The sequence below is a fragment of the Mycolicibacterium boenickei genome, assembly GCF_010731295.1.
Taxonomy (GTDB): Bacteria; Actinomycetota; Actinomycetes; order Mycobacteriales; family Mycobacteriaceae; genus Mycobacterium; species Mycobacterium boenickei.
Genome location: NZ_AP022579.1, coordinates 5,169,670 through 5,225,852, shown reverse-complemented (window position 1 = coordinate 5,225,852; position 56,183 = coordinate 5,169,670). Strand labels below are relative to the sequence as shown.

Here is a 56,183-nt window from a genome sequence, read left to right as displayed (position 1 = left end):
CGGACGGAAAGTTGAGGTAGGCCGGGGAGTCCTGCAGCCGCAGCGGCACCGTCTCGGCCAGCCGGCCCGACGGATTGACGACGCCGAAGAGCACATCGGCCAGAGCGCCGCCCCCGGCCTGCCCGAGCAGGGCGCCGTCGACCACGGCGGGGGCCAGCCCGGCGACGGCGTCGAGACGCACCACGCCGCCGTGGGACAACACCACCACGGTGCGGGGCTGGGCCTGCACCACCGCACGCAGCAGATCGAGTTGGGCTGCGGGCAGGTCGATGTGCTCGCGGTCGTAGCCCTCGGACTCCTCTTCGGCGGTGAGACCGAGGAATACGATTGCGGCTTCGGCGGATTCGGCGGCGGCCACCGCAGCCGCGACATCGGTTCCCGGCGAGTAGCGGACCGGGTGATCACCGGCGAGTTCGCGGATCTTGTCCAGCGGAATGTCGACACGCGTCGGGTTCACATGGGAACTGCCGCCACCCTGGTATCGGGGCTCCTGGGCGAACCCACCGATGACGGCCAGCGCCGACGGTGTCAGCGGCAGCATATCGCCGTCATTCTTCAACAGGACGATCGCGCGGCGTGCCGCTTCCCGGGCCAGATCGTGATGGGTATCGATATCGAATGAGGCAGCGGTGGAACCGGTTTGGGTAACGCGCTGGGTCAGTTGGGCCACCCGTCCGGCGGCCCGTGCGACGGCGGCTGCGCCCAGTGTGCCCTCGCCCACCGCGCGGACTACTTCGGTGTCGGAGATTCCGCCGGTCGCCGGCATTTCCAGGTCCAGGCCCGCGGCCACCGCGGCGACGCGGTCTGCCACCGCACCCCAGTCGCTGACCACCACACCGTCGAAACCCCATTCGTCGCGCAGCACCGTGGTCAGCAGCCAAGCGTTCTCCGAGGCATAGACCCCGTTGATCCGGTTGTAGGAACACATCACCGTCCAGGGCCGGCTCTGGCGCACCACGATCTCGAACGTCCGCAGATAGATCTCACGCAGGGTGCGGGCGTCGACGTCGGAACTGGCCCGCATCCGGTCGTGCTCGGCGTTGTTCACCGCGAAATGCTTGAGCGATGCGCCGACACCGCGGCTCTGCACCCCACGCACCCACGCCGCGCCCAGCGTCCCGGACAGCAGCGGATCTTCCGAGTAGTACTCGAAGTTGCGCCCGCACCGCGGATCACGCTTGATGTTGACCCCCGGGCCCAGCAGCACATGCACGCCGAGGGCACGGCTTTCATCACCGAGGGCCTGGCCGACGCGCTCCACCAACTCGGGATCCCAGGTCTGGCTGAGTCCGACCGCCGGGGGAAAACAGGTCGCCGGTTCGCTGCCCGAGAGGCCCAGATGATCTGTGGCGCTACCGGATTGCCTGCGCACCCCGTGCGGGCCGTCGGTCAGCACGATCGCCGGCACGGACCCGATCGCCTTGGTGGTCCAGAAGCTCGCGCCGCTGCCCAGCGCGGCCTGTTCTGCCAGGTCAAGCCCGGCGAGGAGATCAGCTGAGTCGGTCACCGAGCCCAGGGTAGCGCCGGGCGCGTCAACCCCAGGTCAGTGGTGTTTCACCCGAGCGGCATGGCGCAGCTGCGCGAGGAAGTCGTCGGCGTCGTCGCTGCGCACCAGGTAGTGGCAGACGGCCACCCGCACCGCGGTGGCCGCGGCGATGTCGGCATCCGGCCCGGTGGTCAGGCGTTGCAGGCGGTCCCGCATTTGCGGGATCACCTGAGCGAGCCGCTTGATGACGTGCTCGGGTTCGATGTCGACCATGCGCAGTCCCGGGTAGGACTGCTGGTACTCGACCACCGTCCGCAGCGCGGCATCCAGGTGTTCGTCGTCGGGCAGGTCGGCGGAGGCCTGGGCCACGGCCTGTTCGTAGTACTTGCGCTCCCACACCACGAATGCATCGAGCAGTTCCTGCTTGGAAGCGAACCAGCGGTAGAGCGTGGGGCGGGAAACACCGGCCTGCGAAGCCACCTCGGACAGGCTGAGCTTGGTCATGCCGTTGGCGCCGAGCACCTCCGCGGTGGCGGCCAGGATCCGTCCTCGGGTACTGCCGTCGTCATCTGTGGACGCGATTTCCGCCATGCCCACAGCTTTACAAACTATCGACGAACTGTCACGCTAATTCGTGGCGCGACACCGTTGTCGGACGCCCGTGCAGGAGGGAACACCGTGACAGTTGCCAGCTCACCGCAGGCACGCGAATACAGCCCATTCGACATCACGTCGCACGATTTCTGGAGCCGGCCGTTCGCCGAGCGTGACGAGACGTTCGCGCAGCTGCGCGCGGGTGAAGGCTTGAGTTGGCATGAGCCGCTGTCGACACTGTTCGACGTGGAGGAGCCCGGCTTCTGGGCGATTACCCGCCGCGCCGACATCCAGTTCGTCAGCCAGAATCCCGAGCTGTTCACCTCGACCAAGGGTGTTGCGCTCGATCCGATGCCTGCCGACGTGCAGAAGTTCGCCACCTTCTTCCTGATGATGGATCCGCCCGAGCACACCACCTATCGGCGCCTGATCAGCTCGGCGTTCACCCCGCGCAATGTGCGCAAGATCGAAGAGCAGATTCACCGCAACGCCGTCGCTGTCGTCGACGACCTGATCGGTGCCGGAGACGTCGACTTCGTCGAAGCCTGCTCGGCGCAGCTGCCCATGCGCACCATCTCCGACATGCTCGGTGTGCCCACTGCCGATCAACCGGCCCTGGCCAAGGCCGCCGAGAAGTTGTTCAGCATGAGCGATGACGAGTACTCGTCGCTCGAGGAACGCGCCATGGCCACCATCAACGAGATCATGCTGATCTCGAACACCGGGGTGGAGCTGGCCAAGTTCCGGCGGGCCAATCCCGGCGACGACCTGATGACCAGCATCGTCAACGCCGAGGTGGACGGCCATCGGCTGACCGATGAGGAGATCGGGGCATTCCTGATCCTGCTGGCCTCCGCGGGCAACGACACCACCAAGCAGACCACCACCCACGCGATGATGGCGCTGGCCGCCAACCCGGACCAAAAGGATTGGCTGCTGGAGGATTTCGACAACCGGATCGGCCTGGCCACCGAGGAATTCGTGCGGTGGGCCACGCCGGTGATCCAGTTCGCCCGGCACGCCACCGAGGATGTCGAGTTGGCCGGTCAGCAGATCAGGGCCGGGGACAAGGTCGGGCTGTTCTACTGCTCGGGCAACCGGGACGAGTCGGTGTTCGCCGACCCGCAGCGTTTCGACCTGAGCCGTTCGCCCAACCCGCAAATTGGGTTCGGTGGTGGCGGTCCGCACTTCTGCCTGGGCAACCAGCTGGCCAAGACCGAGCTGCGACATTTGTTCCGCGAGTTGCTGACCCGGCTGAAGACCGTCGAATTCGGCGAGCCCGAACTGCTGTACAGCAGTTTCGTCCACGGCATCAAGCGCGTGCCCGCGCACCTCGCGTAGGTCTCGTGAAGATGCGTGTCGAAGTCGATCTGGGCAAGTGCACCGGGCACGGTATCTGCGAGTCGATCGCCGAGGACGTGTTCGAGGTTTCCGACGAGGGCTGGGTGCGCATCCACGGCGACGATCACCCGGAGAGCGACCGGGAACGGTTGCGGCAGGCCGTGACTCAATGCCCGGCTTCCGCATTGCGGATGTTGGGCTGATTCCCGTCGAGCGGCCAGTTATGCCACGCAATTTCGCAGAACGTGTGTCACAACTGGCCATTGAGCGGCCGAGGCGTCAGGCCGCCGCCACCAGCACCCGGCCCGGACCGCGCACCGTGTAGTTGGTGCCGTAGTCCAGCGGGGCCGCCAGTTGCCAGTCACCCACGGTGTCGATCAGCTCCTCGAGGAAGATCTGCGCCTCCAGACGGGCCAGGTTCATCCCGAGGCAGCTGTGCAGGCCGAACGCGAACCCCAGATGCGACAGCTTGCGGCGGGTGACATCGAAGTCGTCGGGGCGGTCCCAGCGTCGCGGGTCTCGGTTCGCCGCTCCCAGCAACAGGGTGATCCGCTCACCGTCGGCCACGGCGACGTCACCGACCGTCACACCGTCGCCGACGACATCGCGGAAGATCGAGTGTGACACGGTTTCCAAGCGGTGCACCTCTTCCACCGCGTCGAGGGCCAAGTTGCGATCTGACTGCAGGATTCGGCGTTGCTCCGGATGGTTGGCCAGTGTCGCGACGATCTGGGCGAGCAGCTTGGCGGTGGTCTCGTTGCCGGCGAACACCAACTGGGTGTTGCTCGCGACGATCTCCTGTTCGGTCATGTGCTCACACGCATATTGGTGGCCGACCATCGTCCCGATCAGGTCCCAACTGCCCTCGGCCGGGCAGCCCCGGACCGGCAACTGCTCACGAATGTAGGAATTCAATTGGGCCGTAGCGTGTCTCCCGGCCGCGATCAACTCGGCACCGTGCGCGCCCGGCATGCTGTAACCCTCCGCAGACGCGCCCATCGCGTCGCTCCACGAGGTGAACTGGTCGACCATCTCCGGCTCCACCCCGAGCATGTGCGCGATCACCTCCGTTGGGATGCCCCGGGTGAGCTCCGAGACGATCTCGACGGTTTCCCCGTCCCGCAGCCTCGCGTCGACCGGCTCCAACCGGGCCCGCACGATGTCGGTGATCACCGGACGTAGCCGCGCCAATGTCCTCGGACGGAAATCGCCCGACCAGATCGATCGGATCTGGTCGTGGTGCGGGCCGTCGTAGAACTCCATCGTCGGGCCGCCGAACACCGCCGCGTGCTCGACCTGGCCGCGTTCCGACCCGAACCGTGAAGGTGCGCTGAGGATCTGCTTGACCAGATCGAAGTCGCCGACCATCCAGCGGTTGATCCGCTCGTTGAACACCACTCCGCCCAAGGCGCGGATCTCGCGGTAGCGCGCCCATGGATCGGCGACGAAAGCAGGGTCGGTGGTGTCGAACGACAACAACGGAAAATGGGCGGCGGACATAGCTGTCATGTTGACAATAATGTGCAATTCTGTAAAGCGTGGATTTCAAGGATCTCGGCCGTGAACTGTCGAACTGGGGCAAATGGGGACCCGATGACCAGATCGGCACCCTCAACCTCGTGCAGCCGTATCATGTTGCGGCGGCGGCCCGCGAGGTTCGTTCCGGCAAGGTATTTCAGTTGAGCATCCCGGTGGGCAAGGACGGGCCGCAGAGCGGTGTCGGCGGGAGGAACAACCCAGTGCACCTGATGTCGATGCAACACAGCGACTTTGATCCGCACGGTCTGCAGGTCGCCGACGACTGGATCATCATGCCGCTGCAATCCGGCACCCAGTGGGATGCGCTGTCGCACGTCGGCTACGACGGCAAGCTCTACAACGGGCACTCCGCCGAGCAGGTCGGTACTCGCGCCGGAGCCCGGCAACTGGCGGTGGATGCCTTCACCGACAAGATCGCCGGGCGCGGGGTACTGCTCGACATCGCCCGGTTGCACGGCGTGGACTGGCTCGAAGGCGGCACCGCGATCACCCCGGCCGATCTCGAGGCTGCCGAAGCGGCGCAGGGCGTGACCGTCGGCGAGGCCGACTTCCTGCTCGTGCGTACCGGCTGGCGGGGCCGGCTGCTGGCGCAGGGCCGTGACGGCTGGATGTCCACCGAGCCGGGCCTGAGCATCCACTGTGCCCGCTGGTTGTATTCGCGTTCGGTGGCGGCGGTGGGCAGCGACAACTGGGCCATCGAGGTGATCCCCAGTGAGACGGGCGAGACGCTGCCGCTGCACTGCATCCTGATCCGTGACATGGGGATGCCGCTGGCCGAGATCCTCGACCTGGACGCGCTGGCCGCCGACTGCGCGGACGACGGTGTGTGGAGCTTCCTGTTCGTGGCGCCGCCGCTGCACATCAGCAATGCCGTCGGTTCGCCGGTCACGCCCATCGCCATCAAATGAGCCCGGCCTTCTCGTACCGGCTGCGTACCCCGGTGCCACTGGTCAGCATCGAGGACTACCGGCGGGCCGCCCGCCGGGCCCTGCCCGAGATGGTGTGGGCCTATCTGGACGGCGGCGCCGATGACGAGCGCACGCTGCACGCGAACCGCACGGCGTTTGCGAATTGGTCTCTACGCCAACGGGTTCTGTCCGGACACTCCGGCGCTGACCTGGGTGTGACGATCGACGGGCAGCGATTCGACCTGCCGGTGCTGCTGGCCCCCACCGGGCTCACCGGTCTGGCGCACTGGTCGGGTGAGCTGGCTGCGGCGCAGGCCGCCGAGCGGGCCGGGACCCGGCTGACACTGTCGACGGCGTCGTCGTACTCGATCGAGGAGGTGGCCGCGGGAACCTCGGCCGATCATTGGTTCCAGCTGTATCCCTGGGGCGACGGCCCGTTCTCGGATTCCATGCTCAGCCGGGCCCGCGGCGCCGGATATCGCACCCTGGTGGTGACCGTCGACGTTCCGGTGCAGGGCAACCGGACGGGGGAGCGGCGCACCGGCATGGGGCACCCGCCCATCCTCACGCCGCGCCGCATCGCCGACGCCGCGATCCGGCCGGCCTGGTGGTACGGGTTGCTGCGATACCAGCGCATGACGATGCGCAGCCTCACCCACACCGCGGGCGCCAAGGGTGCGGTGGAATCCGTCGGCATCCAGAACCGGCGGATCCGGCCCGACCTGAGCTGGCGTGACGTGGTCGCGCTGCGTGAGCGCTGGGACGGCCCGTTCGTGGTCAAGGGTGTGTTGGAGCCCGACGACGCGGTGCGTGCGGTCGATGAGGTGGGCGCCACCGGGGTGGTGGTGTCCAATCACGGTGGGCGCCAACTCAACGGAGCGGTCGCCTCGATCGATGCGTTGCCCGACATCGCCGACGCCGTTGGTGACCGCGCCACCGTGCTGCTCGACAGCGGCGTGCGGTGTGGCACCGACGTGGTCACCGCGCTGGCCCTCGGCGCCGACGCGGTGATGATCGGCCGGCCGTACATCTACGGGCTGGCCGCGGCCGGTGGCGCCGGGGTCGCCGCGGTGCTCGACATCCTCGCCGCCGAGATGCGCTCGACGCTGACCTTGATGGGCGTGTCGAGGGTGGCCGACCTGACCGCTTCACACGTCCGAAACACCCTGAAGTGACTTAAATCTCGGATTTCTGCTTGATACTGACTGCAATCCGAGGTGTTGATGACTACGCCGGCACCGGAGATCACCGTCGACGCTGTCGGCAGGATCGACAATGCCGCGAAGGTGATCGCGGGGTTGCATCAGGGGAGAAGCGGCTGGTGTTCGTCGTCGAGCTGTACGTCGAACGTGAGCTGGTTGTCGATTTTCCGTGGATTCTCGACAACAAGCTCACGTTTCGTGGACCTAAGAACGCTTGGGTGGGCGCGGGCGCACCAGCACCGACTGCTGGATCGCCCCCACCGCGCCGGTCTGGTCGAACAGTGTGCCCACCGTGGCGCCGATGCCGTCGGGTCCGTAGTTGGTGTCGGCGCGGATGCCGATCCACTCACCGTCGGGCACCCGGTGGATGTGCACCACCAGATCGGTGTTGAGGAACGTCCACTTGCGGATGTCGATTTTGGAGCCGATGCCGTTGGCGTCGTCGGCCACCGCGAACAACCGCTGCAACGGCGTCATCGGTTCACCCTTGACCACGTCGACCGTCGGCTTGAGCCACGACTCGCCCGGGCCGGGCGCCTGCGGCACCGTAAGCCAGCGCCAATCCACGCTGTGCACGTAGTTGGGCGCCCAGTTCTTGGCCATGTCACGGCTGCGAGCCTGCTCGAGTGGAGGTAGCGGCTCGACGCCGGTATGCGCTACCGCGGTGGTGTCCAGTTGCAACATTCGCCAGCCGCTGGCACGCGCCACCACCCGGGGCTCACCATCGGGCCCGAGAGCCAGCATTTCGGCGCTGACCAGCTCGATCTGTTTGCCGGGCCGTTCCAATTGCGCGCGCACCCACAGGTCGCCTTCGGAGGGAACTCCGCCCATCAGATCGATGGCCACCCGGCTCAGCCGGGTGTCGGCGCGGTGCTCGCAGCGTTCCAATGCCCGCACTAGCAATGCCGACACCGGCGCGCCATGCTGGATCGCCGCCGACCAGGTACCCCGGGCCATATCGGTCGCACGGAACTTCTCCCCGATCGCGTCGTTCTCGTCGATCAGTTCGTAGTAAGAGTCAGACATGTCTACCCGTCAGTGGTGGTGATGGTGGCCGGCGTCATGATCGCCCGGTGCGGGAGTTTCGACCATCAGCGCGTCGACCCGCGACAGCTTGGTGCCGACGAGCCGTTCTGGATAGGCGTCGGTGGTGGTGACCATGAACAGGGTGCGTCCCTCGACACCGCCAAGGGCGCACGCGATCGCGGTGCGCCCGTCGGCGTCGATGCGATCGGTGACCGAGCCGTCCGGGCCGAAACGCTGAAACTCCTGCGCCAACGTCAATGCCGCCCACACCCCGCCCTCGGCGTCGATCGCGAGGCCGTCCGGCGGGCCGTCGAGCCCCTCGGCGAACACCCGCCGGTCGCCGAGGCCGCCGTCGGCACCGATCGTGAAAGCGCTGAGCCGTCGCGCGGTGGACTCCGCGACGATCAGGGTGGTGCCGTCCGGGGCGATCACCATGCCGTTGGGGAAGTCGAGCTGATCGGCGACGATCGTCGTGGTGCTGTCCGGGTCGACGCGCACGATCACCCCGCCGGCACGGGCCTGGGAGCCGACGTAGGCCCGGCCGTGCTCGTCGACCACCATGTCACCGAGCGCCGCGGGGACCAGGTCGCTGAGATCGACCAGCAGTTCGACGGTGTCGCCGTCGTAGCGCAGTACCTGCCGGCGCTGGGTGGACACGATCAGCAGGGTGCCGTCAGGCCGAAATCCCAATCCGGACGGGGAATGACCGGGGACGGGCAGAGTGGTCATGGCGCCCGACAGCGTGACCGTGTGGACGGCTTCGCCCAGCATGTCGGAAAACCACAGCAGACCTTCGAACCACCGCGGTCCCTCGCCGAAACAGAACCCATGCGCCAGTTCGGTTGTCCCGGTCTGGTCGGTTCCTGCAGTCATCTCCACGCACCTTTACAAAACACGCTCCAAGTGTCACGCTCCCATGGTGCCACTGTCAACTATCGGAGCGTCGTGATGAAGAAGTTCTACGGCCACACGCTGCTGTATTTGCACGAGACGATTGACCTGGGGTCAGGTCGGACCGACCAGTTCACCGGCCCCTTCGGGGAGATCTACCAGCCGATGATGGAGGACCTCGGCGCCCGGCTGTTCGCGATCTGGGAGACCACGCCCTACAACGGGCACTGGCCGCAGGTGACGATCATCTGGGAGATCGACGCATTCGCCGACTACGCCCGAATCGGCAAGGCGCGGGCGGTCGGCGGCAGTCACGAGAAGCCGGCACTGCAGTGGGCGGCATACCTGTCCGAGCTGGGGGCTCGCGGCGAGGGTCGAATCATGTACGCCGGCAAGTACAACCGGACACTGGCGCAGCTCCGAGAAGCGAACTTCGGTGCCGGCCTGGTGATTCAGGAGATCATGGAGACCAAGCCGGGGCGCCAGGACGACTACATCCGGGAACTCGAGCGGTTGTATGTGCCGTGGTCGGAAAGCACCGGCAAACGCTGGCTGGGGTCGTTCATCACCACCTTCCGGTTCAACGAGGTGATCCACTACTGGGCGCTCGACGACGACTGGGACTGCTTCGAGAACCATTACCCGTCGTGGAAGGGCAACCCGCCCGCGGAGATCGTCACCTGGATGAGCGTGGCCCCCGCGCTGCGCGACGGCTGGGAGGATTCGGTCCTCGCGGCCCTGCCGCCCTCGCCGCTGAAGTAGGTCTGTCATGAATCACCCTGTACTGCAGGATTTCACCTACGATCCGTTCGATCCGGCTGTGATGGCGAACCCGTTGCCTTACTATCGGATCTTGCGCGACGAGTACCCGGTCTACTACATCGACAAGTGGGACACGTATGCCCTGTCCCGGTTCGACGACATCTGGAACATGCTCGGAGTCAACGACGGAACCTTCGTCGCCTCCGAGGGGACGCTGCCTGCCGCCAACGTACTGGCGCACCGCAACAACGGTCCGGTGCCCGATCCGCCGATGCATCCCATGCCCTTCCACGCCAATTTCGATTCCCCGCTGTACGAGAACGTCCGGCGGTGCACGTCGGCGCAGTTCCGGCCGCGCTCGGCGGCCAAACTGGCCGACCGGATCCGGACCTTGGTCAACGAGCGGCTCGACGAGTTGCTGCCGCGCGGGGCGTTCGACCTGACGCAGGATTACGGCGGCATCGTGGCCGCCGCCATGGTCTGCGAATTCGTCGGATTACCGGCCGATCTGGCGCCAGAGGTACTGGCCACCGTCAACGCGGGCAGCCTCGCGCAACCGGGCGAAGGGGTCGAGGTCGGCAACGCCCGCCCCGGCTACCTGTCGTACCTCACCCCGATCATCGAGCGGCGGCGTGCAGAAGGCCACGACGGTAGCGTCCCGATCGCCGACGCCCTTATCGATTTCCGCCTACCCGACGGGTCGGCCTTCGGGGACATGGAAGCCGCCGTGCAGATGCTGGGCGTGTTCATCGGCGGCACCGAAACGGTGCCGAAGATCACCGCGACCGGGCTGTGGCAGCTGCTGCGGCACCCGGACCAATTGGCCGCGGTCCGCGCCGATCTCGACAGCAACGTGCCGATCGCGCGCGAGGAGATCATCCGGCACAGCGCCCCGGCGCAGTGGTTCGCCCGAACCGTACGGCGGCCGTACACCGTTCACGGCACGACCATCAATCCCGGGCAACGCATCATCACGCTGCTGGCCTCCGCGGCCCGGGACGAGAGGGAGTACGAGAACCCGGACGACTTTGTGTGGGACCGGCGTATCGAACGGCTGTTGTCGTTCGGGCATGGACAGCATTTCTGTCTGGGAGTGCACGTGGCCCGCTTGGAGATCACCATCATGATCCAGGAATTCCTCAAGCGCGTGCCCGAGTACCACATCGACGAGGCCGCGGCGTCCCGCCCGCCGTCCAGCTTCCAGTGGGGCTGGAACAACATTCCCGTGGAGGTGTGACGTGTGGTCATATCGGCTCGTCGCTCCGTACACTTTTGAGCGGCAAGAGGTTTCAGAACCTTCGCCGGAATCGTTGGCCGACGGCCAGGTGTTGCTCGACTTCCTGGCCGCCGGTATCTGCGGTAGCGACCTGCCCGGATTCCGGGGTACCCAGGGCAAATTGCCGGGGGACACCGGATGCTGTGCGGCGGAGATGAACGGCTTCCCGATCCACGAGGTTGTGGGCGAGGTACTGGCCAGCCGCCATCCGGATCACCGGCCGGGGGAGCGGGTGGTGGGTTGGGCGTCGGGTTTCGACGGTCTCATGGGCCGGGTGATCGCCGATGGATCCGGGCTGGTGCCCTATGACCCCGCGCTGACCCCTGAACTGGCGGTCGGCCTGCAACCACTGGCATGTGTCCTGTACGCCGTCGAGCAACTGCCGGACCTGAACGGTCGCCACGTGGCTGTCATCGGTCAGGGCTCGATCGGGTTGCTGTTCTCCTATGTGGCAAAGGCTTTCGGCGCCAAATGGGTGACCGGAATAGACCCGGTGGACCGGTCTTCGGTGAGCGCCCGTTTCGGAGTCGACCACGCGGTCCGGGCCACGAGCGACCGCTGGGTCAGGCACCTGGGGTCGGACGGTAAGCCTGATGTCGTCATCGAGGCCGTCGGGCATCAGGTCGCCACACTCAACCACGCGTTGGAGGCCGCGGCCTTCGGCGGCACGGTGTTCTACTTCGGTGTACCTGATGACGACAGCTACCCGATCAGCATGCGCACCATGCTGCGGAACAACCTCACCCTGAAATCCGGTGTCACGCTGGAGCGTCAGCGTGTGCTGCGCCGGGCCGACGAGTTCGCCCGAGAACATCCCGAGCTGTTGCCCGGCTATGTGACCCATACCTTCGCGCCGGATGACGTGCAGGCGGCGTTCGAGCTGGCCTGCCGCCCGGTGCCCGAGCGCGTGAAGATTGCGATCACCCGATGACCACGAGCAGACTGCAGGACGCACTGGCCGCCAATACGCAGGTCTGGGGCGGCTGGGTGGTCGGCCCGACGATCCTCGGTCCCGAGGAGTTCGCGGCGGCCGGATACCACTACGTCGGATTCGACGTTCAGCATGGATATCTCGACGATGCCGACGTGGCGCTGCTGTTGCGTCGGCTCGAGCACGTGCCGATCGCCACTGCGGTGCGGCTGCCCTCGGCGGACCCCGCACCGATCGGTAGGGTGCTCGATGCAGGCGCGGACGCGGTGATCATCGCCATGGTGGAATCTGCCGCGCAGGCTGCCGCCGCAGTCGCGGCCACGCGGTACGCACCGGCAGGCATCCGCAGTTTCGGGCCGCTGCGGGCCGGCCTGGGACACGACACCGCCGAGCTGGAGGCTCGGGTGAGCGTGTTCGCGATGATCGAGACGGCGCGTGGCCTGGCCGCTGCCGACGAGATCTGCGTGGTGCCCGGCCTCGCCGGGATCTACGTCGGCCCAGCCGATCTCGCCATCTCGATGGGATACCAGCCCTCCGACGCCTGGACTCACCCCGAGGTGCGGGCGGCCATGGTCAAGGTTCAGGCCGCTGCCCGCGCTGCGGGATTGGTGGCGGGAATCCATGCTGGCGCAGGGAAAATCGGAAAAGTAGTGTCCGACTTGGGTTTCCAGATGATCACGCTGGCGTCGGAATCTCAGGCGTTGCGCCGAGGTGCCACCGAGCACCTCAGTGAAGCAACCGGAAACGCGAGCGGCACCGAACGAGGAGGGTACAACTGAACGCAGGAGCAGAGCCGGGCAGCCGCGTCGCACTGGTGACCGGTGCCGCGCGCGGTCAGGGTGCGGCCATCGTGCGCCGGCTGGTGGCAGACGGCTACCGGGTGACTGCAGCCGATCTGTTGATCGACGAACTGGCCTCCAGTGCAGCCGAGTTCGGTGACCAGGTGCTTGCCGCACGGCTGGACGTCACCTCGGCCGAGCAATGGCAGGCCGCGGTGCGGGCAACGGTGAACCGATTCGGTGGACTCAACGCACTGGTCAACAACGCCGGTGTGCTGCACCGGGCGTCGATCGACGAGGAAACGCCGGCCGGGTTCGAAGGTTCCTGGCGGGTCAACTGTCTGGGGCCGTTCCTCGGCCTGCAGGCCGCCCTTGAACCGCTGCGTCAGGCTGAGGGCGCCGCGGTGGTGAACACCTGCAGCACCGGCGCGGTGCGCCCGTTCCCGCACCATGCGGCGTACGGATCGTCGAAATGGGCACTGCGCGGGCTCACCCAACTGGCAGCCGCCGAGCTGGGCCGTGACGGTATCCGGGTCAATGCGGTGTTCCCCGGGCCTGTCGAAACACCGATGCTCGACGAGTCGACACAGGCCCGCCTGGTCGACCGCGCCACCTTGGGCCGGTTGGGCAAGCCGACCGAGATCGCGGACGCCGTGGCGTTTCTGCTGTCGAACCAGGCCACGTTCATCACCGGCTCCGAACTCCTCGTGGACGGCGGCCAATGTCTGCAGATCGGATGACTCAGGTGTCCAGTTCGAAACTGTCAGTAGGGATCATCGGAGCCGGTCCGGGCGGCCTGGCACTCGGAATCTTCTTGAAGAAGGCAGGTTTCGACGAGTTCACCATCTTCGACCGCGAGGACGGGGTCGGTGGAACCTGGCGGATCAACACCTACCCGGGCCTGGCCTGCGACGTGAAGTCGCACCTGTACTCCTACTCCTTCGACCTCAACCCCAACTGGAGCCGGCTGTGGGCGGGGCAGCCCGAGATCCTCGAGTACTTCGAGCGGTGCGCCGAACGCTATCGGCTGGGTCCACATTTGCAGCTGAACACCGAGATCACGGCGGCGCGATGGGACGCCGCGGCCAACGACTGGGTGCTGACCACCGGGTCCGGTACGCAACATCGCTTCGACGTCGTGGTCTCTGCGATCGGCTTGTTCACCCAGCCGCTGCAACCGGATCTGGTGGCCGAGGAACCTTTCACCGGCACCCTCATGCACACCGCCAACTGGGATCACCGCGTCGATCTCGAGGGCGCGCGCGTTGCGGTCCTCGGAACGGGATCGACTGCTTCCCAAGTGGTTCCGGAAATGGCGAAGGTCGCAGGGAAGGTGTACTCGGTGCAGCGCTCGGCAACCTGGGTGCTACCGAAACCTGACCGCCCGTACACCGAGAGGGAACGCTGGCTGTTCGCCCACGTGCCGTTCGCGAAGAAGATCTACCGGACCCGGCTGTGGCTGCGCAGTGAATCCAACATCGCCGTCATCGAGAACGGCAGCGACAAGACCCAGGAGTTCAAGGCGCTCGCGCTCGACCTCCTCGAATCCACTGTGGCCGACGAGGAACTGCGGGCCCGGCTCACCCCGGACCATCCGCTGGGGTGCAAGAGGCTGGTGTTCTCGCCGGATTTCATCTCAACCCTGACCCGCCCCAACGTCGAGGTGGTGTCCAGTCCGGCGCGTGCGTTGCGGGCCCGGTCACTGGTCACCGAGGACGGCCGGGAACTCGACGTCGACGTGGTGGTGTGCGCCACCGGCTATGCCGCAGCCGATTACCTGGGGCAGATCGAGGTGACCGGTGAAGACGGGGTGTCGTTGCACGACACCTGGAGCGACGGGGCATTCGCCTACCTGGGGATGGCGGTGCCGGGCTTCCCGAACTTCTTCATGCTCTACGGACCCAACACCAATGTCGGCTCCAACAGCGTCATCTTCATCCTGGAGGCCCAGGCTCGCTACGTGGTGCGGGCTCTGAAATACCTTCGGCGCAAAGGCAAGTCCTATGTGGCGGTGCGCCCGAGCGTCATGGCCGCGTTTCTCGCCGACATCGACCGGTGGATGCAGGGCACGGTGTGGCTGACCCGGTGCAGCAGTTACTTCCGGGCACCCACCGGTCGGGTGGTCACCCAATGGCCGCGCAGTGCCCGCGCTTTCTGGTCGATGACCCGACGGTTCCGCTCCGCGGACTACACTTTCGAACCGCCCACCAAACACCCGGCCCGGGTCACCGCGGCCGCAGATCGGACGGACGGCTGAGCCATGGCCTGGCTGGAGCGCCTCGACCCCGGATTGCACGGGTTTGCCGAGGCCCGCACCGATCTGTCCACCGATCAGCTGGGTGTGGTGCGTACCTCGCTGGATCAGCGTCGCCGCGACGCCGCGCAGGTCCTGGATACGCCGGGGGTGGAGATCGTCGGGGCCCGCGTGGCGCTCGGGCGACGCACCATCCCGGTGCGGATCTATCGCGGTGGGCCGTCGCCGTCGCCCGCGGTGGTCTACTGCCACTCGGGTGCCTTCGTGCTGGGCAACCTGGACACCGACCAGATCCAATGTGTGGAGCTGGCCCGGCGGGCCCGGTGCACGGTGATCTCGATGGACTACCGGCTGGCGCCCGAGTATCCCTATCCCGCCGCGTTCGACGACGCGATGGTGGTGCTCAACTGGGTGGCCACGCTGGCCGGTGAGCTCGACATCGACGCCGGCCGCATCGCGGTGGCAGGCAACAGCGCAGGCGGCGCTCTGGCCGCGCTGCTGGCGCAGCACGCCGCAGCCGGTTCCGCACCGCCGGTGGTGTTCCAGTCGCTGCATCAGCCGGTGCTGGACGACCGGCCCACCCCGTCGAAGGAGGAGTTCGCCGACACCCCGGGGTTCGACGGTCCGGCGACCGTCGCGATGTGGCGGCACTATGCCGGCGGCCGGGACGTACCGGAGGCGGCGGTGCCTGCCAGGGCTGCCGCGCTGACCGGTGTGGCGCCGGCACTGATCACCTGTTCGGAACTCGATCCACTGCGCGACGAGGCGCTCGACTACGCGCGCCGGCTGTTGGCCGAGGGCATTGCCACGGAGCTGCATCTGTTTCCCGGGACGTGCCACGGCTTTGATTCGCTGGTTCCGGACTGGGAGGTCAGCCAGCAACTTTTTGCGCTACAGGGCGCGGCGCTGCGTCGTGCGCTGCACGCTTGAGCTGGTAGCTGGGCCGCCCCGGCGGGCGCCGGGCGGTGGTTGTGATCGACGTTGTGGGCAATAATGCAGGTCTGTTGCAAGTGAAACTCGCGCGGACAATCGGTTCGGCCGGTGCGACCATGGCCTTCGGTGGTGTGTGGTGCACCCGAAGGTCAATCTGGATGCGCCGGGAGCGAGTCAGCGATTGAGAGGTAAATATGTCGGCCGACGACGACCGGCTTATGTACTCCGGAGACGCCCGACATGCCAGGGACCCGCTGGCGTACGGCGGGCTTGACGCCCTGCTGGGCGGACCGGTTGCGGCATTGCCGAACGGGCGGTCCCGGCATGGCGACGCCAGGGTGTCGACGCCTCCGGTCGTGCTGACCTCGAATTTCGCCGCTCCCCACGAATCGGAGATCACCACCAAGCTCCCACCGGTTTCCGGCCGCCCGATCAGCGGATCTTCCTCGGCCGGCAGCTGGATCCTGGAACAGCCGATCCCGGCGGCCGCTCCCGGCGAGGCGCGGGCCATCGACAACCTCTCACGCGTCGGCGTGCGGTCCTCGGTCAAGATGCAGCCACGACGCGGATGGCGACGGGCGGTGTTCGTCACCACCCGCCTCAATCTCGGGTTGTCCCGTGACGAACTCTACGAACTGGATCTGTACGCCAGGGTGCGGCGCACGGCTCGCGAGTCCCATCAGATCGGCGTGTTCGGCCTGAAGGGCGGCGTGGGCAAGACGGCGGTCACCGTCGCGCTCGGATCGGTGCTGGCCGCGGTCCGCGGCGACCGGATCCTGGCCATCGACGCCGACCCGGCCGGCGGCAACCTGGCCGACCGGGTGGGGCGACAGTCCGCGGCGACGGTGAGCGATCTGATCGCCGCCAAGGACCTTTCGCGGTACAACGATGTTCGGGCCTTCACCAGCATGAACGAGTCCAAGCTCGAGGTGCTGGGCAGCGATGAGTACAGCGGCGCGAGCCGCGCGTTCAACGACGCCGACTGGAACGCCGCGACGTCGACCATCTCCAAGCACTACAACCTGGTTCTGGCCGATTGCGCGGCGGACATGTTCTCCCCGGCGGGCCGTGGTGTCCTGTCGACGGTCTCGGGTGCGGTCATCGTCGCCAGTGCCTCTATCGACGGCGCCCGGCAAGCCGCGGTGACCATGGACTGGCTGCGTCACAACGGCTACCAGGACCTGCTGAACCGCTCCTGCGTCGTGATCAACCACGTCGGGCCGGGCAAACCGAACGTGAACACCGGTGATCTGGTGCACCAGTTCCAGAAGCACGTGGCACCGGGCCGGGTGTTCGTGCTGCCGTGGGACAAGCACATCGCCGCGGGCACCGAGATCCATTTCGATCTGCTGCGCCCGAGGTTCCGGCGCCGTGCCCTGGAGTTGGCGGCGGCGCTGTCCGACGACTTCGAGGGCGGCGCGGCGTTGGCTTGATTCGCGGCTCAGCCGCGGCCGCTTGATTCGCCGTCGACCAACGCCAACTCTCTGGCCACCGCAGCGTGGTACTTGTCGATGTTGGCCGGATTGACCACGCGGAACAACGCGTCCGGCAACGGGGAATCCTTGTAGGCCTCGATGGTCATCGTGCGGCTGAACAGTGTGATGTCGTTGCCGGGGCGGGTGAACTGGTACTGCACGGTGATACGGCCTTCCATGCCGCCGTTTCCGTCGCGATCGTGTCCGAGCCGGCCCACCGAGTTGAACACCCACATGCGCGGTCGCATGGCGATCGCCAGGTGCCACGTGTAGATCTGTGCGCCGTCCGGGCCGGCCTCGGTCCAGGTGTCGCCGACCTGCAGCGGTAGTCGCTCGGGCAATCCGCCGATGTGCGCGCTGCCCGGGTAGGTCTTCACCCAATTCGCCGGGTTGGTGACGAAGTCGTAGACCTCCTCGGCGGACTGGGTGAATGCGGTCTCGGAGCTGGTGGTCACGATGCCCAATGGTGTTGGCTTTCCTCGGTTTTGCAGGTCAGAGTTCGCAACCGCACGTGGCCGACGTCCCGGACGAGGGGAGTTCGGCAAGCACGTCCACGCGGGTTGCGTCGAAGCTGAGCAGCCCCTGGATGGGGAGGGACTCGGGCGGGGTGTCGGGGTAGCTCCACGCCATATCGGCGAAGACGGTGTCGCCGATGACCGCCGACCAGTAGGTCGCCGTGCCCTTGTAGTTGCAGTACGACGTGGTTTGGCTGGGCTTCAGGAGATCGGTGCGGACGCGGACGGGATCGACATAGAGCCGCGGCTCCAAGGCGGTTTCGAACACGATCACGGTCTCGTCGGTGTCGACGAGGACGGTGTCGGCGGCACTCACCCGCAAGCCGCGCCGCGTCGGGCGGCAGTCGACCCGGTGGTAGGGGTTGGGCGGATAGTGCACCAGCTTGCGGCCCTCTTCGAACCACGAATCGACGGCATCCCACGGCACCGCGGCGTACCCCGGTGCCTCGGCCACCGGTTGATGCGGAAGATCACCGAGCTCATCGGCAGGGAATGCGTAACTGAGGGGATGGCCCGCACGGTGCACCATCAGGGCGTGTTCGGTGTCGAGCAGTGCGGTACCACCGCGGAACGCCTGGATGCGCCGGGGGTGCGGCTCGATATAGACCGTGCCCGCAGCCAGCGGGGGAGTGAACCAACCGGCCGGTTGTGTACTCAACGGACCCCGTCCTGCGACGAGACTCATTGCAGCACCTCCAATTTGGCTGATGGCCAGACGCGGGCGCGTCTGCGGGACGAAGCGGTGGCGGTTGTTCGGCCGAAGGTTGCGTCCAGATACAAGCTTTACAGATTCTTTTGAGAATGTCACGCTGTTGGGTGAGGCGGGCCACACCGCAACACCCTGTCGAGAGCGCCGGCCGATGAGGCCTTGGACCCGGATTGGATGCCCTATGTCCCCACAGTCAGGAATGTCCGCGCAGTTGTCCGACGTACGCGGCGGCAACACGCTCGCAGCTCCGTTCGGCCGGCAGCGGGTGCGTCCCTCGAAGGTCCTGCAGTACGAGCTGAACGTGGTGGCAGCCGATGCCGCCGACACCGTGACGAGCATCGGCGGCTGGTTGTTCGACCGGGCCATGGCGGGCTGGCGGGTCAATGTCGCCGTCGGTGAGGGCGGAGACGCGCAGGCGCTTCGCATTCTCGGTCTGAAAGTCGTTGGCCTGAACGCGCTGTGGCGGTCGGTGGAGGCGGATTCGGTGGCGATCACGGCGATCGGCACCTCGCGGGTCGAATCCGGCGACCACGGGCTCACCTTGCGGGATCCCGTCGGCGACGTGGTCTTCTTCGGGTCCCGCGCTCCCGGCGGGTTCGAGGGACAGGTGCAGCGGGTTCAGTACCACCCGAGCGCGGCCGCGCTGGCATTCAAAGCCCACGCGTTGGCCATTGCCGGGGCAGGCCCCGGTTCGACAGATGGAGTGGAGACGCTGTTCCGGTGCGGGCGGTCGGCAGGTCTGCTCGACGCGGACCTGGTCCCGGTGTGTTGATGCAGGCAGAGGCGTCGGTCGCGGGCCTGCTGGAAGCACTGGACGTGACGCCCGCCGGTCCGGACCGATTCATCGGCGTGACCGGCCCGGCCGGGACTGACGGCAGGCGGGTGGCCAAAGGGATGCAGGCGCTGGGCCAGGCCATCGTTGCGACGGCAAAGCGATTCCCGGACAAGGTGATTCGTTCGGCTCATGCGGTCTTCACGCGGCCGGTCGAGATCGAATCGACAGTCGAATTGTCCGTCCGTGTGGTGCACGAGGGGCGCTCGACGGCGACAGCCGTGGTGGCCGTGGAGCAGGATTCCCGGCTGTGCGCGACCGTGACCGTGTTGGCCGACGTGCCCACTGGCGACGTGGTCAGCCACCATGCGCTGCGGCCCGACGTCGAGACGCCGGATGATGCCCACCCGGCCGGGCAGGCAATGGCCGGCCATGAACTGCGCCTCGTCGACGTGGTCGATGTCAACAGCCCCGACGAGGTGGGGCCGCCCGAACTCTATGCCTGGCTGCGCTACGACCCGATCCCGGAACGTGACGACCTCGCCAAAGCGCTGCTCGCCTACTTCACCGGCCAACTCGGCATCTCGACCACCATGCGACCGCATCGAGGCGTCGGCACCGCGCAGGCGCACACGACGGTGTCGACAGCATTGATGTCGACGTCGGTCAGTTTCCACGAGCCTGTCGAGTGGGACGGCTGGCTGCTCTACGGGCATGAGAGCACCGCGGCCGGACAGGGAATGTCATATGTCCGTGGTCAGGTGCACACCGAAGACGGTGAGCTGCTGGCGTCATTCGCCCAGGAGGGGATGATCCGCCCGATGCGACCGGTCGATACGTCGATCGCTGCGCCGGCCCGGTTGTAAGGCCGGCATGGGCGAGGTGCGGCTAGCGGATCCAGCCGCGGCGACGCATCCAGATGTTGCGGGCCACGGCCACGAGGATGAGGGCCGCGAACGTGATGAGGAACCAGTTCTCGACGTGGCCGATGTGATTGCCGTGCATCATCACCAGCAGGAAGAGCGCGGACAGGATGCCGCCGAGGTGGATCACCTTGATGTTGAGGTCCGACCAGCCCCACGCTGCGGACGGCACTTCCTCGACGTCGACGCCGTTGTTGCGCTCCACTTCGGTGCTGGCCACGGTTGCTCCTCCGGATCGAACTGGCTTCAGTCTTGGCTTGCGCACATTCTGACATACGACACTGCGTCGTACGCGAGCCCTGGGGGTTCAACCCAGGAGCCGGTATCTCCGCAATGCCTCCAGGCGCTCCTCGGCGTGGTCGGCGATCGGTCCGGGATAGGTCGCCGGTCGGTCGATGCCGAGTTTGTGCACGTTGGCAACGCCGGCCAACTCCGGGACCCACTGCCGGATGTAGTCGCCGTCGGGATCGAACTTCGCGCCCTGCAGCTCCGGATTGAAAACTCGGAAGTAGGGTGCGGCGTCGGTGCCGCAGCCGGCCGCCCACTGCCAGCCGTGCTGGTTGTTGGCCAGATCGCCGTCGATCAACTGGTCGAGAAACCAGCGCGCTCCCCACTGCCACGGCAGGTGCAGGTCTTTGACGAGGAACGAGGCCACGATCATGCGCACGCGGTTGTGCATGAACCCCGTCGCGGCCAGCTGGCGCATCCCGGCATCGACGATCGGGAATCCGGTCCGGCCGCGCTTCCAGGCTTCGAACGCGCGCTGCGCCGCCTCGTCGTCGTCCACTTCGATCCGGTCGAAGTCTCGATTCCAGTTGTGCCAAGCGCTGTCCGGCCAGTGATGCAGTACCGCGGCATAGAAATCGCGGAAGGCGAGCTCCCGCAGGTAGGCGTCATCGCCGGAGTCGAGGTCGACCGCCATGGTCCGCGGATGGATGGTGCCGAACTTGAGGTGCGCCGACATCCGGCTGGTGGCGTCAAGGTCGGGTCGGTCGCGGCGGGCCCGGTACTCGGCCAGGCCCTGCTGCACGAATTGATCCCACTGCGCCCTGGCTGCACGCTCACCTGCGGGAAAAGTCAGCGCTTCTGCGGTGGAAGGAATTTCGATGCGATCGCCACCGGTCTCCGGGACGTCCGCGGGGTCGATCCAGCGCGCCGAATCGGGCCCGGAATCCGCGGGAGCGCGCCAACCGTGCTCGCGCCAGGCGCGGAAGTACGGCGTGAAGACCCGGTACGGCGCACCATCCGGTTTCGTTATCCGGCCGGGCGACACCAGGTAGCCGGATCCCGTTGCGCGCAGGGCGATCTCGCCCAGGACGGCCTGTACCGCGTCATCGCGGCGCCGCCCGAACGGCGAGTGGTCCTGCGAGATGTGCACCGAGTCGACGCCGACGGCCCGGGCCAGCGCCGGAATGCGCTCCTCGGGTCGGCCACGGGTCACCACCAGTTTTCCGTGGAGGCTGTCGGACAGCTCGCGCAAAGCCCGATACAGATACTGCAGGCGACGCGCACCCGAAGATGCCTCCAGTCGCGGATCGAGGACATAGCAGGCCAGTACCTCGCCGTCCTGCTGTGCGGCCTCCAACAGGGCGGGATGGTCGTGGCAGCGCAGGTCTCGGCGAAACCAGAGCAGCGTGGGCATGTGTCCATGCTGCCCATGAACACACCGGAAAACACGCGGAAGGTCTTCAATGCAGTTCTGGAGCGGCACGGCTTTCATGGACACCACCGACGCGCTCACGGTGGCACCGTTACTCGACGACGCCGGCTACCACGGCATGGTGTGCTCGGATCACATGATCTATCCGCGCGAACTGTCGTCGCCCTATCCAGATTCCGCGACCGGTAAGCCGCCATGGACGCCGGAGACCGCCTGGCCGGACTCCTGGGTGCTGATCGGTGCGATGGCCGCGCTGACTCGCCGGCTGCGATTCTCCAACGCCGTCTACGTGGCGCCCGCGCGTCCGCTGCTCGAGGTCGCCAAGCAGGTGGCGACGGCCGCGGTGATCTCGGGTGGGCGGGTGTCCCTCGGGGTCGGCGTCGGTTGGATGCGGGAGGAATTCGAGCTGATGGGCCAGGATTTCGACACCCGGGGTAAGCGACTCGACGAGATGATCCCGGCGCTGCGCGAGCTGTGGAAGGGTGGCTGGGTTTCTTACCAGGGGCGGTACTACTCGGTGCCGGAGTTGATGGTCGAACCGCACCCGCCGGCTCCGGTGCCGATCCTGTGCGGCGGTGAATCCGAGGCGGCGCTGCGCCGCGCGGCCCGATGCTGCGACGGCTGGATCGGCTATGCCTACACCCTTGATCAGGCCACCGGCTACACCACCCGGCTGGCCGAGTTGCGTCGTGAGTACGGGCGGGACCGCGAGCAGTTCGAGATCATCCTGGCGTTGCTCGATCCTCCGTCGGCGGATCTGTACAAGCGGGCCGAGGATCTCGGCATCACGGCGGTGATGTGCGCGCCGTGGCTCACCGCGCCCAACGGCGCCACCGGTGTCGACCGGTTCCGCGGCCCCATCGAGCAGTTCGCGGAGACCGTCATCGCGAAGGTCGGCTAGCCTGCGCGTCAGATTGACGCTTGCCGTGACATCAAAATGATGTCACCATGACATCATGGACTTGCAGCCCTACGTCGAGACCGTCCGGCACGAACTCGGCGTCGCAGCCGCGGCGGGTGGTGCCGAGGCCGAGGCGTTGGCCCAGCGGCTGACCGCGCCGCTGGAATCCGCGTTGCGGCTCGCGCTGCTGGAGGCGCTGTCCGAGGCGGCCGAGCAGATCACCCGCGAACTCGCGCCCGGTTCTGTCCATGTCCGGCTCAACGGCCGTGACCCCGAGTTCACCGTCGAGGCCGCAGATATAGAGGTTCCCGAGACGGCGCCGGTGGTGGATGTTCATGACGACGACGGTGGCGGTACCTGGCGGGTTTCGCTGCGCCTTCCGGACACCCTGCGCGCCGGGGTGGAAGGCGCTGCCCGTCGTGACGGCGTGTCGGTGAACGCCTGGCTCGTCCGATCCGTTGCGGCAGCGGTCGGTGGGGTCGGGCGTCAGGGCCGCCCCGGAGAGAAAACCTTCAGCGGTTGGGTCCGCTGAACCAGACCGACAGGAGAATTCGATGCCCAAGTTCCATACCTCCGAACCCATCACGGCGGTCGTCGAAGTCGTCGCCGGTGCAGTGCATCTGGCGGCCACCGACCGGGACGACACCGTCGTCGACATCAAGCCGCGGGATCCTGACCGCGCCTCTGATGTGCGCGCCGCCGAGCAGGCCCGCGTCGATTTTCACAACGGCAATCTGGCAGTGACCGCAGGCAGGAAGATCCTGTCGCTGGGGCGCGGGGGAGCGGTCCGCGTGGACATCGCGCTGCCCACCGGGTCCCGGCTCAACCTTTCCTCGGCATCGGCCGACATCGATGCGGACGGCGTCTACTCGGACTGCCGCTGTGCCACCGCAAGCGGTGCCGTGCGCGTGGCAACGATAACCGGAAACATCAAGGCGGACAGCGCATCCGGAGATATCACCATCGGCGACGTCGCGGGCAACGCCCGCCTCGCCACAGCCTCCGGTGACGCATCGATCGATCGCATCGACGGAGACGTCAAGTTCCAGGCGGCCAGCGGCAGCCTGACCATCGGAACGCTGCGCGGGCACGTCAAGCACCAGGCCGCGTCGGGTTCCGTGACCGTCGGTGCCGCGGTCAGCGGCGCGCTCAGCGCGCAGACCGGTAGCGGCGAGGTCGAAGTCGGGATCCCCGAGGGCACCGCGGCGCGCCTTGAGCTCAAGACCCACTCCGGCACCGTCGACAACGGCCTGCAGACCTCCGACGGGCCTGCCGACGGCGACGAGACGTTCCAGATCCACGCGCGCACCGGGTCGGGAGACATCTCGATCCGCCGAGCTGTCGCGTCGGCCGCCGGCGCCTAGGCGGGATCGAACCGGAACACCGTCAAACGTCCGGCCAGCGCCTCGAATTCGTCTGGCGTGCCGTCGATGACGAGGCCGCTGCGCTTGGCGAAGCCGACACCCACCGGCACCTTGACCGCGAACGCGCGCAGCACCGGGCGTGACTGGTCCGGCGTGAGCTCGACGATCTTCACCGGCCGGGACCGTCGGCCCCTGGTAAGGGTGCCGGCGCCGGCGGCACGGGCATTGGCTGCCCAGTCCGAGCCCGGATATCCGGCGACCGTGTAGAGGCCACCGTCGAGGTCGAACGGTGTCATCGGAGTGCTGCGAGGCACCCCGCTCTTACGGCCTGGAACTGTCAGCACCATGGCCGGTCCGGTCGGGATGCCGAGGCGCTGCACCGCCATCATCAGCTTGTTCATCGGCTTGAGCCAGCGAGGCGGCTGCAGACCGGTCTTGCGTTCTGACATGTCTTGTCCTCCTCAAGTGTTCGCGAAGATCGATCGATGCTCGGCCACCCAGTCGGCGAACGTCGTCGCCGCCCGCCCGAGGATCTTGTCCACCTCGTGGGTCACCAGTGCCGGTCGCTCGACGGTGTCGGCCAGCAGACCCATGTACGCGTCGGCGAACGCCGCCGGAAAACCCAGTTCGACAAACCGCTGCCGCACCACGTCGGTCGGCGCCTCGCGGTAGCGCAGCGGCCGCCGCAGCACCTGGCCGATCGTGTCCACCAGTTCGGTGTTGGTCAGCGCCTGCGGTCCGGTCAGCGGGATGCGCTGTCCCACAAGGTCGTCGGTGAGCAGAGCCACTGCGGCCACGGCCGAGATGTCGGAGTCGGCGATCACCGCGGTGGATGCGCGCGCGTACGGACCGCTCACCACCTCGCCGGCCCGGATCTGCGCCGCCCACATGCCCGCGAAGTTGGAGGCGAACACCGTGGGGCGCAAGCTGATCCATTCCAGGCCGGAGGCGACGGCGAGTTGCTCGACTTCGCGATTGCGGTCCCCGCGCACGCGCGACGGCTGCCGGGAGTCATCGTCATCGGCGTTGATCGCCGACAACGCGACCAGACGCCGCACGCCCGCGGCACGGGCCAGGTCGACTGTCGCGGCCAGTTCCCGACCCAACGCGCGGGAGTTGAGGAACACCGCCGACGCGCCGGCTACGCCGTCGGCCGCGGATCGGACCAGTTCGACATCGGGCGGCAATCCGGCGGTCTCAGGGTTGCGGGTGACGGCGCGCACCCGGGCGCCGGCGTGGACGAGTTCGGTGACCAGCGGGCGGCCGACATTGCCGGTGGCACCCGTGACGAGAATTGTGTTCATGCGATCAAGGACGGGACGCGACCCGGGAAAGTTACACCCGCGGCGCGGTAACTTTCCCGCGCTCTGAATCGTCGTAATGGCATGAGCGATTCCGCGTCGATCGAAGAGGCCTGGCGGGCGCACCACCCGTATCTGGTCAACCTCGCCTATCAGATGGTGGGCGACATCGGCGACGCCGAGGACATCGCCCAGGAAGCGTTCCTGCGACTCTCCCGCACCGACGCCGAACACCTCGATGACGTACGTGCCTGGTTGACCGTGGTGGCCGGGCGACTGTGCCTCGATCACGTTCGGTCGGCCCGCTCCCGGCTGGAACGCCCCGATCCGGGCACGCTGCTGGAGTCGACGGCGTCGACCGACACAGATCCGGCGGACCGGGTCACGCTCGATGACGAGGTCCGCGCCGCGTTGTTCGAGGTGCTCAACCGCCTCAGCCCCGGGGAGCGCGTGGCATTCGTGCTGCACGACGTCTTCGCGGTGCCGTTCGACGACATCGCCGAGACGGTCGGCAGGCCCGTGGGTACCTGTCGGCAGTTGGCGCGACGGGCCAGAGCGAAATTCACCGGCGCCACCCACCGGCCGCTCGACGTCGCCGCGATCGAACACCGGCAGGTGATGGAGACCTTCATCGCCGCGTGCGCCACCGGCGACGTGCAGGCGCTGACCTCGGTGCTCGACCCGACGGTCTGGGGCGTCGGCACCGTCCTGGCCGATCCGGCCCCGCCGCCACAGATCAACCACGGTGCCGATGCCGTCGCGACGAACCTGCTGCGCTACCTGGGCCCGGGCGCGACCCTGGTGTGCGGCGCGGCAGGCGAGCCGGTTCTGCTCGCCTACCACCGTCGCCGACTGTTCGCCGTCGTCACGCTGACCATCCGGGGCGGTCTGGTCACCAAGATCGAGGCCACCGCGGACCCGTCGGCCCGGATGGGGTGACCATCGGCGCCACCAGGCCCGGGACGCGGCACAATGTAACGGTGAGCGACAGAATGCGTGTGCTGATACTCGGAAGCACCGGATCGATCGGCACCCAGGCGCTCGAGGTCATCGCGGCCAACCCCGACCGGTTCGAGGTTGTCGGCCTGGCTGCCGGCGGCGGTAATCCCGACCTGCTCGCCGCCCAGCGCGCCGCGACCGGCGTCGGCAACATCGCGGTCGCCGACCAGCGGGCCGCCGACAAGATCGGCGAGGTGAGGTACGCCGGGCCCGACGCGGTCACCCAACTGGTCGAGAACACCGAGGCCGACGTGGTGCTCAACGCGCTGGTGGGCGCGCTGGGCCTGGCGCCGACGCTGGCTGCCCTGGCCACCGGCGCGCGGTTGGCCCTGGCCAACAAGGAGTCCCTGGTCGCGGGTGGCCCGCTGGTCCTCAAGGCAGCCGCACCGGGACAGATCGTTCCCGTGGATTCCGAGCATTCCGCGATGGCCCAGTGCCTGCGCGGCGGCACCGCGGACGAGGTCGCCAAGATCGTCCTCACCGCGTCCGGGGGGCCGTTCCTGGGATGGACGGCCGCCGATCTGGAATCGGTGACCCCCGAGCAGGCCGGCAAGCATCCGACGTGGTCGATGGGCCCGATGAACACGCTGAACTCGGCGACCCTGGTGAACAAGGGCCTGGAGTTGATCGAGACCCACCTGCTGTTCGGCATCGACTACGACCGCATCGAGGTCGTGGTACACCCACAGTCGATCGTCCACTCGATGGCCACCTTCACCGACGGTTCGACCCTGGCCCAGGCCAGCCCGCCGGACATGAAACTGCCGATCGCACTGGCGCTGGGGTGGCCGGCACGGGTGCCCGGCGCGGCCCTGGCCTGTGACTTCACCACCGCGTCCACCTGGGAATTCCTGCCGCTGGACAACGAGGTGTTCCCCGCGGTGAACCTGGCGCGGGCGGCCGGAACCCGCGGCGGCTGCCTGACCGCGGTGTACAACGCCGCCAACGAAGAAGCGGCGGAGGCCTTCCTTCAGGGCAGGATCGACTTTCCCACCATCGTGCGAACCGTCGGTGACGTGTTGCACGCTGCCGACCAGTGGGCCGCCGAACCCGCTACCGTGGAAGAAGTACTCGATGCGCAGCGGTGGGCCAAGGACCTGGCCCGGCGCACCGTCGAGCAGAAATCCGTCAGAAAAGGGCTCGTCACCAAATGATGTTCGTTATCGGCGTCGCGCTGTTCGCGCTGGCCATCCTGGTATCGGTGGCCTTGCACGAATGCGGCCACATGTGGGTGGCTCGGGCCACCGGGATGAAGGTGCGCCGCTACTTCGTGGGCTTCGGTCCGACGCTGTGGTCGACGCGTCGCCCCAACCGCCTCGGCGAGACCGAATACGGCATCAAGGCCATTCCGCTGGGCGGGTTCTGCGATATCGCGGGCATGACCTCGGTCGACGAGATCGCCCCGGAAGACCGGCCCTATGCGATGTACAAGCAGAAGGTGTGGAAGCGCGTCGCGGTGCTGTTCGCCGGCCCGGCGATGAACTTCATCATCGGACTGGTGCTGCTCTACAGCGTCGCGATCATGTGGGGATTGCCCAACATCACCCAGCCCACTACCGCGATTGTCGGTGAAACCGGTTGTGTCGCACCGCAACTGAGCCTCGACAAGATGGGGGAGTGCCAGGGTGCGGGTCCGGCGGCGCAGGCCGGGATCCGGGCCGGTGACGAGATCGTCAAGGTCGGTGACACCAAGGTGTCCGACTTCTCCCAGATGGCCGCCGAGATCCGCAAGCTCAACGGCCCGGTGGCGATCGAACTCAAGCGTGACGGCCAGACCGTCAACACCGTCGTCGACGTGACCCAGACGCAGCGGTTCACCAGCGCGGACGCCAAGGAAGCGGCCACCGTCGGCGCGATCGGCGTCAGCGCGGTCAAGGTCGAGCCCCCCACGCCGTACAACCCGATCGCCGCGGTGCCGGCGACGATCTCGTTCACCGGCGACATGGCCGTCGAGTTGGGCAAGTCGCTGGCCAAGATTCCCACCAAGATCGGTGCTCTGGTGCACGCCATAGGCGGCGGTGAACGGGACAAGGAAACCCCGATCAGCGTGGTCGGTGCCAGCATCATCGGCGGTGAGACCGTCGAGGCCGGGCTGTGGGTCGCGTTCTGGTTCTTCCTGGCGCAGTTGAACTTCGTGCTCGGCGCGATCAACCTGGTGCCGTTGCTCCCGTTCGACGGGGGTCACATCGCGGTCGCGACGTACGAGAAGATCCGCAACATGTTCCGGGCGGCCCGCGGCAAGGTCGCCGCAGGCCCGGTCAACTACCTCAAGCTCATGCCCGCCACGTACGTGGTGCTGCTGGTGGTGGTCAGCTACATGTTGCTGACCGTGACCGCAGACCTGGTCAACCCACTCAGCATCTTCCAGTAGGAGAGATCCCACATGACAGCGTCCATCGGTTTGGGAATGCCCGCACCCCCGGCGCCGACCCTGGCGCCGCGGCGTAAGACCCGGCAGCTCGATGTGGGCGGCGTCGGCATCGGCAGCGAGCACCCGATCGCGGTGCAGTCCATGTGCACCACCAAGACTCACGACGTCAACTCGACTCTGCAGCAGATCGCCGAGCTGACCGCGTCGGGCTGCGACATCGTGCGGGTGGCCTGCCCACGGCAGGAGGACGCCGACGCGCTCGCCGAGATCGCCCGGCACAGCCAGATCCCGGTGATCGCCGACATCCATTTCCAGCCCAAGTACATCTTCGCCGCGATCGACGCCGGCTGCGCGGCGGTGCGCGTCAACCCCGGCAACATCAAGGAGTTCGACGGCCGGGTCAAAGAGGTGGCCAAGGCCGCGGGCGACGCGGGCATCCCGATCCGCATCGGCGTCAACGCCGGTTCGCTCGACCCCCGGCTGATGAAGAAGTACGGCAAGGCCACACCCGAGGCGTTGGTCGAATCGGCGCTGTGGGAGGCCTCGCTGTTCGAGGAGCACGGCTTCGGCGACATCAAGATCAGCGTCAAGCACAACGACCCGGTGATCATGGTCGAGGCCTACACCCAGCTGGCCGCCCAGTGCGACTACCCGCTGCACCTCGGCGTCACCGAGGCCGGTCCGGCATTCCAGGGCACCATCAAGTCGGCGGTGGCGTTCGGTGCGTTGTTGTCCAAGGGGATCGGCGACACCATCCGGGTGTCGCTGTCGGCGCCGCCGGCCGAAGAGGTCAAGGTCGGAAACCAGATCCTGGAGTCGCTGAACCTGCGGCCCCGCGGTCTGGAGATCGTGTCGTGCCCCTCCTGCGGGCGCGCCCAGGTCGACGTGTACACCCTGGCCAACGCGGTGAGCGCGGGCCTGGACGGGCTGGATGTCCCGCTGCGGGTCGCGGTGATGGGTTGTGTGGTCAACGGACCGGGCGAGGCCCGCGAGGCCGATCTCGGGGTGGCCTCCGGCAACGGCAAGGGCCAGATCTTCGTCAAGGGTGAGGTGATCAAGACCGTGCCCGAGGCCCAGATCGTCGAGACGCTGATCGAAGAGGCGATGCGACTGGCCGAACAAGCCGGGTCAGATGATGGCAGCGGTTCGCCAGTGGTGACCGTAAGCTGATAACGACCCTGTGAGCGGGGTCACCCAGCCTTGGCTTGAGCAGAGGGAATCGCCAATGTCGGCACCGCCGCTGTTCCGACTCGTCGACGAGCGACGGGTCTCCGTGGTGCGCGACGCCACCCCGTGTCTCCAGGTGTTCGACGAGGACCCGGTCGCGTCGTGCATGGTGGCCGCCCGCGTCGCCGAGTTCGGCGTCGAACACGGCGCGATCGGCGGGGAGCTGTGGACCAGGCGCAGTGTCACCGAGTCGCTTTGTTACGCAGGCCCCAACCTGATCCCGTTGCGTGGAGATGCCGAGGATCTCAAGGCGTTCTCGGACAAGGCGATGAGCACCGCGCGTCGCTGTTCGTCTCTGGTCGGCCGGGCCGAGTTGGTACTGCCCATGTGGCGGCGGCTGGAATCGGTGTGGGGCACCGCCCGTGACGTTCGTGAACAACAGCCGTTGATGGCGCTCGACTCGATGCCGCACTGTGTGATCGACCCGGCGGTCCGCCCGGTGCGCATGGACGAACTCGACGCCTATCTGGTGGCGGCGATCGACATGTTCATCGGTGAGGTCGGTGTCGACCCGCGGCTCGGTGACGGCGGCCGTGGCTACCGCCGCCGCATCGCCAGCCTGATCGCCGCGGGCCGCGCATGGGCCAGGTTCGAACGCGGCGAGGTCGTGTTCAAGGCCGAGGTCGGGTCGCAGTCACCCGCGGTCGGCCAGATACAAGGCGTGTGGGTGCACCCCGAGTGGCGCGGTCATGGGCTGGGCACCGCGGGGACAGCGGCCTTGGCGGCCGCCGTGGTGGGCTCGGGCCGCATCGCGAGCCTGTACGTCAACAACTACAACACCGTGGCGCGAGCAACATACGCCCGCATCGGATTTGAACAGGTCGGCACCTTCGCCACGGTGCTGCTGGACTGAGTATCGGTCTGGCCCGGGTCGCTACGACCGGGCCTTCGCCGCCTTGTACTCGGACTCGTACTGCTCGGCGACGGCGATCATCGCCTTGCCGATCTCTTCGTACTGCACGTCCCGAAGGTTCGCCAACGACACCCGGATCGACCACTCCGGCCCCTCGAAACCGCCGCCGTTCAACAACACCACCCCGGTCTGCTCGGCCAGCCGGAACAGGATGTCGGTCGGCTCGTAATTCGCCTTCACGAAGTCGATGAATCCCGGATCGCCCCGCTCGGCGGCCCAGTTCAGGAAGTCCAGTTCGACGTAGTACGCGACGCGGTTGGGATCTTTCTCGAGCTGGATCTGCATACCGTCCTGCAGCGACTTGAACCGCCTGGCGATCAGCTCCTGCGCCTGATGCTTGTAGTGGTCCGCCTGATCCAGCAGGCAGTAGGCGCTGAACAGCAGCATCTGGCACTGCTGGGGCAGGGACAGTCCCGCGGTGTGGTTGAGCGCGACATTGCGGCTGTCGGCGACCAACCGGTCGATGAACCGGATCTTGCGGGGCTGCAGGGTCAGCGGGCTGTACCGCTTGTCGAGTGCCTCCTTGTCCGCCTCCGGTAGACCGGCCAACATTTCGTCGAAGACGTTGTCCCGCGCGATCCCGATCGTGCCCAACCGCCAACCGGTGGCGCCGAAGTACTTGGAGAACGAGTACACCGTGATGGTGTTGCGAGGGGCGACACCCATCAGGGACTGGAAGCCGTCGATGAACGTGCTGTACACGTCGTCGGTGATGACGATCAGATCCTGCCTCTCGGTGTGGACGATGTCGGCTATCCGATCGAGGGTCGCCGGGGCGATGCGCACCGACGGCGGGTTGGTCGGGTTCACGCAGTAGAGGACCTTGATGTCGGGGTCCAGCAGCTTGTCGATCTCGGAATCCGGGAACTGCCAGTCGTGCCGGCCGTCCGGGTACGTGCCCGACGCCTGGATGTGGACCTGCTCGAAATTGAACTCGTCGAGTTCGGTGATCTCGAGGTACGGGGTGAAGATCGGTGTCATCAGGGCGACCTTGTCGCCGCGGTGCATCAACCGGTTGAGCATGAGCGAGTTGAAGATGTAACACATTGCCGCGGTGCCGCCTTCGACGGCGAACAGGTCGTACTCACCGAGGTCCTTGCCCGGGGCCAGTTCCTGCATCAGGTACCGCTTGGTGATCTCGTGGTTGTGCACGAGCATCCGGTCCGGCGAAGGGTAGTGGTCACCGATGATCGAGTCGGCCAGTTCCCAGACGAACGAATCGGGGTTGAAGGCGCACTGCTCGATTCCGTATTTGAGGACGCCGCTGAGCAATTCGATGCCGGGCTCACCTTGATGCTTGTCCAGCCAGATGCGGAAACGCTCGGCGATGCCGTCCTTCTGGGGCACACCGACGAGTTCCGGATCCCACTGCTTGTTGGTCCGCGACTCTTCGAGCGCGAATCCGCCCAATGCGAAGAAGGCTTCCCGGGGCGTGGGCGCGATGAAGTTCGGATTGCCGCGCCCGGCGTTGAGCATCTGAAACGTGGTGCGTTGCTCGTGTTCACCGGCGAGCTCGATCAGTTTGGACTTGAGCTCGAACGGCGACAGATGCTGCAGCTCGGCGATTTCCTCGCGGGAGATGTGTTTGAGAGTCACGTGCAGGCCTTCCGGTCGATTCGGGTCAGGATGGTGAGTCGGTATCACGCCATGAACGCGACGACGATTGCGCCGCCGATGGACAGGAAGATGTTGCCGATGGCGTACGGCACGGTGAATCCGAGTAGCGGGACACTGGATTTCGCGGCTTCACGTAACGAACCCACGGCGGCGGTGGTGGTTTGGGCCCCGGTCAGCATGCCCAGGGTCAACACCGGGTCGAACTTGAACACATACTTCGCGAGCAGCGTCATCACCACGAGCGGCACCATGGTGACGATCACTCCGGCCAGAAACAGCGACACCCCGTATTGCTGCAGGCCTTTGACGAAGCCCGGTCCGGAGGTGATTCCCACGACTGCGATGAACGCGGTCAGGCCGACACCTTCGAAGAACCACTGCGCGCCAGGGGGAATGCGTCCGAAAGTGGGGGACTTCGACCGCCGCCAGCCGATCAGCAGGCCCATCAGCAGCGCGCCGACGCTGGTGGTCAGCGACAGCGGGATGCCGGCGACCATCACCGACGGGACGCCTATCAGGGCACCGACCGCGATGCCGAGGCCCAGGGTGACCATGTCGGTGTTGGGGGTGGTGCGCTCGGGGTAACCGATGAGAGCGATGGCGTTTTCGATCAGGTGCCGCTCGCCGACGAGCAGAAGCTCGTCGCCGCGCTTGAGTCGGACCTCCGAAGCCAGCGGGATCTCCACGCCGGCACGCTTGATGCGCTTGAGGTAGACGCCGCGGAATGCCGGGTTCTCGTAGGCTTCCCGGAACGTGACGCCGTCGAGGTCGTCGTTGGTGAGCACGACGTCGAGTTCTTCCATCGCATACGACAACAACTCCGGGTCGTCGGTTTCGACACACAAGTCGGCAATCGGACCCGCAATGACCCATTCGCGGCGGCCGTTGACCGCGATGTGGTCGCCGGGGACGATTCGGGTGTCGGGATCGGCGGCGAGTTTCCGGTCCCCGTGCCGGATCTGCGAGACGAATACCCGGCCACCGGTCTGCTGCCGCAGATACTGTTCGGCCTCGGCGATGGTCATGCCCGCACCGTGCCGCTCGGGTAGCCCCCGCTCGATCCGGTAGGACCGCCGCACGATCTGATCGTATGCGGGCAGCGCATTGGCAACTTCTTCATGGAAACCCAAGCGTTTTTCGAGGTCGTGAGCGGCGGTCGGCAGGTTCTTGATGCCGAGTATCCGGGGCGCGATGTTGGCGCAGTAGATGGCCGCGCCGATGGTGCCGAAGATGTAGGTGACGGCGTAGCCCACCGAAACCAGGTCCTGCCACTGCTTTATGGTGTCGGCGCCGACGTCGAGGCCGGCGATCGAGGTCTGTGCCACGCCGATGATCGACGACTGCGTGAGTGCGCCGGCCGCGAGCCCCGCCGACAATCCAGGGTTGTAGTTGAAAATCTTGGCGAGAACGATCACCGCCGCGAAACCCACCACGATGAGGACGACGGTGAAAACCGCCTGGGGGAGCCCGTCACCTTTCAGGCCCGAAAAGAACTGCGGCCCTAGGTTGTATCCGAGGGCGAACAGGAACAGCAGGAAGAACACCTGCTTGATCACACCGTCGATATGGATGGTGTGGCCGCCGGTCTGCAGCACCGCCCCAATGATGACGCCGCACAACAGCGTTGCCGTGACGGCGCCCAACCCGAGGCCTTTGTACTGGAACTTTCCGAAGTAATACCCGCCGGCGAGGGCCAGGAAAATGGCTATCTCAGGATGATCGATAAAGACTTGGGCGATCGTGTGCAACGGCGAACTTCCCCTCGGGCGGGTGGATTTCGATGCAGTGCAGTCCAGATACTGGCACAACCCCGCGAATGTGCCGTGATTTCCGGGGAATTGAGTAACCAAGGTGTATGGCTCACCAAAAATGGGTGACCCGGTTGAAATTGGCCGGTTGATGATCAGCTGTGGCGACGTTTATCCCGTCAGCGCCGCGGTGCGCGCGGACCTGACACCGGGCGGACCCGCGTGGTGACCTCAACCTGATCTCGCGACTGTCTCGGTTCGGTATCGGTGCGCCTCCGACGAAACCGGCCTCGACGTTCCTAACATCAGCCTCAATGGCAACTCAAACATCATCAGTCACACGGACCACAGGGCTGTTCGCAGTCGTCGTGGTCCTCGGGGCAACGGCGCTGAGCGCCTGCACCCCACGTCCGGACGGACCCGAGCCCGCTGCTGAGCAGTTCTTCGCGGCGCTCGCCACTGGTGACACCGCGGCTGCCGCCGCGCTGGCGGATCGGCCCGAAGATGCCAAGACCGCCCTCAGCGAAGCCTGGAACGGTTTGCAGGCCACCGGGCTCGATGCGCAGATCCTGGGCTCGAAATACGCCCAGGACACGGGCAGCGTCACCTACCGCTACACGTGGCACCTGCCCAAGAACCGCACCTGGACCTACGACGGGCAGCTCAACATGATCCGCGACGAGGGCCGGTGGGAGGTGCGCTGGAATGCCACCGGACTGCACCCGAGGCTGGGGGAGCACCAGACCTTCGCCCTGCGGGCCGACGCGCCACGGCGGGCCTCGGTCAACGAGCGCGGCGGTACCGATGTGCTGGTGCCCGGCTACATCTACCACTACGCGCTGGATGCCCGGGCGGCCGGCAGCGCGCTGATGCCGACGGCGCGGGCCGTCGCCGATGCGCTGCGGGGTTTCGACCCGGCCCTGGGCGATCCCCAGCGACTTGCCGAACAGGCCAGCGCCTCAGCGCAGCCGATGAGCCTGCTCACGCTGAAGCAGGCCGACAATGACCGCATCGCACCCGCGATCGGCCGGCTGCGCGGTGTCGTCGTCACCCCGCAGCCCGAAATGCTGCCCACCGACCCGACTTTCGCCCCGGTGATCGTCAACGAAGTCAAGAAGTCCGTGGCCGATCAACTCAACGGTCAGCCGGGCTGGCGGGTGGTCACGGTCAACCAGAACGGCGTCGACGTCGATGTGCTCAACGAGGTGGCGGGCGATCCGGCACCGTCGATCACCATCAGCCTCGACCGCGCCGTGCAGGACGCCGCGCAGAACGCGGTCAACACCACCGGCAAGCAGGCGATGATCGTCGCGATCAAGCCGTCCACCGGCGAGATCCTGGCAGTTGCGCAGAACGCGGCCGCCGATGCCGTCGGCCCGCTTGCCACCATGGGCCAGTTCCCGCCCGGCTCGACCTTCAAGATGGTCACCGCGGGAGCGGCAATCGAGCGCGACATGGCAACGCCCAACACGCTTTTGGGCTGTCCCGGCACGCTCGACATCGGGCACCGAACCGTGACCAACTACGACGCGTTCGATCTCGGCATGGTGCCGTTGTCGCGGGCGTTCGCCAATTCGTGCAACACCACCTTCGGCGAACTCGCCAGCCGGATGCCGCCGCGAGGCTTGTCCCAGGCCGCCGCGCGCTACGGCATCGGAACTGACTACCAGGTGGACGGAATCTCCACGCTGACCGGTTCGGTGCCGCCGACGGTGGATCTGGCCGAGCGCACCGAGGACGGTTTCGGTCAGGGCAAGGTACTGGTCAGCCCGTTCGGGATGGCGCTGGCCGCCGCGACAGTGGCAGCGGGGAAGACTCCGGTGCCGCAACTCATCGAGGGGCGCCAAACCATGGTCGATCGTGCAGGCGCGCCGATCAGCCCGAAGATGGTCGACGGGCTGCGGCCGATGATGCGCCTGGTGGTCACGAACGGCACGGCCAAGGAACTCAACGGGCTCGGCGATGTGCGCGGGAAGACCGGCGAGGCGGAGTTCATGGGCGGTTCCCATTCCTGGTTCGCCGGGTACCGCGGGGACCTGGCGTTTGCCGCGCTCATCGTCGGCGGCGGCAGTTCGGAGTACGCGGTGCGGATGTGCAAGACCATGTTCGACGGGCTGCCCCCGGCCTATCTGGCCTGAACGGCGGTACCGTTGAACCTGCCATGACAGGGATCAACGAACAATCCGTGGACCTGCGCGTCTCCGATGCAGATCGCAACGGCACATTGCGGCGTCTGCACAATGCCGTCGCGCTCGGGCTGATCGACATCGCCGAGTTCGAGGAACGCTCGGCGATGGTGTCGCGCGCCCGTCTGCATTCGGACCTCGATGCGTTGGTCGGTGACCTGCCGGGCCCCGGTGCGATCGTCACCACCGCCACCGACCGGGTCGAGCTGCGCGGCGTGCTCGGCTCGCTGAAACGCCAGGGTGAATGGACGGTCCCGACCCGGCTGGCCTTGGTACGCCGGATGGGTTCGGTCGAGTTGGACCTGACCCGGGCGCGGTTCGCCGGACCGATGGTGGTCATCGAACTGGACATGAAATTCGGGTCGGTCGACATCCGGCTGCCCGAAGGCGCCAGCGCGTCGATCGATGACGTCGAGGTGATCGTGGGCAGCGCTGACGATCACCGTCGCGACGCGCCGGCCGACGGCACCCCGCACATCATCCTGACCGGCAAGGTGGTCTGCGGTTCGGTGGATATCCGTGGGCCGCGGCGCAACTGGAAGTTGACGCTGCGCCGGTCCTGACGTCAGCGCGGTTCAAGTACTGCGAACGTCAGCGTCGCGCGGGCGGCCAGCCGATCTCGGGTGGTGTCGGTGACATCGACCGACGTCACAATGAGGCGCTTGCCTGCCCGCACCACCCTCGCCTCGGCGCGGGCCGTGCCCATGATCGGGGCCAGGAAGTGGATGTTGAGGTCGGCGGTCGTCACGTCGTAACCGACACCGCTGGCGTTGCCCGCCAGCATTCCGGCCGCGATATCGATCAGGGTGGCCACCAGGCCGCCCTGCAGCGCGCCGCGGACGTTGGCGAGGTCGGGCCGGTTGTCCATCTCCAGCACCAGCCGGTCGGCGCTCGACTCCACCTCGCGGTAATCCAGCAACTGCAGGACATGAGCGGTTTCGGTCATCGCCGTGCCTCGGTCATCCCCGTACGGTAACACCATTACCGCTTCCCGAGAGGCTCGCTCTCCTCGGTGTCACCGCAGCGCCTCGGTGGTTACGGAGGCGATTAAGCTGTCCACATGCCAGTTCGTACCGCTCTGCGCCCCGGCGTGCTCTCGCCGACCCTGCCGGTTCCCAAGTCGATTCCGCGGCCGGAGTACGCCTGGCAACCCACGGTGCAGGAGGGCAGCGAGCCCTGGGTGCAGACCCCCGAGGTGATCGAGAAGATGCGCGTCGCGGGCCGGATCGCGGCCGCCGCCCTGGCCGAGGCGGGCAAGGCCGTCGCGCCGGGCGTCACCACCGACGAGCTCGACCGCATCGCCCACGAGTACATGATCGACCACGGCGCCTATCCGTCGACGTTGGGCTACAAGGGCTTTCCCAAATCCTGCTGCACCTCTCTGAACGAGGTGATCTGCCACGGCATTCCGGACTCGACGGTGATCGAGGACGGCGACATCGTGAACATCGACGTCACCGCCTACATCGACGGCGTACACGGCGACACCAACGCCACCTTCCTGGCCGGCGACGTCTCCGAGGAACACCGGCTGCTCGTCGAGCGCACCCACGAGGCCACCATGCGCGCCATCAAGGCGGTCAAGCCCGGCCGCGCACTGTCGATCGTCGGCCGCGTTATCGAGGCCTACGCAAACCGGTTCGGCTACAACGTCGTTCGTGATTTCACCGGCCACGGGATCGGCACCACCTTCCACAACGGGCTGGTGGTGCTGCACTACGACCAGCCCGCGGTCGAGACCGTGCTGGAGCCGGGCATGACCTTCACCATCGAACCGATGATCAACCTCGGGTCGCTGGACTACGAGATCTGGGACGACGACTGGACCGTGGTGACCAAGGACCGCAAGTGGACCGCCCAGTTCGAACACACCCTGGTGGTCACCGAGGACGGCGCCGAGATCCTGACGGTTGCCTGACGCTCCGGCCGTGACCCTTCTCCCGCGAGCAGACGTAAAACTGCCCTTTTTGCACCCGAACAGGGCAGTTTTGTGTCCGCTCGCGCACGGAAAATGAGCGGCGCACTACTGGTCGCGGGGACCACCTCTGACGCCGGTAAGTCGATGGTCGTGGCCGGATTGTGCCGGCTGCTGGCCCGCAAGGGCCTGTCCGTGGCGCCGTTCAAGGCCCAGAACATGTCGAACAACTCGGCGGTCACCGTGGACGGCGGCGAGATCGGCCGGGCCCAGGCCATGCAGGCCCGCGCGGCCGGACTGGCGCCGAGCACCCGGTTCAACCCGATCCTGCTCAAGCCCGGTGGGGATCGCACGTCACAGCTGGTGATCCGGGGCCAGGTGGCCGGGACGGTGGCCGCGGGCGACTACTTCACCCACCGTGACCGGCTCGCCGCGGTCGTCACCGAGGAATTGGCCTCGCTGAGATCCGAATTCGACGTGGTGATCTGCGAAGGTGCGGGCTCGCCGGCCGAGATAAACCTGCGCGCGACCGACCTGGCGAACATGGGGCTGGCCCGCGCCGCGGACCTGCCGGTCATCGTGGTGGGCGACATCGACCGCGGCGGACTGCTGGCCCACCTGCACGGCACCGTGGCCGTACTGGACCCCGACGACCAGGCGCTCATCGCGGGATTCGTCGTCAACAAGTTCCGGGGCGACCCGGCCCTGCTGGAACCGGGGCTGCGCCAGTTGCTTGAGCTGACCGGTCGTCCCACCTACGGGGTGATCCCGTTCGACGACGGGATCTGGCTCGATACCGAGGATTCGGTGTCGGTCAGGCCAGGTGGCGTGGTGGGCACACCCCAACCGCCTCGCGGGGCGCAATCGCTCACTGTCGCCGCGATCCGGTTGCCCCGCATCTCCAACTCCACCGACATCGAGGCCCTGGCCTGCGAACCGGGTGTCGTGGTGCGCTGGGTCGCCGACGCCGCCGATCTCGCCGACACCGACCTCGTGGTCATCCCGGGGAGCAAGGCCACCGTCACCGACCTGGCCTGGTTGCGGCAACGCGGCCTGGCCGAGGCCATCCTGGCGCATGCCGCGCAGGGACGGCCCGTGCTCGGGGTGTGCGGCGGGTTCCAGATGCTGTGCCGCCGCATCGACGACGCGGTCGAATCCTCGAGCCCGGACCCTGTCGAGGGTCTGGGTCTGCTCGATGCCGACATCGAGTTCGCCACCGAGAAAACGCTGCGGCACTGGGAAAAACCGTTGTGGGGCTACGAAATTCATCACGGTCAGGTGACTCGTGCGGCAGCCGACGACTGGCTCGGCATCGGGCTGCGCCGGGGCGCTGTCTATGGCACCCATTGGCACGGCCTGCTCGACAACGACCGCTTGCGCCGGGGCTGGCTGACCGAGATCGCGGTCAGCGCCGGCCGCAGCGAGTTCGTGGTTGCTGACGATACCGACGTTCGGGGCCGACGTGACGCTCAGCTGGATCTCATGGCCGACCTGCTGGCCGCCCACCTCGATATCGGGGAGTTGATGGACCTGGTGCGGCACGGGGCGCCGTCGCGGCCCACCATGAGCACTGCGCTCCTCGCCCCACGTCGGTAACCTGGGCAGATGTTGCGGTGCCATCGATGGGTGGCAACTTTGGTCGGGTTGGTCACCATGCTCGCGGTGTCCGGCTGCGCCCCGGTGGTCGCCGGGACCCCGACCTGGCCGGGCGCCACCATGGAGAAGGTGTTGCTGACACCCGCCGACTTCCCGCCCGGCGTGCAGGTCGACCGGGTCACCGATGACGGCCTGGGCCCGGGCGGATCGGGTGGACCGCCGCCGATGCTGTCCACCCCGGCCGGATGCAGTGACGGGCTGACGAAGGTGATCGCCGAATCCGCCGAGCGGGGCCCGGGCAGTGCCGCGCAGATCATCGCCGCCTACGACGGGGCGCGCATGGTGCTGACCGTGATGGCCTCGCCACTGCCGCTGGACCGGTTGGCGGCGACCGCAGAGCGCTGCGCGAAGTTCTCCACCTACTTCGATCCTGCGGACGAAGGCATCCCGATGACCACCACCCAACTGACGGCGCCGCGCGCGTCGGCGTTGGCCTATCAGCAGACCATGCAGCTCGGCGGCAGGGATGAGAGCATCTTCTTCGCCTTCGAAAACGTCGGCAACTGGGCGGTTTTCGGGATTGCCTTCCCGACGCAGGATCCGTCGATCGCCGCCAAAGGTGTATTGCCACAGACATTTCTGGACGTTTTCGGCATGCAGGCGGAACGTCTGTCCACTCGTTGACGCAAGCGTCAAGACAATGTTGATTTCGACCCGCCCGTCGCTACTGGACGGTAGTTTGTCCGAATGCTTACCACCGTCGCGACGATCGACGGATTCACCACACCCGTCGACGTCTCGGGACCCGAGCAGGGTTCCACCGTGGTAGTGCTCAGCGCCGGCCACCACGGTCCGGCCGCATACGAGCCGATCTGCCGGCGCCTGCACACCGCGTCTTTGCGCACCGTGATCATCGGTCCCGATCCACGACTGACCGCCAAGTCGGTGGTCGGCATTCTTGATTCGCTCAACATCAAATGGGCACTGCTGGTCGGCGACCGGCTCGGGGGAGAACTCGCCTGGGAGCTCGCCGCGACCCGGTTGGACAAGTTCATCGGCCTGGTCGTGGTGGATCGTGGTCACCCCCGCGTCGCCGACGCCACCGGATCGATCCGCGACGACGATTGCCCGCCGGTCGAGATGAACACCACCGTGCTCGTCAGCTCTCCGGCTGCCCGGGCCGTCGCCAAGGCCAGCCAGCGGTACGTCTACGGGGACTTCCGGCTCGTCGAGATCGCGGGACGGCGCAATGCCGGTGACTCGACCGCTCAGCTCGCCGCCGAGATCGTGCTGCGCACCAGCAGCTGGTAGCAGCGCTCAGCCAACCGCATCGAAGGAACCGTGATTTGTGCACGATTCTTCGCGGCTGACGCGGAAAATCGTGCACAAGTCACACGGTTTGCCGCTCAGTCAACCGCCTCCGAAGGTGTCCAGGCTTGCGGCAACCCCGGCTGCTGCGGGAACAGGAAATCCACGAATGCGGCCGCGGTGGGTTGCGGCTCGTGATTGGCCAGGCCCGGGCGTTCGTTGGCCTCGATGAAGACGTACTCCCGGCCCGTCACGTCCGGTACCAGCAGGTCGATCCCCGTCACCGGGATGCCGATCGCCTCGGCGGCGGTCACGGCAACCCGGCACAATTCGGGGTTCACCTCCGCGGTGACATCGTGAATCGTTCCGCCCTGATGCAGATTCGCCGTCCGCCGCACCCGCAGGCGCTCGCCCTCGGGCAGCACGTCGTCGAATGACCAACCGGCCTCGGCAACCGTGCCCTTGGTGACGTCGTCGATCGGGATGCGCGATTCGCCGCCGGTGGCGGCGGCCCGGCGCCGCGACTGCGTCTCGATCAACTCACCTACCGTGTGCTTTCCGGTACCGACGATCTCGGCGGGGCGGCGGATCGCCGCGGCCACCACCTTGCCGTTGATCACCACCAGCCGAAGATCGTCGCCGGAGGCGCGCTGCTCGATCAGCACCTCCGGGTACTGCTCGCGGGCCCGGTGCAACGCCGCATCCAGCTCGTCGCCGCCGTCCACCCCGACCGTGATGCCCTTGCCCTGTTCACCACGGGTGGGCTTGACCACCACGTCGCCTACCTCCGCCAGAAACTCGTGGTCCTCGTGGTCGAAGGTGGCCAGCCGCCCCTTCGGCACCGTGATACCGGCCTCGGACACGATGCGCCGGGTCTGCCGCTTGTCGTCGCAGCGCGCCATGGCCACCGCAGAAGTGAACTCCGACAGTGACTCTCGGGTGATCACCGTGCGGCCGCCGTGTGACAGCTTCATCTCTCCCGCTCCGGCGTCGAGCACCTCGACCCGGATGCCGCGCCGCATTGCCTCGTCGGCGATGATGCGCGCATACGGATTCAGATCGTCGACCGTCTCCGGCGGATGGGTGAACAACGGCTCGTTGATCGCGTTCTTCCGTTTGACGGCGAGCACCGGCACCCGGTGGAAACCCAGCTTCTCGTACAGCGCGATCGCCGCGGAATTGTCATGGGCCACAGACAGATCCAGATAGGCCCGACCCCGCTCACGGAAGATGCCTGCCAGCGTGCGGGTCAGTGCGTCGCCGACCCCGGGTAGCCCGGCCGCCGGGTCCACCGCCAGGCTCCACAGGCTCGACCCGTCCTCCGGGTCGGCGAACAACCGCTTGTGGTCCACACCGGTCACCGTGCCCACCACGGATCCGTCGTCATCGCGGACCGCGACCAGATAGACCACCGCGGGAGTAAGGGTGTGGTTGTGCCAGATGACGTCGACTGGTGCCGGCACCATCCCGCACCGCACGTACACCCGGTTCATGGCGTCGGCGTCCATCGGCGTCTGGAGGGTGCGCACGGTGAACCCGACAGGTTCGGCCGCGGCGAGTTCGTCGGTGAACCGCAGCCGGTAGGTGTGGCTCGGATCGATGAACAATTCGGCGGGGGAGCGGGCGATCAGTACGTGCGATTCGCGCGCGTAGATGCAGATGTCGCGCCGACCCGGACCCTCTTGCTGCAACACCTCGGCAAGCTGCTCGGGATCGGCGAAGGTCTGACCGAAAATCAATCGGCCCCAACCTAATTCGAGTACCACGTCATCGGCCATGGCGTCGACGAGGTGCTGCGGCGAGGCGTCGTGCAGGCCCAGTGTGATCGCCTCGGTGTGGTCGGCCCCCATCGGAGCCTCCGATGCGTCGTGGTCAGTGGCGGTCACGCCGCGGCCCCCGTCACCCCGTGGCGCTGCAACCACAACTCCAGCAGCGCGATCTGCCACAACTCATTGCCCCGCAGCGGGGTCAGTCTGCCGTTCGGGTCTGCCAGTAGGCGGTCGACGGCGTCTGGCCGGAACAGGCCGCGCTCCTTGGCTTCCGGCGCGTACAGCGCATCACGGACCATGTCCAGGTAGGGCCCCTCGAGGTGGGTCAGCGCAGGCACCGGGAAGTACCCCTTCGGGCGGTCGATCACCGCTGCCGGAATCACCCGGCGCGCAGCTTGTTTGAGCACACCCTTGCCGCCGTACGCGGTCTTCAGTCCCGGCGGGCAGGTGGCGGCCAACTCGACGAGTTCGTGATCGAGGAACGGCACGCGGCCTTCCAGCCCCCACGCCATGGTCATGTTGTCCACGCGCTTGACCGGATCGTCGACCAGCATCACGGTGGTGTCCAGACGTAACGCCCGGTCCACGCCGGTCTGTGCGCCCGCCGCGGCGAAGTGATCTCTGACGAACACTCCGCTGGGATCGCCGTCGGCCCAGTATGCGTCGCTGATCAGCGCGCCCACTCCGGCGCTGTCCCGGTCGAAGAACGCACCCCGGTAGCTGGCCACCGAGCCGTCGAGACCGGCCGCACCCGGCTCGGCCATCGGCGGATACCAGTGGTAACCGGCGAACACCTCGTCGGCGCCCTGTCCGGACTGCACCACCTTGACGTGCTTGGCCACTTCCTGGCTGAGCAGATAGAACGCGACGCAGTCATGGCTGACCATCGGTTCGCTCATCGCTCCGATCGCTCCGTCGAGAGCCGGCAGCATGCGGTCGGTGTCGATCCGGATCTGGTGATGGTCGGTCTCGAAATGCTCGGCGATGATGTCGGAGTACTTGAACTCGTCCCCGGCCACCCCGCCCACGGACTCGAAACCGATCGAGAAGGTGGACAGGCCGTGCTGGCCGGCCTCGGCGAGCAGCCCGACGATCAGAGAAGAATCGACGCCGCCGGACAGCAGGCATCCGACGGGTACGTCGGCGACGAGCCGACGCTCGACCGCTCGCCGCAGCGACTCCAGTACCGCGTCCTCCCAGTCCCGTTCAGACCAGTCGGCCCGGTCGGCGTGGCGGGTGAAGTCCGGCGACCAGTACACCGTGGTGTGCCGGCTGCCGTCGGGCTCGATCGCGACCACCGACGCGGGCGGCACCTTCTTGATCCCCTGCAGGATCGTCAACGGCGGCGGGACCACCGAATGGAAGGTCAGGTAGTGGTGCAGGGCAATCGGGTCGATCCGGGTGTCGATTCCACCGCCGGCCAGCAAGGCGGGCAGCGACGACGCGAACCGGATCCGGTGGGCGTCTTCGGTGATGTAGAGCGGCTTGATACCGAGCCGGTCCCGGCCCAGCAGCACCCGGCCGGTGTCGCGTTCGACGATCGCGAAGGCGAACATCCCCATCAGGTGCTCGACGAACCGGTCGCCCCAGTGGTGATAGGCCTTGAGCAACACCTCGGTGTCGCTGTGGGAGAAGAAGCGGTACCCGTGCCCGGACAGTTCCCGGCGCAGCTCTTGGTAGTTGTAGATGCAGCCGTTCCAGCAAACGGTCAATCCGAGTTCGGGATCAACCATGGGCTGGGCGCCCGCTTCGGTCAGGTCAATGATTTTCAGGCGGCGGTGACCCAGCGCGACCCGGCCTTGCGACCACACACCGGCCGCGTCCGGGCCCCTGGGTGCCATCGCGTCTGCCATGGCCGACACCGCTGAAATATCCGGTGTCCGGCCATCGAGACGCACCTCCCCGGCGGCTCCACACATCAGTTCGACCCTACACAGGATCTGTCGACGGCGCGCCACCCGCGGTGTGTCGGGGGTGTGACCAGGACATGTCGGACACTGGCCCTATCCTCCTCGCATGAGGCCTGAATTCGGCTTCGGGATAGCCCGTGACGAGCTGATTCGCGATTTCGGCGCGCAGTCGACCGTGCGCGGTGAGCGCTATGCCGCCGAGGGCCGGGTCCGTGACATCGAGTTCGATGCCGACGAACGTCTGCTGCGCGGACGGTGCGTGGGCTCGCATGGTCAGCTGTACGTCCTTGAGGTCGGACTGTCGCCGGGAAGTCGGGCTGTCGTCGAGTGGGCACTGTGTTCATGCCCGGTGGGGTCGTTCTGCAAACATGCGGTCGCCCTGGTACTGGCGGCGGCACCTCCGGACCCGGCGCACCCTCCGGTGGAGCGGTGGCGCTACGTGCTCGACAAGGTGCTCGACGAGGTCGCCGGTCCCGATGATGGTGGCAAACCGATCGCGCTGGAATTCTCGGTGACCGGGCCGACGCGCTACCGCCCGGGTTCCGTGCTGACGGTGCGCCCGCTGTCCCTGGGGAAACGCGGCACCTGGATCAGCCGGGCACTGACGTGGCGGCGCCTGGTCGACTACGCCGAGCCCGGCGAGTTCGACCACGATCAATACCGCGCGGTGCGGGCGCTGCTGTCGGACATCGTGCGTTACTCGCCGCCGCACGGCGGGGGCGAGGGCATGGTGCTCAACGGAATGCCCGCGACGCTGTGGCCTCGGCTCGCCGAAGTGCTCGATTCAGGGGTGACCGTTCTGGCCGACGCCGCGAGCGGCATCCGGGCGGTCGAACTGGTCAAGAACGTCCACCTGCGGTTGGACTTCGCGGCCGAGGGCGCCGGCGGTGCGGTGATGTCGGTGACGCTGATCGTCGACGGACAGGACAGCGACCCGGACGGGGTCGGGTTGCTCGGGATGCCGGCCCCGCACGGGATGTTTCAGGTTGTCGACTCGGTGCTGCGGCTGGGGGCGTTCGACCCGGTGCCGGGGCGCACCATGGCCGAGTTACTGGGGCACCACGAGCAGGTGCACATCCCGGCCGACATGGCGCGCGAACTCGCTGTCGACATCCTGCCGCGCCTGGCCGGCACAGTGGACATGGAAGTCGCCGACGGTCTGTTCGTGCCGCCGGCCATCACGGGCCCCTTGCCGGCGTTGACGGTAAAGGTGGTCGACGGCGGCGCACGAGCGTTCTGGAGTACGCGGTACCAGGTCAACGATCAGCATCACGACTTCGATCCGATGTCCGCGGCCGGGTTGATCGGGTACCGGGATGCCGCGGCCGAACAGGCGCTCTGGCAGCGGGTACTGCCCGCGTTGCAGGCGGTCGCGGCGGCGGCGCAAGACTGGAAACGTCAAGCGTCCCAGCACGTGAACCGCCGGATCACCACGACTCTGGATACCGATGCCGTCCACGAGTTGCGGGCCATCGTCAACGCTGCGAGCTCCCGGGATGCCGTCGCGGTGGCGTCACAGCGGACGCTGCTGGGCGGGGTGATTCTCACCCGCGTGGAGGCCGCGGTGCTGTGCGACCAAACGTTGCCGCAGCTGGACTGTTTCGCGGACCTGACGATCGACGCCGATGACCGGTACCGGGCCGCGGGCGCAGATCCGGTGTTGTCGTTCTCCGGCGACACCTCGCTTCCGGGGGACTGGTTCAGCCTGAACGTCACGGTCAGCGTGGACGGTGAGACCGTGGCCCTACCCGACGTCATCCGCGAATTGGCCTCGGGTGCAACGCACATGCTGCTGCCGTCGGGGATCTACTTCCGGCTCGACACGCCTGAGCTGGTCCGGTTGCGGGCGTTGCTCGACGAGGCGCGAGCGCTCGGGGAGATCGACGGGGACCGGGTCAACGCCGCGTCGCTGAACATCACCCTGTGGGACGAACTGCTCGAACTCGGTGTCGTCGACGAGCAGCTCGCCCGGTGGCGGGCCAACCTGGCGCGGCTGGCCGCGGCCCGTCCACCGGTGCCCGTCGACCCGCCTGCGGGGCTGGCGGCCGAGCTGCGCGACTACCAGCGGGACGGGCTGGACTGGCTCTCATTCCTGTGGGACAACGGGATCGGCGGGGTCCTCGCCGACGATATGGGCCTGGGAAAGACCGTGCAGACGCTGGCGCTGATCACCCGCGCCGTGTCCGGCGGTGCAGGCAAGTTCCTGGTGGTGGCGCCGACCAGCGTGGCGCGCAACTGGGTGGCCGAATGCCGCAAGTTCACCCCAGGATTGAACGCGGTGGTGGTGACCTCGACCGATGCGCGAGCCGCCGTGGGGCTGGCCGAACAGGTGGCGGAGGCCGACATCGTCGTCACGTCCTACACTCTGCTGCGCATGGATGTCGCGGCATACTCGCAAATCCAATGGGCCGGAATGGTTCTCGACGAAGCGCAGTTCGTCAAGAACCACCACAGCAAGACTCATCAGGCCGCGCGGCTGCTCGACGTGCCGTTCAAGTTGGCCATCACCGGCACCCCGATGGAGAACAACCTGATGGAGTTGTGGTCGCTGCTGTCGATCACGGTGCCCGGGTTGTTCCCGTCGCCCAAGGTGTTCGAGACCTATTTCCGCAAACCGATCGAATCGGGTCAAGCCGACGACCTGCTCCCGGTGCTGCGCCGGCGGATCAAACCGGTGCTGTTGCGACGCACGAAAAGCCAGGTGGTCCGCGAGCTTCCGGCGAAGAGCGAACAGGTGCTCACCATCGGCCTTGGCGCCAAGCACCGCAAGATCTACGACACGCGGCTGGCCCGGGAACGGCAGAAAGTGCTCGGGCTGCTCGGGGACTGGGAGAAGAACCGGTTCCAGATCTTCCGCTCGCTAACCCTGCTGCGGCAGCTGAGTCTGCACCCGGGACTGGTCGACGACGCCGCACGTGCGGTGGGGTCGGCCAAGATCGACTTCCTGGTCGAACAACTGGATCAGCTGGTCGCAGAAGGTCACAGTGCGCTGGTGTTCAGCCAGTTCACCGGATTCCTCGCGATCGTGCGGGCACACCTGGATTCGGCGGGTATCGCCTACAGCTACCTGGATGGCTCGGTCGACTCCGACGGAAGGGCCAGGGCCATCGAGGAATTCGGTGCCGGCACCAAGCAGGTGTTCCTGATCAGTTTGAAGGCGGGCGGGTTCGGGCTCAACCTCACCGCCGCCGACTACTGCTTCCTGTGCGATCCGTGGTGGAGCCCGGCCGCTGAGGCGCAAGCCGTCGACCGGGCCCACCGCATCGGGCAGACCCGGCCGGTCACCGTCTACCGGCTGGTCGCGGAGAACACCATCGAGGAGAAGGTGGTCGCGCTGCAGGACCGCAAGCGGGCCCTGTTCGCCGCGGTGGTCGACGACGGGGATCTGTTCGGCTCGACCATCTCCGCCTCCGACATCCGCGAACTGCTCGGGTGATCAGCCCGGTAGCTCGGCGCCGGCCGCGTCCACCTGCTTGATCGGACCGGTGAACCAGTGCTTCACCGACACGTGCCAGTAGATGAACAGCAGCACCAGCACGCCGCCGACCAGCAGCGGCGTGTAGTTCACGAACTTCCACTGGAAGCTCGGATCCCACGGCATGCCGCCCAGCGAGGTCGGGAACATGGCGATGATCGAGGTGACGATGATCTCGACGATGGCCACCGGCGCCATCCACTTGTACTTGTTGCCGACATTCCATTTGCCCTGCTCGAAGGAGTCGCCGGCCTTCCACCGGAAGTAGATCGGCACCGCGAAGCACAGGTACAACCCGACCACACCGATCGAGACGACCGCAAAGAACGCGACCGGGGAGGGCACTTCCACACCGTTGACCGGAATCTTCACGGGCACGATGGCGGGCAGCGTGATGATCGCCGCGATCACCGCGGTGATGATCACCGCATTGGCTGGCACGCGGGTGGCGCTGACCTTCGACCACAACTGGTGGCCGGGGACCGCGCGGTCGCGGCTGAACGCGAACAGCATGCGCGAGGCGCTGGTCTGGCAGGCGGTGGTGCAGAACAGCTGCCCCGCGGTGGCGATCAGCAGTACGACACCAGCCCACTTCGACCCCAGTGCCTGGGTGAAGATCGTCGCCACAGCTCCACCGTTGGCCGATACCTCGTCGGAGTTCTGCACCGCAAACAGGAACGACAGCAACAGGATCCAGCCACCGATCGCCGAGTAGAAGATCGACTGCCAGATGCCCTTCGCGGCGGCGTTGGCCGCGCTCTTGGTCTCCTCGGACAGATGCGCCGACGCGTCGTAACCGGTGATCGTGTACTGAGTGAGGATGGCCGAGATGGGCAGCACGAACAGCAGGAAGCCCCAGCCGGACGTGGAGCCGGAGAAGATCCCGGAGTTGTTGATCGTCTTGGCGAAAACATCGGAGACAGTGGCGTGTTGGTCCGGAAGCAGCCACAGGATCGCGATCACCGCGGTGGCGCCAGCGACATGCCACCACACCGAGACGTTGTTGATGACGGCCAGCAGGTGTGACGAGAAGATGTTGATCACGGCCGAGGCCGCCAGAATGACCAGGAACATGATGAACACCCGGGTCAGGCTGTATCCGGCGAGCCAGGACTCACTGAACGTCCCCAGCGTCAGGTCCAGGAATGTCGCGCTGCCGTACGACACCGACGCCAGGATCGCGACCAGACCGATCAGGTTGAGCCAGCCGGTGTAGAACCCGGCCTTGGGGCCGCCGAGTTTTGAAGCCCACCAGTAGATCCCGCCCGAGGTCGGGTAGGCGGAGACGAGCTCGGCCAGGCAGAACCCGATGATCAGGATGAAGACCGAGACGATCGGCCAGCCCCACGCGATGGCGGCGGGGCCGCCGTTGTTCCAGCCGAGCCCGAACGAGGTGAAGCAGCCCGCCAGGATCGAGATGATCGAGAACGAGATGGCGAAGTTGGAGAATCCCGACCAGGACCGCTGCAATTCCTGGACGTAACCGAGTTTGGCGAGATGTTGTTCGTCGTCGGAAAGGTGTTCGGCGAGTTCTTCGTGCCCCTCGGGCATGGCGGCTCCTCGTATGCAGGGCGGTGGGCGGTCTGCACACGGACAATAGAACGTTATTGGTCTGCTGTCCTACCTTTTGGCGTGACAATCATGCTAATTCGGGGCACGATCATCACGTCATCGGCGAGGCAATGGTCGGCTGGACGTCAGGTTGGCTGCCGAGTCTCACACGGGCAGGAGGGTGCGCAATGAGCCAGAACCCCGGCATGCTGGCACGAGCCGACCTGGAGCAAATGGTGGCGGCGGGTGAGATCGATACCGTGATCGTCGCCTTCTGCGACATGCAGGGCCGGCTCACGGGCAAGCGGGTTTCGGGCCGGTTGTTCGTCGAGGAGGTCGCCGCTCACGGCGCGGAGTGCTGCAACTACCTGCTCGCGGTCGACGTCGACATGAACACCGTCGGCGGCTATTCGATGTCGAGCTGGGACACCGGCTACGGGGACATGGTGATGACCGCCGACTTCACGACACTGCGGTTGATCCCGTGGCTGCCCGGCACGGCTCTGGTGATGGCAGATCTGTCGTGGCTGGACGGTCGACCCGTCGAGCAGGCGCCGCGCAGCATCCTCAACCGTCAGATCGACCGCCTGACCGAGCGGAGACTGGTCCCGTATGTCGGTACCGAGCTCGAATTCATGGTGTTCGACAACACGTTCCGTGAGGCCTGGGCCGCAGGTTACCGCGGTCTGACACCGGCCACCGACTACAACGTCGACTACGCCATGATGGCGTCCACCCGCATGGAGCCGTTGCTGCGCGACATCCGGCTCGGCATGGAGGGCGCCGGACTGTACTGCGAGGGCGTCAAGGGGGAGTGCAACCTGGGGCAGCAGGAGATCGCCTTCCGGTACGACCATGCCCGCAGCACGTGTGACAACCACACGATCTACAAGAACGGTGCCAAGGAGATCGCCGATCAGCACGGCAAGAGCCTGACGTTCATGGCGAAATTCGATGAACGCGAGGGCAATAGCTGTCATATCCACATATCGCTGCGTGGCGAGGACGGGACGCCGGTGTTCTCCGACGAGTCCGGTCCGAACGGGATGTCGCCGATGTTCCGCAGCTTCATCGCCGGCCAACTGGCGACGCTGCGCGAGCTGACGTTGTTCTACGCGCCGAATGTCAACTCCTACAAGAGGTTTGCCGACGGCAGTTTCGCGCCAACGGCCATCGCCTGGGGTATGGACAACCGGACCTGTGCGTTGCGCGTGGTGGGCCACGGATCGAGCATGCGGGTGGAATGCCGGGCGCCCGGAGGTGATGTCAACCAGTACCTGGCCGTGTCGGCGTTGATCGCCGGTGGTCTGTACGGCATTGATCACGAGCTGGAACTTCCCGACGCGCTGCCGGGCAACGCCTATGCCAGTGCGGCGCAACGGTTGCCCACCACGCTGGCCGAGGCTGCCGAGCTGTTCGCGAAGTCCGAGGTGGCGCGCACGGCGTTCGGGGACGACGTTGTCGAGCACTACCTCAACAATGCGCGGATCGAACTGGCGGCCTTCAATTCGGCGGTGACCGACTGGGAAAGGGTGCGCGGCTTTGAGCGGCTCTGACGTCGGCGGTGCCGAAGCCACTCGCCCGGTGATCGGCATGACCACCTATCTCCAGCAGGCGCAGACCGGAGTGTGGGATGTGCAGGCGAGTTTCCTGCCGCAGGTCTACTTCGAAGGCGTCACCCGGGCCGGTGGCATCGCCTTGCTGTTGCCGCCGCAGCCGGTGGACGACGACATCGCCGAGCTGGTCCTCGATCGCATCGACGGCCTGGTGATCACCGGCGGTCCCGACGTCGATCCGGCACGCTACGGACAGCAGTCGCACCCGGCCACCAACCAACCGGCCACCGCTCGCGACGCCTGGGAGTTCGCCCTGCTGGAAGCCGCACTGCGGCGGGGTATCCCGGTGCTGGGCGTGTGCCGGGGCGCCCAGGTGCTCAACACCGCCCTCGGCGGCACCCTGCACCAGCACCTGCCCGACGTGATCGGGCATACCCACCACCAGAAGGGCAATGCGCAGTTCGGTACGTCAGCGGTGCGCACCGTGCCTGACACCCGGCTGGCCGGTCTGATCGGCGAGACGTCCGACGCGCAGTGCTATCACCATCAGGCCATCGACCGGCTCGGTGACGGGCTGGTGGTCAGTGCCCGCGATACCGACGGGGTGATCGAGGCAGTCGAACTCGACCCCGCGTTGCCCGGCGATGCGTTCGTGCTGGGCGTGCAGTGGCACCCCGAAGAAACTCTCGACGACCTGCGGTTGTTCGCCGCTGTCGTCGAGGCGGCCAGAGCCTATGCGACAGAAAGGGTCTCATGACATCCAGCCAGGTCGTCAACCCCGCCACCGAGGAGGTGCTGACCACCGTCGACCTCCTGGACGTGGCGGCCGTCGATGACGCGGTGGCACGCGCAGCGGCCGCGCAACGGGCCTGGGCCCGGCAGGCGCCGGCCGAGCGGGCCGCGGCGCTGCGGGCATTCGCCACCGTCGTCGATGCCCACATCGACGAGCTGGCCGCCCTGGAGGTGGCCAACTCCGGGCACCCGATCGGGCAGGCCGAATGGGAGGCCGGGCACGTTCGGGATGTGCTGCAGTTCTACTCGGCCACCCCGGAACGCTTGAGCGGCAAGCAGATCCCGGTGGCCGGTGGTCTGGATGTCACCTTCAACGAGCCGCTCGGCGTCGTCGGGGTCATCACCCCGTGGAACTTCCCGATGACCATCGCCGCATGGGGCTTCGCCCCGGCCCTGGCGGCCGGCAACGCGGTGGTGCTCAAGCCCGCCGAGTGGACCCCGCTGACCACGATCCGGCTCGGTGAGCTCGCCAACGAATCAGGTTTGCCTGCCGGGCTTTTTCAGGTACTGCCCGGCAAGGGGTCGGTGGTGGGGGAACGGTTCGTCACCCACCCCGGGGTGCGCAAGGTGGTGTTCACCGGATCCACCGAGGTGGGGACGCGGGTGATGGCCGGCGCGGCGGCCCAGGTCAAACGCGTCACCCTGGAGTTGGGTGGCAAGAGTGCGAACATAGTGTTCGACGACTGCGATCTGGAGAAAGCGGCGGCCACCGCACCATACGGCGTGTTCGACAATGCCGGGCAGGATTGCTGTGCCCGCAGCCGGATCCTGGTGCAGCGCAGCGTCTATGACCGGTTCATGGAGTTGCTGGAACCCGCGGTCAAGGGCGTCGTAGTGGGTGACCCCACGACGCGTGACACCGAGATGGGGCCATTGGTGTCCCGTCCGCACTGGGAGTCCGTGTCCTCCTACGTGCCCGACGGGGCCCCCGTGGCGTTCCGGGGTTCGGCCCCGAGCGGTCCCGGGTTCTGGTTCCCGCCAACGGTGTTGACGCCGCAGCGCACCGACCGGACAGTGACCGAGGAGATCTTCGGCCCGGTGGTGACCGTGCTTCCGTTCGACGACGAGGCCGATGCCATCGCGTTGGCCAACGACACGCCCTACGGTTTGTCGGGCTCGATCTGGACCGACAACCTCTCGCGAGCGATGCGGGTGTCGCGGGCAGTGGAAGCGGGCAACCTCAGCGTCAATTCACATTCGTCGGTGCGCTACAACACCCCGTTCGGTGGCTTCAAGCAGTCCGGGCTGGGACGTGAGTTGGGACCCGACGCACCGCTGTCCTTCACCGAGACCAAGAACGTCTTTTTCGCGATTGAGGAGCTGTAGATGGATCTGACCCAACGTCTGGCCGGCAAGGTCGCCGTGATCACCGGTGGCGCCAGCGGTATCGGCCTGGCCACCGGCAGGCGGTTGCGCGCCGAGGGCGCCACGATCGTGGTGGGCGATATCGACCCAGCCAGCGGAGAGGCCGCCGCCGAGGAACTCGACGGCCTGTTCGTCGCCGTCGACGTGTCCGACCAGGATGCCGTGGACCATCTCTTCGACACCGCCGCAGCCACTTTCGGTTCGGTCGACATCGCGTTCAACAACGCCGGGATCTCGCCGCCCGAAGACGATCTCATCGAGACCACCGAGCTCCCGGCCTGGCAGCGGGTGCAGGACATCAACCTGAAGTCGGTGTACCTGTCGTGCCGGGCGGCGCTGCGGCACATGGTGCCCGCGGGCAAGGGTTCGATCATCAACACCGCGTCGTTCGTCGCGGTGATGGGTTCGGCCACCTCCCAGATCTCCTACACCGCGTCCAAGGGCGGTGTGCTGGCGATGTCGCGCGAGCTCGGCGTGCAGTACGCGCGGCAGGGAATCCGGGTCAACGCGCTGTGCCCCGGCCCGGTCAACACGCCCCTCCTGCAGGAGTTGTTCTCCAAGGATCCCGAGCGCGCCGCGCGGCGGTTGGTCCACATACCACTGGGCCGGTTCGCCGAGCCCGAGGAGCTGGCCGCGGCGGTGGCTTTCCTGGCCAGTGACGACTCCTCGTTCATCACGGGCTCGACATTCCTGGTCGACGGCGGCATCAGCTCCGCCTACGTGACGCCGCTGTGACACCCTGGTAGCTCACCATGACAGCCGAATCGGACCCGCAACCCGCCGCAGAACCCGCCGGTGCGCTGCTGCGTCCGGTCCGGCTGGGCAACGCCTTCGAGGACACCGTCGGCAGGCTGCTGGAGACCATCCGGCTGGGGGTGTTGGGGCCAGGGGAGTCGTTGCCGCCCGAACGGGAACTGGCCGCGCGCCTCGGGGTCAGTCGTGACACGGTCAGGGAGGCGATCAAATCGCTGGCCGACGCCGGCTATCTGGTATCCAAGCGGGGGCGGTACGGCGGCACGTTCTTGGCCGAGGAGCTACCGCGATACACCGCCGACGGCCCGAGCCCGACCCGTGAGGAGATCGACGACGCATTGCGGTTGCGCGAGATCCTCGAGGTCGGCGCGGCGCGGATGGCGGCCGGGCGCACGCTGAGCGCGGCCGAGCGCGACGGGCTGTGGTCGCGGCTGGCCGATGTCCGCGGTGCCGAGCCCGACGACTACCGTCGGCTGGATTCGCGGCTCCACCTGGCAATCGCGGAAGCGGCGGGGTCCCCGTCACTGGTGCCACTGGTCGCCGAGAATCGGATGCGGCTCAACGCCCTGCTGGATCAGATTCCGCTGCTGCCGCGCAACATCGCGCATTCCGATGAACAGCACGAGGAGATCGTGATGGCGATCCTGGCCGGTGACAGCGAGCGGGCCGCCGCGGCCATGCTGGCCCACGTCGGGGGATCGTCGGCCTTGCTGCACGGCTTTCTGGATTAGATTCGTACCGTGGACCGGCACGGTAAAGCCGGCCAGGTCGAGCGCGCGACGTCGGCCCTGGCCGACGTCGACACCTCAGGGTGGGCGCAGCGCTTCGACCTGCTGTCCGATCCGCATCGGCTGGAGATCCTGCTCGGTCTGCACCGGGCGCCGGGAATCTGTGTCAGCGATCTGGCCACCGCGCTGGGACGTTCGGAGAATGCGGTATCGCAGGCTTTGCGGGTGCTGCGGGACCAGGGATGGGTCACCGCGACCCGGGTGGGCCGCACCGTGAACTACCGGCTCGACGACGACACCGTGCACGACCTGCTGCACTGGATCGGCGCACGGCACAGCTGACCCGGATTCTCATCTGTTCGCCTGGACAGATATCGGCGGTCGTCTTACGCTCGGTCGATGACCATCGGCGCATCGCAGGCCACCGCCCGATCCGCCCGATTGGCCACCCGATTCGACCGTGCCGACTGGACGTCGATCGCCGCCGTCACCGGATTCGTCTTGCTGCTGCATGTCATCGGTTGGGGTGTACTGGTTTTCGGGGTGGCACCGCAACACATCACGCTGGGCTCGGCGGGCGTGTTCGGGGTCGGCCTCGGCGTCACCGCGTACCTGCTGGGTGTCCGCCACGCCTTCGATGCCGACCATATCGCCGTCATCGACAACACCACCCGAAAACTCGTCGGTGAGGGCACCCGGTCGATTTCGGCGGGTTTCTGGTTCTCCCTGGGCCATTCGAGCGTGGTGTTCGGGCTGGCCCTGCTGCTGGCACTGGGGGTCCGGGCGCTCGCGGGCCCGGTTCAGGACGAAGAGTCTGCGATGCTGCAGACCCTCGGGCTGGTCGGCTCGCTGGTGGCCGGAA

Annotated in this window: 53 protein-coding genes (2 of these 53 only partly in view); 36 read left to right on the top strand and 17 right to left on the bottom strand. The window is 66.9% G+C overall.

Going from position 1 to position 56,183, the window contains the following annotated elements; translation table 11 throughout:
* Window positions 1-1,507 carry the 5' portion of a glycoside hydrolase family 3 C-terminal domain-containing protein gene (locus G6N57_RS24965; protein WP_234815667.1) on the bottom strand. It extends 707 nt beyond the left edge of the window, so the window shows 1,507 of its 2,214 coding nt (coding positions 1-1,507); its start codon is at window positions 1,505-1,507; its stop codon lies beyond the left edge, outside the window.
* A 36-nt stretch (window positions 1,508-1,543) separates the two neighbouring features.
* Window positions 1,544-2,077: a TetR/AcrR family transcriptional regulator gene (locus tag G6N57_RS24960; protein WP_077738945.1), complete on the bottom strand. Its 534-nt coding sequence runs from the start codon at window positions 2,075-2,077 to the stop codon at window positions 1,544-1,546.
* Between the two features lie 87 nt (window positions 2,078-2,164).
* Here G6N57_RS24960 and G6N57_RS24955 point away from each other — a divergent pair, with 87 nt between their 5' ends.
* Window positions 2,165-3,421 carry a cytochrome P450 gene (locus G6N57_RS24955; RefSeq protein WP_077741672.1) on the top strand — a complete coding sequence of 419 codons (1,257 nt, stop codon included), beginning with the start codon at window positions 2,165-2,167 and terminating at the stop codon, window positions 3,419-3,421.
* 11 nt (window positions 3,422-3,432) lie between these two features.
* Window positions 3,433-3,624: a ferredoxin gene (locus G6N57_RS24950; RefSeq protein ID WP_077741673.1), complete on the top strand. Its 192-nt coding sequence runs from the start codon at window positions 3,433-3,435 to the stop codon at window positions 3,622-3,624.
* Between the two features lie 76 nt (window positions 3,625-3,700).
* Here the strand turns inward: G6N57_RS24950 and G6N57_RS24945 are convergent, their stop codons facing one another.
* A complete protein-coding gene (locus G6N57_RS24945; protein ID WP_077738946.1) occupies window positions 3,701-4,930 on the bottom strand; it encodes a cytochrome P450 in 1,230 nt (409 codons plus the stop codon).
* 29 nt (window positions 4,931-4,959) lie between these two features.
* Between G6N57_RS24945 and G6N57_RS24940 the strand changes: the two genes are divergently transcribed.
* Window positions 4,960-5,868, top strand: a complete 909-nt coding sequence (locus G6N57_RS24940) for a cyclase family protein (protein ID WP_077738947.1) — start codon at window positions 4,960-4,962, stop codon at window positions 5,866-5,868.
* Window positions 5,865-7,043, top strand: a complete 1,179-nt coding sequence (locus tag G6N57_RS24935) for an alpha-hydroxy acid oxidase (RefSeq protein ID WP_077738948.1) — start codon at window positions 5,865-5,867, stop codon at window positions 7,041-7,043. Before G6N57_RS24940 ends, G6N57_RS24935 begins: the two co-directional genes overlap by 4 nt.
* A gap of 231 nt (window positions 7,044-7,274) precedes the next feature.
* Here the strand turns inward: G6N57_RS24935 and G6N57_RS24930 are convergent, their stop codons facing one another.
* Both G6N57_RS24930 and G6N57_RS24925 read right to left on the bottom strand, forming a co-directional pair.
* Window positions 7,275-8,096 (bottom strand): thioesterase family protein, encoded by an 822-nt coding sequence (locus G6N57_RS24930; protein WP_077738949.1) that lies wholly within the window; start codon window positions 8,094-8,096, stop codon window positions 7,275-7,277.
* A gap of 9 nt (window positions 8,097-8,105) precedes the next feature.
* Entirely contained in the window at window positions 8,106-8,969 is an 864-nt protein-coding gene (locus G6N57_RS24925) for an SMP-30/gluconolactonase/LRE family protein (RefSeq protein ID WP_077738950.1), read from the bottom strand.
* A 75-nt stretch (window positions 8,970-9,044) separates the two neighbouring features.
* Here G6N57_RS24925 and G6N57_RS24920 point away from each other — a divergent pair, with 75 nt between their 5' ends.
* The 8 genes from G6N57_RS24920 (at window position 9,045) to G6N57_RS24885 (ending at window position 17,355) form a co-directional block, all read left to right on the top strand.
* Window positions 9,045-9,749 carry an NIPSNAP family protein gene (locus tag G6N57_RS24920; protein ID WP_077738951.1) on the top strand — a complete coding sequence of 235 codons (705 nt, stop codon included), beginning with the start codon at window positions 9,045-9,047 and terminating at the stop codon, window positions 9,747-9,749.
* Window positions 9,750-9,756: 7 nt separating this feature from the next.
* Window positions 9,757-10,986, top strand: a complete 1,230-nt coding sequence (locus G6N57_RS24915) for a cytochrome P450 (RefSeq protein WP_077738952.1) — start codon at window positions 9,757-9,759, stop codon at window positions 10,984-10,986.
* A gap of 1 nt (window position 10,987) precedes the next feature.
* Window positions 10,988-11,956, top strand: coding sequence for a zinc-binding dehydrogenase (locus tag G6N57_RS24910; RefSeq protein ID WP_077738953.1), 969 nt, complete (start codon window positions 10,988-10,990; stop codon window positions 11,954-11,956).
* The gene (locus G6N57_RS24905) at window positions 11,953-12,735 is read left to right on the top strand and encodes an HpcH/HpaI aldolase family protein (RefSeq protein ID WP_077738954.1); all 783 of its coding nucleotides are present in this window, start codon (window positions 11,953-11,955) and stop codon (window positions 12,733-12,735) included. The genes G6N57_RS24910 and G6N57_RS24905 overlap by 4 nt, the downstream gene beginning before the upstream one ends.
* Before the next feature lie 35 nt (window positions 12,736-12,770).
* A complete protein-coding gene (locus tag G6N57_RS24900; RefSeq protein WP_234815668.1) occupies window positions 12,771-13,475 on the top strand; it encodes an SDR family NAD(P)-dependent oxidoreductase in 705 nt (234 codons plus the stop codon).
* Window positions 13,457-14,992, top strand: a complete 1,536-nt coding sequence (locus G6N57_RS24895; protein ID WP_077738956.1) for a flavin-containing monooxygenase — start codon at window positions 13,457-13,459, stop codon at window positions 14,990-14,992. Before G6N57_RS24900 ends, G6N57_RS24895 begins: the two co-directional genes overlap by 19 nt.
* 3 nt (window positions 14,993-14,995) lie before the next feature.
* Window positions 14,996-15,919, top strand: a complete 924-nt coding sequence (locus tag G6N57_RS24890) for an alpha/beta hydrolase (protein ID WP_077738957.1) — start codon at window positions 14,996-14,998, stop codon at window positions 15,917-15,919.
* Between the two features lie 197 nt (window positions 15,920-16,116).
* Window positions 16,117-17,355: a MinD/ParA family ATP-binding protein gene (locus G6N57_RS24885; protein ID WP_097925970.1), complete on the top strand. Its 1,239-nt coding sequence runs from the start codon at window positions 16,117-16,119 to the stop codon at window positions 17,353-17,355.
* An 8-nt stretch (window positions 17,356-17,363) separates the two neighbouring features.
* Here the strand turns inward: G6N57_RS24885 and G6N57_RS24880 are convergent, their stop codons facing one another.
* Together G6N57_RS24880 and G6N57_RS24875 are read right to left on the bottom strand one after the other, a co-directional pair.
* Window positions 17,364-17,861: a polyketide cyclase gene (locus tag G6N57_RS24880; protein WP_077738958.1), complete on the bottom strand. Its 498-nt coding sequence runs from the start codon at window positions 17,859-17,861 to the stop codon at window positions 17,364-17,366.
* Window positions 17,862-17,889: 28 nt separating this feature from the next.
* A complete protein-coding gene (locus G6N57_RS24875; RefSeq protein WP_077738959.1) occupies window positions 17,890-18,597 on the bottom strand; it encodes a DUF427 domain-containing protein in 708 nt (235 codons plus the stop codon).
* Window positions 18,598-18,802: 205 nt separating this feature from the next.
* Between G6N57_RS24875 and G6N57_RS24870 the strand changes: the two genes are divergently transcribed.
* Together G6N57_RS24870 and G6N57_RS24865 are read left to right on the top strand one after the other, a co-directional pair.
* A complete protein-coding gene (locus G6N57_RS24870) occupies window positions 18,803-19,393 on the top strand; it encodes a hypothetical protein (RefSeq protein ID WP_133118320.1) in 591 nt (196 codons plus the stop codon).
* Window positions 19,393-20,259 carry an acyl-CoA thioesterase gene (locus tag G6N57_RS24865; protein ID WP_077738961.1) on the top strand — a complete coding sequence of 289 codons (867 nt, stop codon included), beginning with the start codon at window positions 19,393-19,395 and terminating at the stop codon, window positions 20,257-20,259. The genes G6N57_RS24870 and G6N57_RS24865 overlap by 1 nt, the downstream gene beginning before the upstream one ends.
* 22 nt (window positions 20,260-20,281) lie before the next feature.
* On the opposite strand, the gene G6N57_RS24860 is transcribed toward G6N57_RS24865, so the two are convergent.
* Complete coding sequence (locus tag G6N57_RS24860; RefSeq protein ID WP_077738962.1) at window positions 20,282-20,536, bottom strand: DUF2631 domain-containing protein; 255 nt, start codon at window positions 20,534-20,536, stop codon at window positions 20,282-20,284.
* An 87-nt stretch (window positions 20,537-20,623) separates the two neighbouring features.
* Window positions 20,624-21,958, bottom strand: coding sequence for a cryptochrome/photolyase family protein (locus G6N57_RS24855; protein WP_077738963.1), 1,335 nt, complete (start codon window positions 21,956-21,958; stop codon window positions 20,624-20,626).
* A 49-nt stretch (window positions 21,959-22,007) separates the two neighbouring features.
* On the opposite strand from G6N57_RS24855, the gene G6N57_RS24850 reads away from it, so the two are divergent.
* Genes G6N57_RS24850 through G6N57_RS24840 form a run of 3 tightly spaced genes read left to right on the top strand, consistent with a single transcriptional unit; the run spans window position 22,008 to window position 24,241 of the window.
* Window positions 22,008-22,877, top strand: a complete 870-nt coding sequence (locus G6N57_RS24850) for a TIGR03619 family F420-dependent LLM class oxidoreductase (protein WP_077738964.1) — start codon at window positions 22,008-22,010, stop codon at window positions 22,875-22,877.
* Between the two features lie 55 nt (window positions 22,878-22,932).
* Entirely contained in the window at window positions 22,933-23,409 is a 477-nt protein-coding gene (locus tag G6N57_RS24845; protein ID WP_077738965.1) for a histidine kinase, read from the top strand.
* Window positions 23,410-23,431: 22 nt separating this feature from the next.
* Entirely contained in the window at window positions 23,432-24,241 is an 810-nt protein-coding gene (locus tag G6N57_RS24840; protein WP_077738966.1) for a DUF4097 family beta strand repeat-containing protein, read from the top strand.
* Here the strand turns inward: G6N57_RS24840 and G6N57_RS24835 are convergent.
* On the bottom strand, window positions 24,238-24,690 hold the full coding sequence (locus G6N57_RS24835; RefSeq protein ID WP_077738967.1) for a nitroreductase family deazaflavin-dependent oxidoreductase: 453 nt from the start codon (window positions 24,688-24,690) through the stop codon (window positions 24,238-24,240). The genes G6N57_RS24840 and G6N57_RS24835 overlap by 4 nt on opposite strands.
* Before the next feature lie 12 nt (window positions 24,691-24,702).
* Window positions 24,703-25,545, bottom strand: coding sequence for an NmrA family NAD(P)-binding protein (locus G6N57_RS24830; RefSeq protein WP_077738968.1), 843 nt, complete (start codon window positions 25,543-25,545; stop codon window positions 24,703-24,705).
* A gap of 81 nt (window positions 25,546-25,626) precedes the next feature.
* Between G6N57_RS24830 and sigI the strand changes: the two genes are divergently transcribed.
* The 5 genes from sigI to G6N57_RS24805 are packed head-to-tail and all read left to right on the top strand — an operon-like array spanning window position 25,627 to window position 30,992.
* Window positions 25,627-26,481 (top strand): RNA polymerase sigma factor SigI, encoded by an 855-nt coding sequence (sigI, locus tag G6N57_RS24825; protein ID WP_077738969.1) that lies wholly within the window; start codon window positions 25,627-25,629, stop codon window positions 26,479-26,481.
* A 53-nt stretch (window positions 26,482-26,534) separates the two neighbouring features.
* A complete protein-coding gene (dxr, locus tag G6N57_RS24820; protein WP_077741674.1) occupies window positions 26,535-27,695 on the top strand; it encodes a 1-deoxy-D-xylulose-5-phosphate reductoisomerase in 1,161 nt (386 codons plus the stop codon).
* The gene (locus tag G6N57_RS24815) at window positions 27,692-28,912 is read left to right on the top strand and encodes a M50 family metallopeptidase (RefSeq protein WP_077738970.1); all 1,221 of its coding nucleotides are present in this window, start codon (window positions 27,692-27,694) and stop codon (window positions 28,910-28,912) included. The genes dxr and G6N57_RS24815 overlap by 4 nt, the downstream gene beginning before the upstream one ends.
* A 12-nt stretch (window positions 28,913-28,924) precedes the next feature.
* Entirely contained in the window at window positions 28,925-30,082 is a 1,158-nt protein-coding gene (ispG, locus tag G6N57_RS24810; RefSeq protein WP_234815669.1) for a flavodoxin-dependent (E)-4-hydroxy-3-methylbut-2-enyl-diphosphate synthase, read from the top strand.
* Between the two features lie 55 nt (window positions 30,083-30,137).
* A complete protein-coding gene (locus G6N57_RS24805; RefSeq protein WP_077738972.1) occupies window positions 30,138-30,992 on the top strand; it encodes a GNAT family N-acetyltransferase in 855 nt (284 codons plus the stop codon).
* A 21-nt stretch (window positions 30,993-31,013) separates the two neighbouring features.
* On the opposite strand, the gene G6N57_RS24800 is transcribed toward G6N57_RS24805, so the two are convergent.
* Entirely contained in the window at window positions 31,014-32,648 is a 1,635-nt protein-coding gene (locus G6N57_RS24800; RefSeq protein WP_077738973.1) for a bifunctional aspartate transaminase/aspartate 4-decarboxylase, read from the bottom strand.
* Between the two features lie 44 nt (window positions 32,649-32,692).
* Complete coding sequence (gene aspT / locus G6N57_RS24795) at window positions 32,693-34,417, bottom strand: aspartate-alanine antiporter (RefSeq protein ID WP_162563908.1); 1,725 nt, start codon at window positions 34,415-34,417, stop codon at window positions 32,693-32,695.
* A 314-nt stretch (window positions 34,418-34,731) separates the two neighbouring features.
* On the opposite strand from aspT, the gene G6N57_RS24790 reads away from it, so the two are divergent.
* Complete coding sequence (locus tag G6N57_RS24790) at window positions 34,732-36,555, top strand: penicillin-binding transpeptidase domain-containing protein (RefSeq protein ID WP_077738975.1); 1,824 nt, start codon at window positions 34,732-34,734, stop codon at window positions 36,553-36,555.
* A gap of 23 nt (window positions 36,556-36,578) precedes the next feature.
* Window positions 36,579-37,166 carry a DUF1707 SHOCT-like domain-containing protein gene (locus G6N57_RS24785; RefSeq protein WP_036445253.1) on the top strand — a complete coding sequence of 196 codons (588 nt, stop codon included), beginning with the start codon at window positions 36,579-36,581 and terminating at the stop codon, window positions 37,164-37,166.
* 2 nt (window positions 37,167-37,168) lie between these two features.
* Here G6N57_RS24785 and G6N57_RS24780 read toward each other — a convergent pair whose 3' ends face one another.
* A complete protein-coding gene (locus G6N57_RS24780) occupies window positions 37,169-37,549 on the bottom strand; it encodes a PaaI family thioesterase (RefSeq protein WP_077738976.1) in 381 nt (126 codons plus the stop codon).
* Between the two features lie 114 nt (window positions 37,550-37,663).
* On the opposite strand from G6N57_RS24780, the gene map reads away from it, so the two are divergent.
* The 4 genes from map to G6N57_RS24760 all read left to right on the top strand — a co-directional run bounded on the left by map (window position 37,664) and on the right by G6N57_RS24760 (window position 41,425).
* Complete coding sequence (map, locus tag G6N57_RS24775) at window positions 37,664-38,521, top strand: type I methionyl aminopeptidase (RefSeq protein ID WP_077738977.1); 858 nt, start codon at window positions 37,664-37,666, stop codon at window positions 38,519-38,521.
* Between the two features lie 93 nt (window positions 38,522-38,614).
* The gene (locus G6N57_RS24770) at window positions 38,615-40,114 is read left to right on the top strand and encodes a cobyric acid synthase (RefSeq protein ID WP_077738978.1); all 1,500 of its coding nucleotides are present in this window, start codon (window positions 38,615-38,617) and stop codon (window positions 40,112-40,114) included.
* A gap of 57 nt (window positions 40,115-40,171) precedes the next feature.
* Window positions 40,172-40,798, top strand: coding sequence for a hypothetical protein (locus tag G6N57_RS24765; RefSeq protein ID WP_097925984.1), 627 nt, complete (start codon window positions 40,172-40,174; stop codon window positions 40,796-40,798).
* 63 nt (window positions 40,799-40,861) lie between these two features.
* On the top strand, window positions 40,862-41,425 hold the full coding sequence (locus G6N57_RS24760) for an alpha/beta fold hydrolase (protein WP_077738980.1): 564 nt from the start codon (window positions 40,862-40,864) through the stop codon (window positions 41,423-41,425).
* 95 nt (window positions 41,426-41,520) lie between these two features.
* Here G6N57_RS24760 and ngg read toward each other — a convergent pair whose 3' ends face one another.
* Together ngg and G6N57_RS24750 are read right to left on the bottom strand one after the other, a co-directional pair.
* Window positions 41,521-43,272 carry an N-acetylglutaminylglutamine synthetase gene (ngg, locus tag G6N57_RS24755; RefSeq protein WP_077741675.1) on the bottom strand — a complete coding sequence of 584 codons (1,752 nt, stop codon included), beginning with the start codon at window positions 43,270-43,272 and terminating at the stop codon, window positions 41,521-41,523.
* Between the two features lie 32 nt (window positions 43,273-43,304).
* The gene (locus tag G6N57_RS24750) at window positions 43,305-45,110 is read right to left on the bottom strand and encodes an N-acetylglutaminylglutamine amidotransferase (RefSeq protein WP_077738981.1); all 1,806 of its coding nucleotides are present in this window, start codon (window positions 45,108-45,110) and stop codon (window positions 43,305-43,307) included.
* A gap of 97 nt (window positions 45,111-45,207) precedes the next feature.
* Between G6N57_RS24750 and G6N57_RS24745 the strand changes: the two genes are divergently transcribed.
* Complete coding sequence (locus tag G6N57_RS24745; RefSeq protein WP_097925971.1) at window positions 45,208-48,537, top strand: DEAD/DEAH box helicase; 3,330 nt, start codon at window positions 45,208-45,210, stop codon at window positions 48,535-48,537.
* Here the strand turns inward: G6N57_RS24745 and G6N57_RS24740 are convergent, their stop codons facing one another.
* The gene (locus G6N57_RS24740) at window positions 48,538-50,127 is read right to left on the bottom strand and encodes an amino acid permease (protein WP_077738982.1); all 1,590 of its coding nucleotides are present in this window, start codon (window positions 50,125-50,127) and stop codon (window positions 48,538-48,540) included.
* A gap of 188 nt (window positions 50,128-50,315) precedes the next feature.
* Here G6N57_RS24740 and G6N57_RS24735 point away from each other — a divergent pair, with 188 nt between their 5' ends.
* The 7 genes in view from G6N57_RS24735 to nicT are tightly spaced (at most 57 nt apart) and all read left to right on the top strand, a layout consistent with a single transcriptional unit that may run on beyond the window.
* Window positions 50,316-51,683 carry a glutamine synthetase family protein gene (locus tag G6N57_RS24735; protein ID WP_077738983.1) on the top strand — a complete coding sequence of 456 codons (1,368 nt, stop codon included), beginning with the start codon at window positions 50,316-50,318 and terminating at the stop codon, window positions 51,681-51,683.
* 37 nt (window positions 51,684-51,720) lie between these two features.
* On the top strand, window positions 51,721-52,440 hold the full coding sequence (locus tag G6N57_RS24730; RefSeq protein WP_077741676.1) for a gamma-glutamyl-gamma-aminobutyrate hydrolase family protein: 720 nt from the start codon (window positions 51,721-51,723) through the stop codon (window positions 52,438-52,440).
* Window positions 52,437-53,801, top strand: a complete 1,365-nt coding sequence (locus tag G6N57_RS24725) for an aldehyde dehydrogenase family protein (protein ID WP_097925972.1) — start codon at window positions 52,437-52,439, stop codon at window positions 53,799-53,801. The genes G6N57_RS24730 and G6N57_RS24725 overlap by 4 nt, the downstream gene beginning before the upstream one ends.
* Window positions 53,802-54,575 carry a 3-oxoacyl-ACP reductase gene (locus G6N57_RS24720; RefSeq protein WP_077738985.1) on the top strand — a complete coding sequence of 258 codons (774 nt, stop codon included), beginning with the start codon at window positions 53,802-53,804 and terminating at the stop codon, window positions 54,573-54,575. It begins immediately after the preceding gene.
* Between the two features lie 17 nt (window positions 54,576-54,592).
* On the top strand, window positions 54,593-55,324 hold the full coding sequence (locus G6N57_RS24715; protein WP_077738986.1) for a FadR/GntR family transcriptional regulator: 732 nt from the start codon (window positions 54,593-54,595) through the stop codon (window positions 55,322-55,324).
* A 9-nt stretch (window positions 55,325-55,333) separates the two neighbouring features.
* Window positions 55,334-55,663, top strand: a complete 330-nt coding sequence (locus G6N57_RS24710; RefSeq protein WP_174814513.1) for an ArsR/SmtB family transcription factor — start codon at window positions 55,334-55,336, stop codon at window positions 55,661-55,663.
* Between the two features lie 57 nt (window positions 55,664-55,720).
* A protein-coding gene (gene nicT / locus G6N57_RS24705; RefSeq protein ID WP_077738988.1) for a Nickel transporter NicT crosses the window boundary here: on the top strand, window positions 55,721-56,183 show its start. The gene runs 644 nt beyond the window's last position; 463 of the gene's 1,107 nt are visible here — the first part of the coding sequence; it begins with the start codon at window positions 55,721-55,723; its stop codon lies beyond the right edge, outside the window.

What these genes read in the sequence shown, in the direction of transcription:
- ngg (WP_077741675.1), bottom strand. Translation starts at nt 43,272, where the DNA reads ATGGGGGCCGACCACACCGAGGCGATCACACTGGGCCTGCACGACGCC.
- dxr (WP_077741674.1), top strand. Translation starts at nt 26,535, where the DNA reads ATGCGTGTGCTGATACTCGGAAGCACCGGATCGATCGGCACCCAGGCG.
- G6N57_RS24720 (WP_077738985.1), top strand. Translation starts at nt 53,802, where the DNA reads ATGGATCTGACCCAACGTCTGGCCGGCAAGGTCGCCGTGATCACCGGT.
- ispG (WP_234815669.1), top strand. Translation starts at nt 28,925, where the DNA reads ATGACAGCGTCCATCGGTTTGGGAATGCCCGCACCCCCGGCGCCGACC.
- G6N57_RS24835 (WP_077738967.1), bottom strand. Translation starts at nt 24,690, where the DNA reads ATGTCAGAACGCAAGACCGGTCTGCAGCCGCCTCGCTGGCTCAAGCCG.
- G6N57_RS24830 (WP_077738968.1), bottom strand. Translation starts at nt 25,545, where the DNA reads ATGAACACAATTCTCGTCACGGGTGCCACCGGCAATGTCGGCCGCCCG.
- G6N57_RS24895 (WP_077738956.1), top strand. Translation starts at nt 13,457, where the DNA reads ATGTCTGCAGATCGGATGACTCAGGTGTCCAGTTCGAAACTGTCAGTA.
- G6N57_RS24845 (WP_077738965.1), top strand. Translation starts at nt 22,933, where the DNA reads ATGGACTTGCAGCCCTACGTCGAGACCGTCCGGCACGAACTCGGCGTC.
- G6N57_RS24760 (WP_077738980.1), top strand. Translation starts at nt 40,862, where the DNA reads ATGCTTACCACCGTCGCGACGATCGACGGATTCACCACACCCGTCGAC.
- G6N57_RS24905 (WP_077738954.1), top strand. Translation starts at nt 11,953, where the DNA reads ATGACCACGAGCAGACTGCAGGACGCACTGGCCGCCAATACGCAGGTC.
- G6N57_RS24950 (WP_077741673.1), top strand. Translation starts at nt 3,433, where the DNA reads ATGCGTGTCGAAGTCGATCTGGGCAAGTGCACCGGGCACGGTATCTGC.
- G6N57_RS24745 (WP_097925971.1), top strand. Translation starts at nt 45,208, where the DNA reads ATGAGGCCTGAATTCGGCTTCGGGATAGCCCGTGACGAGCTGATTCGC.
- G6N57_RS24770 (WP_077738978.1), top strand. Translation starts at nt 38,615, where the DNA reads ATGAGCGGCGCACTACTGGTCGCGGGGACCACCTCTGACGCCGGTAAG.
- G6N57_RS24765 (WP_097925984.1), top strand. Translation starts at nt 40,172, where the DNA reads ATGCTCGCGGTGTCCGGCTGCGCCCCGGTGGTCGCCGGGACCCCGACC.
- map (WP_077738977.1), top strand. Translation starts at nt 37,664, where the DNA reads ATGCCAGTTCGTACCGCTCTGCGCCCCGGCGTGCTCTCGCCGACCCTG.
- G6N57_RS24930 (WP_077738949.1), bottom strand. Translation starts at nt 8,096, where the DNA reads ATGTCTGACTCTTACTACGAACTGATCGACGAGAACGACGCGATCGGG.
- G6N57_RS24815 (WP_077738970.1), top strand. Translation starts at nt 27,692, where the DNA reads ATGATGTTCGTTATCGGCGTCGCGCTGTTCGCGCTGGCCATCCTGGTA.
- G6N57_RS24840 (WP_077738966.1), top strand. Translation starts at nt 23,432, where the DNA reads ATGCCCAAGTTCCATACCTCCGAACCCATCACGGCGGTCGTCGAAGTC.
- G6N57_RS24935 (WP_077738948.1), top strand. Translation starts at nt 5,865, where the DNA reads ATGAGCCCGGCCTTCTCGTACCGGCTGCGTACCCCGGTGCCACTGGTC.
- G6N57_RS24740 (WP_077738982.1), bottom strand. Translation starts at nt 50,127, where the DNA reads ATGCCCGAGGGGCACGAAGAACTCGCCGAACACCTTTCCGACGACGAA.
- G6N57_RS24790 (WP_077738975.1), top strand. Translation starts at nt 34,732, where the DNA reads ATGGCAACTCAAACATCATCAGTCACACGGACCACAGGGCTGTTCGCA.
- G6N57_RS24730 (WP_077741676.1), top strand. Translation starts at nt 51,721, where the DNA reads ATGACCACCTATCTCCAGCAGGCGCAGACCGGAGTGTGGGATGTGCAG.
- G6N57_RS24850 (WP_077738964.1), top strand. Translation starts at nt 22,008, where the DNA reads ATGCAGTTCTGGAGCGGCACGGCTTTCATGGACACCACCGACGCGCTC.
- G6N57_RS24725 (WP_097925972.1), top strand. Translation starts at nt 52,437, where the DNA reads ATGACATCCAGCCAGGTCGTCAACCCCGCCACCGAGGAGGTGCTGACC.
- G6N57_RS24750 (WP_077738981.1), bottom strand. Translation starts at nt 45,110, where the DNA reads ATGTGTGGAGCCGCCGGGGAGGTGCGTCTCGATGGCCGGACACCGGAT.
- G6N57_RS24890 (WP_077738957.1), top strand. Translation starts at nt 14,996, where the DNA reads ATGGCCTGGCTGGAGCGCCTCGACCCCGGATTGCACGGGTTTGCCGAG.
- G6N57_RS24875 (WP_077738959.1), bottom strand. Translation starts at nt 18,597, where the DNA reads ATGAGTCTCGTCGCAGGACGGGGTCCGTTGAGTACACAACCGGCCGGT.
- sigI (WP_077738969.1), top strand. Translation starts at nt 25,627, where the DNA reads ATGAGCGATTCCGCGTCGATCGAAGAGGCCTGGCGGGCGCACCACCCG.
- G6N57_RS24925 (WP_077738950.1), bottom strand. Translation starts at nt 8,969, where the DNA reads ATGACTGCAGGAACCGACCAGACCGGGACAACCGAACTGGCGCATGGG.
- G6N57_RS24915 (WP_077738952.1), top strand. Translation starts at nt 9,757, where the DNA reads ATGAATCACCCTGTACTGCAGGATTTCACCTACGATCCGTTCGATCCG.
- G6N57_RS24960 (WP_077738945.1), bottom strand. Translation starts at nt 2,077, where the DNA reads ATGGCGGAAATCGCGTCCACAGATGACGACGGCAGTACCCGAGGACGG.
- G6N57_RS24885 (WP_097925970.1), top strand. Translation starts at nt 16,117, where the DNA reads ATGTCGGCCGACGACGACCGGCTTATGTACTCCGGAGACGCCCGACAT.
- G6N57_RS24780 (WP_077738976.1), bottom strand. Translation starts at nt 37,549, where the DNA reads ATGACCGAAACCGCTCATGTCCTGCAGTTGCTGGATTACCGCGAGGTG.
- G6N57_RS24920 (WP_077738951.1), top strand. Translation starts at nt 9,045, where the DNA reads ATGAAGAAGTTCTACGGCCACACGCTGCTGTATTTGCACGAGACGATT.
- G6N57_RS24715 (WP_077738986.1), top strand. Translation starts at nt 54,593, where the DNA reads ATGACAGCCGAATCGGACCCGCAACCCGCCGCAGAACCCGCCGGTGCG.
- G6N57_RS24805 (WP_077738972.1), top strand. Translation starts at nt 30,138, where the DNA reads ATGTCGGCACCGCCGCTGTTCCGACTCGTCGACGAGCGACGGGTCTCC.
- G6N57_RS24865 (WP_077738961.1), top strand. Translation starts at nt 19,393, where the DNA reads ATGCAGGCAGAGGCGTCGGTCGCGGGCCTGCTGGAAGCACTGGACGTG.
- G6N57_RS24855 (WP_077738963.1), bottom strand. Translation starts at nt 21,958, where the DNA reads ATGCCCACGCTGCTCTGGTTTCGCCGAGACCTGCGCTGCCACGACCAT.
- G6N57_RS24785 (WP_036445253.1), top strand. Translation starts at nt 36,579, where the DNA reads ATGACAGGGATCAACGAACAATCCGTGGACCTGCGCGTCTCCGATGCA.
- G6N57_RS24735 (WP_077738983.1), top strand. Translation starts at nt 50,316, where the DNA reads ATGAGCCAGAACCCCGGCATGCTGGCACGAGCCGACCTGGAGCAAATG.
- G6N57_RS24870 (WP_133118320.1), top strand. Translation starts at nt 18,803, where the DNA reads ATGTCCCCACAGTCAGGAATGTCCGCGCAGTTGTCCGACGTACGCGGC.
- G6N57_RS24945 (WP_077738946.1), bottom strand. Translation starts at nt 4,930, where the DNA reads ATGACAGCTATGTCCGCCGCCCATTTTCCGTTGTTGTCGTTCGACACC.